Raw genomic sequence first — 57,671 nt, forward strand, 5'->3', positions numbered from 1 at the left:
CCCCTGCCGCGGACGGCGCACGTCCCTGTGCGCCGCCCCTTCGGGGTTTTTCCCCGTGCTGGCCGCCGCTTCGGAAGGGAACCCGGTAAGTCAAAAGCAAGGGCAACAGCCACAGCCACAGCAAAAGCCACAGCGAAGCCAAGCCAAGCGACCGCGGCTACAACGCTAGCAACCGAAACCGCGACCTTCGCAGCACGCACTTAACGCACGTCTGCACACCGCAAGCGCAACACCTCTAACCCTTCTCCAGGCACCCGATCATGGCCACCCCCGACCTGCCGACCTTCGACAAGATCCTCATCGCCAATCGCGGCGAGATCGCCTGCCGGGTGATCGCCACCTGCCGCAAGCTCGGCATCGCCACCGTGGCCGTGTACTCCGATGCCGACCGCGACGCGCGCCACGTGCGCCTGGCCGACGAGGCCGTGTACATCGGCGCTGCGCCGGCGCGCGAGAGCTACCTGCGCGGCGAGCGCATCCTCGACGCCGCGCAACACAGTGGCGCGCAGGCCATCCATCCCGGGTACGGCTTCCTGTCCGAGAACGCGGAGTTCGCCGAGGCCTGCGCCGCGCGCGGACTGGTGTTCATCGGTCCGCCGCCGGCGGCGATCCGCGCCATGGGCGACAAGAGCGCGGCCAAGGCGCTGATGCAGGCGGCCGGGGTGCCGCTGACGCCCGGCTACCACGGCGAGCAGCAAGACCCGGAATTCCTGCGCGCGCAGGCCGCGGCCATCGGCTACCCGGTGCTGATCAAGGCCAGCGCCGGCGGCGGCGGCAAGGGCATGCGCCGGGTCGATGGCGACGAAGAGTTCGCCGCCGCGCTCGCCGCCTGCCAGCGCGAGGCGCAGGCCGCGTTCGGCAATGCGCACGTGCTGGTGGAGAAATACGTGCTGCGGCCGCGGCACATCGAGATCCAGGTCTTCGGCGACAGCCACGGCGAACTGGTCTACCTGTTCGAACGCGACTGCTCGGTGCAGCGCCGCCACCAGAAGGTGCTGGAGGAAGCGCCCGCACCGGGCATGGACGCGGCGCGGCGTGCGGCGATGGGCCAGGCCGCGGTGGAGGCCGCGCGCGCGGTCAGTTACGTCGGCGCCGGCACCGTCGAGTTCATCGTCGCGCCCGATGGCGCGTTCTACTTCATGGAAATGAATACCCGCCTGCAGGTGGAACACCCGGTCACCGAATGCATCACCGGCACCGATCTGGTGGAGTGGCAACTGCGCGTGGCCGCCGGGCAACCGCTGCCGCAGCGCCAGCACGAACTGGCGATCCACGGCCATGCGCTGGAAGCGCGGCTGTACGCCGAAGACCCGGCGCGCGGGTTCCTGCCGTCGATCGGCACGCTGCAGCACCTGCGCCTGCCCGCCGCCGACGCGCATACGCGGGTCGATGCCGGCGTCGAGCAGGGCGATGTGATCGGCCCGCACTACGATCCGATGATCGCCAAGCTCATCGTCTGGGACGTGACCCGCGAGCGCGCGCTGCGGCGCATGCAGGCGGCGCTGGCGGCCTGCCAGGTGGTCGGCGTGTCGACCAATGCCGCGTTCCTGCAGCGCCTGGTCGGCACCAGCGCGTTCGCGCAGGCGGACCTGGACACCGCGCTGATCGAGCGCGAGCACGCGGCGCTGTTCGACACCCCGGCCCCGACCACCGATGCGCTGTGGCGCCTGGCGGCGCTGGCCTGGCAACTGCACGCGTCGGCGCCCACCGCGCACGCGGCCGATCCGCACTCGCCCTGGGACCTGCGCGACGGCTGGCGGTTGGGCGCGCCAGCCGCGCATGCGCTGACCCTGCAGCATGGCGACACCCAGCGCACGTTGCACCTGACTGCGCATGCCGGCGGCTGGCGGATCCACGCCGCGCAGGCGCAGGAGCCGCTCGAGGCGAGCGGCCAGTTGCGCGACGGGCGCCTGTCCGCGTTCCTCGGCACGCAGCGGGTGCAGGCCGATGCGGTGTTCGCCGGTACGCAGCTGCACCTGTTCGTCGACGGCCACGGCTACCTGTTCGAACGCCACGACCCGGTCGCCGAGGCCGACCAGCCGGCGGTGGAGAGCGGCGGGCTGACCGCGCCGATGCCGGGGCGCATCGTCGCCCTGCTGGTGGCACCCGGCACCCAGGTGAGCCGCGGCACGCCGCTGCTGGTGCTGGAGGCGATGAAGATGGAGCACACCCTGCAGGCACCGGCCGACGGCACCGTGCACGGCTTCCGCGTGCGCGAGGGCGAACTGGTCGGCGACGGCGTGGCGCTGCTGGATTTCGAAGCGGCGTGAGCGCTGCGCCTGGCGCGGTCGCCAAGACCGCAGCGAGGCGTCACACTCGGCGCTGGTCCATCCTCCTGCGCGTGCCATGAAACTCACCGCCCACGTTCTCGACGGCCACACCCTCGACGTGCGCCCGGCGCCGCGCGAGCGGCCGTGGATGGACCGCACCTCCGAGCGTTACGCGTACCGCTGCCTGCCGCTGGACATCGCCAACGCGCACGGCTGGGAGCTGCTGTGCCAGACCGCGTTCGAGGCCGAGTGGAACGGCGGCAACGCGCTCGACGACCTGCGCGTGCAGCCGGCGCCGGGCACGCACGCACCGGCGGTCAGCCACTTCGGCTACGGCGTGCTCACCTTCCACGTGCCGTGCCTGTTCCGCACCGAGGCCGGCGTGGACCTGTACGTCACCGCGCCGGTGAACCGGCCCAAGGACGGCATCGCCGGGCTCACCGGGCTGATCGAGACCGATTGGAGCCCGTACACCTTCACCATGAACTGGCAGTTCACCCGGCCCGGCCGCGTACGCTTCGACGCCGGCGAGCCGTTCTGCCACTTCTTCCCGGTGCAGCGGCGAGTGCTGGCCGAGACCGAGCCGCGCTGGCAACCGCTGTCGCAGACGCCGGAGCTGGAACGCGAACACCAGGCGTGGATGCGCAGCCGCGGCCAGTTCCTGCACGATCTGGAGCAGCCCGATTCCGACGCCAGCCGCGAAGGCTGGCAGCGCAGTTATTTCCGCGGGCCGGCGCCGGGGCAGTGCCCGGCCGGCGTGGAGCACCGGGTGAAACTGCGGCTGGCGCCGTTCACCCGCAGCGACGACGCGGAATGATTCCGGCTCAGCGCGCGTGGCGCTGGCGCACGCGCGTGGACAGGCGAAACACGCCATAGGCCAGCAGCATGCCCAGGATCCCGGCCACGGCATGCGCCCAGTCGAACACGCGCGGACCGATCCCACCGACCTGGTCGCCCCACAGGTTGAACAGCACCAGGACGATCACGGTCAGCCCCAGCCCGGCGAGGAACGCGGCGCGGTTGGCGCCCAGTGCGTAGAACAGGAACGGCAGGCCCAGCCCGACCAGGAAATGCACCGGGAAGAAGTACACCGAGCCGTACGGCCGCAACAGCGACCAGACGATGGCGGCGAACACCGCGACGAAGACGAACAGGCCCAGCGACAGGGTGCGGGTCCTGGTGGGAGAGAGGCGTGGCTCGGTCATGCGTCACCTGCAGGCAATGCGCGACCGTAGCCGAGTCCCGATCACGGACGGGTCAAGACCCTGCACCGCGCACGCGGCGGCCGCTGCTCAGCGCGCGCGCCGGCACCACTGCCGTTCGCACGGCACCCCATCGTGGTTGCCATCCATCTCCACGCCCGGGCAGTGCTGCAGGAAGTACACCGCTTCGTCGCACGAGGTCATCTGCGCGCAATGCGTGCGGCCGTCGCATTGGAAGGCCGGCGCCGGCGATGCGGGCGCCGTGACCACCGACGCGACCGGCGCCGGAGGGGCTACCGGCGGCGGCGCCACGAAGCGCAGCACGGCATAGCCGGCGACCGCGAGCACCACCAGCAGCGCCAGCACGCCGAGCCAGCGGCCGCGACGCCTGCGCGGTGCGGTCGCCGCCTGCGCGGCCGCTACCGGTGCACGCCCCGGCCGCATCACCCGCATCGCGTGCGGCCGTCCCTGCGGATCGTGCTCCAGGTCGAAGGAGATCAGTTCGCCTACCCGTGGCGGCACCCCGTCGGCGGGAAACGCCGCACGTTGCACCTCGGCTTCGGTCTCGCGATGCGCCAGGCGCACCCGGCCGCAGCCGCGCTCCTCGTTCCACTGAATCAAGGTCCCGTGCGTGCGCATGGCGTCACCGCAAGAAAGTGCATCGCCGCAGTGGACGCCGCCGTGCCCGGTGCGTCCACCGTCCCCACCGCGCCTGCCCGTTCCCGCCAGGCGCGACCCCGCACGCAGCATGCCACGGCGGCCGCCAGCGTGCCGGCGGGCCACCCGCTGCGCGCACGATCGACGTGAAGACCCACCGCCGTCTGCCATCGCGACGCCGGCGCGCGCAACTGTCTACCACCGGCTGCGCGGCGCTCGCTAGAGTCCGAAGCGTCGAGCAACGCCGAGGTCCGCGACCACGCGGGACTGGCGATCGACGCGCAACCCGGCATCGCGGCCGCCGCACGGCGCCGCCTCCGCAGCATTCGTCCCCCGATGCTGCCTTGCCGGGCCCGCGCGTTTCCCCCACGCTCGATGCAACAGGATCCTTCAGCGCAGTTGCCTTCCACACGGGGTCAGGAGAGCGACATGGACAGGTCTTCGGTCCGCTAGGCCGTTTCAACAGGACTGCCGTTTCCACAGCAACGTCGCCGCACCCGCGCGGTGGCGATGGGCGGTGCATTTCCAAAAGCGTCTCTCGCTTCGTCTGCGCGCGCAGGCGGATGCGTCCGCCCGTGCCTGCGGCGCGGACCTGGGCGGCGGGCGTCCTTTCATCGCGGCCGCGCAGCAGCGCGGGCGTGCGGCCGGTCCGGGGCCAGGGGATGTCCGGACACAGGACGCGGCATCGCCCGCACGCACCGACGCACTCGACCGGAGGTCCATCATGCAACCATCCCACCCGCGCACACTCGCCATCGCCGTCGCGCTGACCCTCGCCAGCGGCGCCGCCTCCGCCGGCCGGTTTCCGGATTTCGGCTACGCGCCGCCGGCCACCTACAAGGGCACGCTGTTCCAGCTCAGCCAGGACTATCCGCAGCAACCGCCCAGCGGCCCGTTGCCGGCGTTCTTCCAGAAACTGCCCAAGCCGCTGACCAACGACTTCGAGGCCTGGCGCGGCTACGCCGACGCGGTGAAGACCTACTGCCTGGAAGGCAACGTCGAAAGCGACTGGTACGTGCAGAACAACAAGGTGCGGCGCTGGTACCACGCGCCCTGGCAGCATTACGGCCCGCTCGGACGCGAAGGCGTGCACGGGCTGACCAAGGAGGCGCAGATCCAGGTCAAGCAACTGGCGCCGACCCAGCTCACCTCCGGCCAGACCTTCGCGGTGGGCATCTACAACGATGTGGGCGCCTACACCTTCGGCCAGGTGTGGAAGGACCCGCAGAACCCGGATCCGAGCTTCACCACCAAGCCCAACACCTTCCGCGACGGCACCGTGGTCTGCAAGGCGCTGTTCGCCGACGTGGATCTGCGCCAGGTCCCGTTCCTGCAGAACCCGGTGCTGTGGAACGCCTGGGTCACCAACAGCTTCACGTCCGCCGATCGCGCGTTCAAGCAGGTGGCGCTGATCCAGTTGGATTTCGCCGTGCGCGACAGCCGCGTGCCCGGCACCGGCTGGATCTTCGGCACCTTCCAGTACAACGGTGCGGTCAGTGGCAAGCCCGGCTGGCAGAACCTGGTGCCGGTAGGCGTGATGTTCGGCAACGATCCGCAGAACACCGGCGACGACTACACCAACAAGCAGCCGACCCAGACCCGGATCAACCCGCGCATCCTGCAGTCGGCGATCAACGCCAAGCCGGAACTGCCGCCGACCCACCTGGGCTGGAACGGCCGCCTCAACGGCCCGGTGGACAATCCGATCAGCTCCTGCATGAGCTGCCACATGACCGCCGAATCGCCGCAACTGTCGCCGATGAATCCGACCTTCCAGGCCGACAAGACCAAGATCCCGCCGGTCGGTTCCAAGGAATGGATGCGCTGGTTCCAGAACGTCCCCGCCGGGCAACCGTTCGACGCGGCAGCCAAGAGCACCGACTACAGCCTGCAGCTGGCCGGCGGCATCGCCAACTTCTACGACTGGAAGTGCACCCAGGACGGCGTGTTCGTCAGCGGCGGCAACCTGTGCGAGCAGCGCAAGACCTCGCTGAAACTGATGCGCTCCACCACGCCGCCGCCGATCGTGTACCCGGTCGAGCGTGGGGTGAGCAACCAGGAACTGGAGTAACCGCGACACGCCGGACCTGCCGCACGCCGCCGACGGCAGGCACGGCGTTGATCGGCACGACGAAGCCGGTGCAGGACAAGACGTCAGGCCTGCTGCTGCCTGCGCCACCAGCTCACCGCGTCGAGCAGGCCATAGGCCAGGAATGCCACCAGCACTACCTGCACATTGAGGACCGGCAGCGAACGCAGGACATCGTAGGTGCTGTTGTGGACCAGGACCTCCACGGTTCGACCCGTGGGGGAACCACGCCGGTCCAGCACCGGCACCGCATCGCCGCTGGCCCGATCCTGCGTTTCCTGCACGACCACCGCGTCCTGCTGGAGAAAGTGGTTGATGCCCTTGTACAGGAACATCGAAGACGAATACGCATGGAAATTGACCATCACCAGTAGCGCGAAGGCGACATAGACGACGGCACGTCGCAGATGGTTCATGGCGGACTCCCTGGGCACCGGCACGGCGCCTGCGATCGGTGGTGCCGGAGCATGCGACAGCAACGCCAGCGGAGCAACCAGGCGCTCATGCTCATGGCGTGCCGAGAGGCTGGATGCACATAGCGGCGTGCACCGTGCGGGCGCCCTCGCCCTGGCACGTCACGCCCGCTCAACCGACCTGCTGCCCCACCCACCAGGTCGTGCCGCCGGGATCGCGGAAGCCGCCACGCCGGTCCGGATCGTCCTTCTGCATCGGCGCCTGCACCGCCGTGGCGCCGGCGGCCAGCGCACGCTGGTAGGTCGCATCCACGTCGCGCACGTAGACGTGCACATGCGCCGGTAGCGCCGGCCAGCCCTCGACCGCATCGCAGAACATCACCACGGTGTCGTCGATGCGTACCTCGCCATGGGCGAGCAGGCCGCCCTCGCCGGGAATCTGCCGCAAGGGTTCGGCATCGAACACCGCAACCAGGAACTCGATGGTGCGCTGCGCGCCGTCGACGATCAGATACGGCGAAACCGAGGTGTAGCGCTCTGGCTTGAACGACATGAGAAGCTCCTCTGGGCAGGTGTCGGGGACGGGTCAGCGCTTGCGGTGATGGAGTCCCTGACGCGATGGATGCCCATGGCGGGATGCCGTTGTGCGAAGTCGTGCAGCCCCGCTCACAGCGCGCACGTGCTCACCCGCATCGCCAGGGTGAAGGGCAGCTTGCCCAGGTCATCGAGGCCTTCGACATCGAACGCATAGATACCCTTGGCCACGAGCGTCAGTTGCCCGTCGCGCGAAAGATGGAAGGTCAGCGTGTCGACGTCGACCGGATGGTGCGCGCCGGCCAGGTAAAGCGAGCCGTCGATGTAGCCGTCCTGCGGGTTGCGCGGGAAGTCGAAGCGCTGGCCGGCCAGCGCGCCGAGCCTGAGCGACGGCAGCGCGATGCCGTCCAGGCGGATCGCGGTGTCCACGATGTCGCCGTCAAGCAGAAAGGGGCGCAGCAGGATTTCCAGTGCGGCGTCCTCCGGCTGACCGGAGAGGATCGCGTGACGCGGTTGCAACAGGCTCGGCGAGAACGTCGACATCGTGGCGCCGACCTCAGTGCTGCGCCACCGGCAACACCACGTCCATCAGCGTGGCGTCGTCCGGATCCGGCGTGGCCTTGAAGCCGAGTTGCTGGCACATCGCCAGCATGGTGCGGTTCTCGCGCAGCACCTGGCCTTCGACCACCTTGAGGCCGAGCCAGCCGGCGTACTCGATCATGATCCGCATCAGTTGCCAACCGATGCCGTGGCCCTTGAGGTCGGAGCGGATCAGGATGCCGTATTCGCCGCGGTCGTAATCGGCGTCGGCGTGCAGGCGCACCGCGCCGAGCATGTCGCCGCTGCGCGGTTCGATCGCCACCAGTGCGATCGAGCGCGCGTAGTCGAGCTGGGTCAGGCGCGCGATGAACTCATGGCTGAAATGCTTGACCGCCTGGAAGAAGCGCAGGCGCAGGTCCTCGTCGGTGACGCGGGCGAAGAAGCTGCGGAACAGCGCGTCGTCCTCCGGCCGCACCGGACGCACCAGCGCGGCGCTGCCGTCGTTGAGCGCGATGCGCCGTTCCCACTCCTTGGGATACGGGAAGATCGCGAAGCGCGGATGGCCGCGGCCCTTGTGCAGGCGCCGCGACGGCGCCACCGCCACCCGCGCGTCGACCGCGATCACTCCATCGCGATCGGCCAGCAACGGGTTGATGTCCAGCGCGCGGATCTCCGGCAGGTCGGCGGCCAGTTGCGCCAGCTTGACCAGCACCATGGCCACCGCGCGCTCGTCGGCGGCGGGCACGTCGCGATAGGCCTTGAGGATGCGGCTGACGCGGGTGCGGCCGATCAGTTCGTGGGCCAGGCGCAGGTCCAGCGGCGGCAGCGCCAGCGCCTTGTCGTCGATCACCTCCACTGCGGTGCCGCCGCGGCCGAACACGATCACCGGGCCGAATGTGGGATCGTCGGCGATGCCGGCGATCAGCTCGCGCGCCTTCGGCCGCAGCAGCGAGGGCTGCACCAGCACGCCGTCGATGCGCGCATCCGGACGCGCGGCGCGTGCGCGGGCGAGGATGCCCTCGGCCGCATCGCGCACCGCCTCCGCGCTGACCAGGTTGAGGCGCACGCCGTCCACGTCGGACTTGTGCGGGATGTCGGCCGAATGGATCTTCACCGCCACCGCCGAGCCCTGCGCCAGCATCGGCGCGGCCACCTGCGCCGCGGCCTCGGCATCGGCGGCGTGCGCCACCGGCGCGGTGGGGATGCCGTAGGCAGCAAGCAATCGCGTGGTCGCCAGCGGGTCCAGCCAGGTCTGCCCGGCGGCCAGCGCGGCGTCGACGATGCCACGCGCGGCCGCGGCATCGAAGGCGAAATCGTCGGGCAGGCTCGGCGGCGTTTCCATCAGCGCCGCCTGCGCCTCGCGGTAGCGCACCAGGTGCATGAAGCCGCGCACCGCATCGGCCTCGGTGGCGTAGGTGGGGATGCGCGCGGCATTGAGCGTGGCGGTGGCGCTTTCGTCGTTGCCCAGCCACACCGCGAACACCGGCTTGTCGCGGTGATGGCGCGGGCGCTGGCCGAGGATGCGGGTCAGCGCCTGCGCCGCCTCGGCGGAGGAAGTGAACGCGGTGGGCACGTTGACCACCAGCACCGCATCGTTCTCCGGATCCTCCAGCAGCGCGCCGGCGGCGGCGGCATAGCGCTCGCCGTCGGCGTCCACCACGATGTCCACCGGATTGCGGTGCGACCATTCCTGCGGCAACGCCTGTTCCAGGCGCTGCTGCGTGGACGCCGACAGCGTGGCCAGGGTACCGCCGAGATCGGCCAGCGTGTCCACGGCCAGGCGGCCGACGCCACCGCCGTTGCTGAGGATGGCCAGGCGCCGGCCGGGAAAGGTGCTGAGCCGGCCCAGGGTCTCGGCGGCGGCGAACAGCTCGTCCAGCGCGCGTACCCGCAGCAGGCCGGCACGGGCGAACGCGGCGCCGTACACCGCATCGGAACTGGCCAGCGCCTGCACATGGGTGTCGGCGTTGGGATCGATACGCAGTTGCCGGCCTGACTTCACCACCACCACCGGTTTGGCGCGCGCGGCGGCGCGGGCGGCCGACATGAACTTGCGCGCGTCGCGGATGTGTTCGACGTAAAGCAGGATCGCGCGGGTGCGGTAGTCGGTGGCGAAGTAGTCGAGCAGGTCGGCGAAGTCCACGTCCAGCGCGTCGCCCAGCGAGACCACCGCCGAGAAGCCGACCGCGCGCGCCACGCCCCACTCCACCAGCGCCGCGGCGATGGCGCTGGATTCGGAGATCAGCGCCAGGTCGCCCGGCTGCGGGCAGTGCGCGGCGATGCTGGCGTTGAGCCGCGCATGCGGGGCGATCACGCCCAGGCAGTGCGGGCCGAGGATGCGCAGGCCCTTGGCGCGCGCGGCGCTCTCCACCCGCGCCGCGGCCGAGCCCGGCCCGCTGCCGAGCCCGGCGGTGAGGATGATCGCCGCAGCCACGCCGCGCCGCGCGGCGATCGCCACGATGCGCGGCACCATCCGCGCTGGCGCAGTAATCACCACCAGGTCCGGCACCCACGGCAGGTCGGTGAGCCGGCGCACCGTGGGCACACCGTCGATCTCGCGGTAGCGCGGGCTGACCCAGCCGATCTGCCCCGGGAACCCGGCCGCGCGCAGGCTGCGCACCACCGCCCGCCCGGCCGAACGCTCGCGCGGGCTGCCGCCGACGATGGCGACCGAGGCGGGGCGGAACACGGACTGCAGGTGATAGGTGCTCATGGCGGCGGCAGAGGCGAGCGAATGCGCTAACGGTACACGGCTGGCCGCGGCGCGGGGATGATCCGGGTCTTGCGGCCGACGGTAGCGCGGGTTCGGCGACTGGGCGCACTGTCGCGATTCCGGCCTCCGCGCGTCGGGGCTGAAGCCCCTCCCACAGGGGCTTCGGTCGGCGGCCAGGCACTCACGGTTCGCGTGTGTTGCTGGATCAGCAGTGGCATCGACGGCAGCACGTCCTCCTTGGAGCGCTTCATGACACCTCGACTCACCCGTTTCTGCCGCGCATCGCGCCGTCTCGTAGGGAGCGGCTTCAGCCGCGACGAGGCGTTACCGGTGAGGCACCGTCGCGGCTGAAGCCGTTCCTACGCGTGTGCGCTTGTGCTTGTTCGATGCCCCCTTCAGGCGCGACGCGACCACGCCACAGGCCACAGGCACAGCGCGCTGACCAGGCGGCGACCCCTCCTCCACAGCAAGGCCAGCAGCACCGCCCATCCGTCCCCACCTCTCGGGTTCGCCGAGCCCAGCGAACACCAGCCCCACAGCCCGGGTCAGCAGACGGTCGCATTGGCGGCCGCATAATGCGGCGATGGAGACGACTCGTGCATAGCGGCGGCCTGGAACTGGCGCTGGTGCTGCTGCTGGCCGCGGTGATCGCGGTGCCGGTGTTCAAGCGGCTTGGCCTGGGCGCGGTGCTGGCCTACCTGGCCGCGGGCGTGGTGCTGGGGCCGGACGGGCTGGGCTTCGTGCAGGACACCGAGCGTATCCTCAACGCCGCCGAGATCGGCGTGGTGATGCTGCTGTTCCTGATCGGCCTGGAGCTATCGCCGGCGCGATTGAAGGTGATGCGGCATGCGGTGTTCGGCGCCGGGTCGGCCCAGGTCGCGCTGACCGCGCTGCCGCTGGGCGCGCTGGCGCTGTGCATGGGCATGAACTGGAAGAGCGCGCTGGTGATCGGCCTGGCGCTGGCGCTGTCGTCCACCGCGGTGGGCCTGCAGCTGCTGGCCGAGCGCAAGGCGCTCAACAGCGACTACGGCCGGCTCGGCTTCGCCATCCTGCTGTTCCAGGACCTGATCGCGATCCCGCTGCTGGCCGCGGTACCGCTGCTCGGCGGCGCCAAGAACGACACCCTGACCTGGACGGAAGTGGGCCAGGCGCTGGGCGCGCTGGCCCTGGTGGTGCTGTGCGGGCGCTTCGTGCTGCGCCACCTGTTCCGCACGGTGGCGCGCACGCGCATGCCCGAGGTGTTCACCGCCAGCGCGCTGCTGGTGGTGCTGGGCAACGCCTGGTTCCTGCAGAAGGCCGGGCTCAGCCCCAGCCTGGGTGCGTTCCTGGCCGGCGTGCTGCTGGCCGATTCGGAGTTCCGCCACGAACTCGAAGCGCAGATCGAGCCGTTCCAGGGCCTGCTGCTGGGCGTGTTCTTCATCGCCGTGGGCATGGGCATCGACCTGGACCGCATCGTCGCCGAGCCGTGGTTGATCGCCGGTGCGGTGGCCACGCTGCTGCTGGTCAAGTTCGCGCTGCTGGCCGGCATCGGCCGCGTGCTGCGCCTGCCCTGGCGCAGCGCGCTGCTGCTGGGCAGCCTGTTGTGGCTGGGCGGCGAGTTCGCCTTCGTGGTGTTCACCGAGGCGCAGCGCGTGCGCCTGCTCGACGACGCCACCCACGACCGCCTGGTCGCGGTGGTCGGCGTGTCGATGGCGCTGACCCCGCTGCTGCTGCTCGGCATGCAGCGCCTGCTCGGCGGCAGCGAGGCCGGCAAGGGCAAGCAGCCACCACCGCCGGCCGCGCAGTACGACACCGTGGATGCGCAGCGCGCGCAGGTACTGATCGCCGGCATGGGCCGCTTCGGCCAGATCGTGGCGCGCCTGCTGACCGCGCAGCGCATCCCGTTCGTGGCGCTGGAACACAATCCGGACACGGTGGAGGACCTGCGTCGCTTCGGCAACCAGCTCTACTACGGCGACCCCAGCCGCCCGGACCTGCTGCGCGCGGCCGGCAGCGACGGCATCCGCATCTTCGTGGTGGCGATGGACGACCCGGAGACCAACATCAAGACCACGCGGCTGATCCGCCGGCTCTACCCCACCGCCAAGGTGCTGGCGCGTGCGCGCAACCGCCAGCACGCCTGGCGGCTGATGGACCTGGGCGCCGAGCCGTTCCGCGAGGTGTTCGCCTCCAGCCTGGAACTGAGCGAGCAGGTGCTGCTCGGCCTGGGCCTGGACGCGGCCACCGCCCGCGACCGCATCGCCCGTTTCCGCGAACACGACACGCAACTGCTGCGCGCCCAGCACCTGGTCTACGACGACGAGGCCGCGGTGGTGCAGACCGCGCGCGCGGCGCGTGCCGATCTGACCAAGCTGTTCGAGGCCGACGTCAACGATCCGACGGCGGGGCCGGCGGATGCGACGGGCGCAACAGGCGCGGGACAGCAGCGCAGTTGATGCGGGTGGCTTGAATGCTGCGGCCGGAGCCACGCGGCCAGCGGTGTCGCAGGCGTGCGCTGCGTGATGTGCGCTCGTCGCTGCCGACAACGGCGGTCATGATGGGTACGCCGTTGCCACGCGCGACGGATCGATGGAGATGCCGACGAGTCGCCGAGGCACGTGCCCACTGCGTGGTGCGCGTGTAGTCGAGCGTGGTCGCGTCGGGGCTGAAGCCCCTCCCACAACTGCAGTCGAGAGCCTCAGGCGCGGTGACGCTTGCTGACTTCGACAACAGGGGACGATGGAACTCCCATGCGTGCCGGTTAGCCAAAGCCAATGCTCGGCAAACGCGCTGTGTCCGCGCGCCGCCAATCCTTCCATTGTGGGAGGGGCTTCAGCCCCGACTGCAGGATCCAGCCGCCGCGGCTGTGCCGCTCCTCCCTGACATGGCGGCATCTCCCCGGACACTGGCGCTCATGCCAGTGCCCGGAGCACCGCTTCAGCGCTTGCGCGCGGGACGCTTCGCGGTGCTGTTGGCCACACGCTTGACGGTTTTCTTCGCGACCTCCTTCGCGGCCTTCTTGGCGACCTTCTTGGCCGCCGGCTTCTTCGCTGGCGCCGAGGCAGTCTCGCGCTTGGTCGACTTGCCTGGCTTCGCGGAAGCCGAGGCATCACCCGCCTTGGCCTCGCGACGCTTCGGCGCCGGCGTCACTGGCCGGGTCTCGGTCGTGGCGGTGGCTTCGGGCGGGCGCCGCGGCGGCGGGCGGCGCCCGGCGGTCAGGGTGCGCCAGGTATGGCCGCCGTTGAGCGCCAGCAGCGCATCGGCCGCCGCCGGGCCGGCACTGCCGGCCGGGTACTGCGGGGTTTCGTCGGCCGAGGTCTGCCAGGCGTCGAGGATCGGCTGCACGATGGTCCATGCCGCCTCGACCATGGTCGCGTCCTGGAACAGGCCGGCCTCGCCATGCATGCAGTCCTGCAGCAGGCGTTCGTAGCCCACCGTGTATTCCTTGGGGAACCAGTCGCGGTAGCGGAAGTCCATGCGCACCGGCGCCAGGCTGACCCGCGCGCCCGGGCGCTTGACGTCGAACTGCAGCGAGATGCCCTCGTCCGGCTGGATGTGCAGCACCAGCCAGTCCGGGCCGTAGCCGCCGATCTCGGCGCTGCGCAGCGGCGCAAGCGGCGCCGGCTTGAAGCGGATCGCGATCTCGGTGGTGCGCTCGCGCAGGCGCTTGCCGGTGCGCAGGTAGAACGGCACGCCGGCCCAGCGCCAGGTGTCCACCTGCAGCTTCATCGCCACGTAGGTCTCGGTGTTGGAATCCGGCGGCACCGTGTCTTCCTCGCGGTAGCCGGGCACCGCGTTGCGGCCGATCGCACCGGCCGCGTACTGGCCGCGCACCACGTCGGCCGGACTCAGCGGCCGCACCGCCTCGATCACCTCGGCGCGCCGGCGCAGCATCGCCGCCGGGGTGAACGCCGCCGGCGGCTCCATCGCGATCATCGCCAGCAGCTGGAACAGGTGGTTGGGCACCATGTCGCGCAGGCAGCCGGTGGGATCGTAGAAGCCGCCGCGGCCTTCCACGCCGATCGTCTCGGCCGCGGTGATCTGCACGTGGTCGATGCGGTCGCGGTTCCACACCGGCTCGAACAGGCCGTTGGCGAAGCGGAAGGCGAGGATGTTCTGCACCGTTTCCTTGCCCAGGAAATGGTCGATGCGGAACACCTGGTCCTCGTCGAGCACGCGGCCGACGATGGCATTGAGCTCGCGCGCGCTCTGCAGGTCGTGGCCGAACGGCTTCTCCACGATCACCCGGCGCCAGCCGCCGTTGGCGCTCTGCTTGACCAGCCCGGCCGCCCCCAGCTGTTCGATCACCGGCGCGAAGAAGCGCGCCGCGGTGGCCAGGTAGAACAGCACGTTGCCGCCGGTGCGGTACTGCGCGCCGATCTTTTCCAGCAGCGCGCCCAGGCTGCGATAGGTGGCTGCGTCGTTGAAGTCGCCGCGCAGGTAATGCAGACGGGAGCGCAGCCAGCCCCACACCTCCTCGTCCAGGCCATCGGCCTTGAACTCGGCGTCGCGGTCGGCCATCAGCCCGCGCATCGCATCGCCGAGCATGCGCCGCCAGGCCACTTCGCTGACCGCGCCGTGGTCCACGCCGATCACCGCGAATTCCTCGGGCAATGCACCGCTGTGGCGCAGGTTGTACAACGCCGGCAGCACCAGGCGGCGGGTCAGGTCGCCGCGCGCGCCGAACACCACGATCAGGCAGGGAGGGGTGGTCTGGGAGGCATCGCTCATGGATGGGTGTCCTGTTCGCCGATCAAGCCATGCAGGCGCAGCGCCGCGTGGACCAGCGCCACGTGCGAATAGCCCTGCGGGAAATTGCCGAGCATGCGGCCGCTGCGCGGGTCGTACTCCTCGGCCAGCAGGCCGACATCGTTGCACAGCGTGAGCAGACGCTCGAACAGCGCGCGCGCCTGCTCGCGGCGGCCGAGCAGCGCGTAGTTCTCCACCAGCCAGAAGCTGCAGGCGATGAAGGTGCCCTCGCCGGCCGGCAGGCCGTCGCCGCTGGCGTCGTCGGCGCGATAGCGCTCGACCAGGCCGTCGATGCTCAGGCGTGCGGCGATGGCGTCGGCGGTCGCGGCCACGCGCGGATCGTCCGGCGGCAGGAAGCCGACCAGCGGGATCAGCAGCGTCGCCGCGTCCAGCCGCTCGCTGCCGTAGCTCTGCACGAAGTAGCCGTCACGGTGCACACCCTGCGCCAGCACCTGCGCGTGGATCTCGTCGGCCAGCGCGCGCCAGTGCGCGCGTTGCGCGGCATCGGCGTCGGTGACGCCGTCGCGCGCGCCGCAGTCGAACGCCAGCCACGCCATCACCTTGGAATGCACGAAGTGCTGGCGCTTGTCGCGGATCTCCCAGATGCCCTCGTCCGGCTCGCGCCAGCGCTGCTCCAGCACCTCCAGCAACTGCCGCGCCAGCGAGCGGCCATGCACCGCCGTGGCCATGCCCTCGTGGTGGCCGCGGTGGAACGCGGCGATCACCTCGCCATAGACGTCGAGCTGGAACTGGCCGACCGCGGCGTTGCCCACGCGCACCGGCGAGGCGCCTTCGTAGCCGGGCAGCCAGTCCACCGTCCATTCGGACATGCGCCGCTCGCCGCCGATGCCATACAGCGCCTGCAACTGGTCGGGCGAGCCGGCCACGGTGCGCTGCAGCCAGCCGTGGAAGGCGGCGGCCTCGTCGAAGTAGCCGGCCGCGCGCAATGCGGTGAGGGTGAACACCGCATCGCGCAACCAGCAGAAGCGGTAGTCCCAGTTGCGCTCGCCACCCAGGCGTTCGGGCAGCGAAGTGGTCGGCGCGGCGACGATGGCGCCGGTGGGCAGATAGCTCAAGCCCTTCAACACCACCAGCGAGCGCCGCACCGCCTCGGTCCACGGGCCGGCATGCAGGCAGCGGTGCGACCAGCCGTGCCAGAACGCCTCGGTCTGCGCCAGCGCCTGCTCCGGCTCCAGCAGCGGCGGCAGTTCCAGGTGCGAGGCGCCGTGGCTGAGCACGAACCAGGTGCTCTCGCCGGCCTCCAGCACGAACTCGGCCTCGGTGGCGAAGCCATGGCCGTGCATGGCCTGCGGGCTGCGCACGGCGATCTGGTCCGGCCCGGCCACCGCCTGCAGGCCGCCATCGATCTGCGAGACCCAGGGAATGGTGCGGCCGTAGTTGAAGCGCAACTGCAGTTGCATGCGCAGCGGCACCGTGCCGTGCAGGCCGCGCACGATCCGCACCACATGGTTGTGCATCACCTCGTCGTGGCTGGCGACCATGAAGTCGAGCAGCGCCACTGCGCCGGTGTCGGTCTCGAACCGCGTCTCCAGCACCAGGCTGCCGTCGCGGTACGCGCGGGTGCTGGTGTAGCCGCCCTGCGGCGCGATCGCCCAGCGGCCGTGGTCGGGCTCGCCGAGCAGGGCGGCGAACAGGGCATCGGAATCGAAGCGCGGCAGACACAGCCAATCGATCGAGCCGCAACGGTCCACCAGGGCCGCGCTGCGGCAGTTGCCGAGCATGGCGTAGTCTTCGATTCGCGAGGCCATCGTCGGCGCCGGGACGGAGGAGCGGCGAGTCTGCCAGCGCCGGTGTTTGCATCGCGTAATCGCCGCGGCACGCCGTTCAGGCGCGCGCAAGCGCGCGGCTGCGGCTACACTGCGGCTGCGCATGACTTCCGATCCCGCTGCCGCCGCCCTGCGCACTCTGGTCCTGGAGGACGATCCGATACTGCGCGATCGCATCCTGGTACCGGGCCTGCGCCGCTTCGGTTTCGCCGCCGACGGCTGCGGCACCGGCGCCGAACTGCAGCAACGGGTGCAGCGCGAGGGCGCCGAGATCGTGGTGCTGGATGTCGGCCTGCCCGATACCGATGGCTTCACCCTGGCCGGCGCGCTGCGGCAGCAGTACCCGGACCTCGGCATCGTCATGCTGACCAGCCTGGGCCAGACCGAGGACCGCATCCGTGGCCTGACCGGCGGCGCCGACGCCTACCTGTCCAAGCCGGTGGAAATCGACCTGCTCGCCGCGACCCTGCACAGCCTGGCGCGGCGCGTGAGTGGGCGTCCGCCGGCGGCGCCGGCGCGCGGGCGCTGGCAGATGAGCGAAGACGGCTGGTGCCTGCTGTCGCCGTCCGGCGCCGCCGCCGCGCTGACCGGCAGCGAACGCCGCCTGTGCCTGCGCCTGCTCGAGCAACCGGGCCTGCTGGTGGCGCGCGAGGCGCTGATCGCCGCCCTCACCGACCGCGTCTACGACTTCGACGCGCACCGCCTGGATTCGATGGTGCACCGCCTGCGCAGCAAGGTGCAGCGCCGCTGCGGCGAACCGCTGCCGCTGGCCGCGGTGCACGGCAAGGGCTACATCCTCGATCCTGCCGGCTGATCCGCCCCGCGCCATCGTGCGCCGCGTGGCGCGGGCCGTCGCGTCAGGCCAGGCCTACGCCGGCACCGCGGCCGGCACCGCATCGGCATGCGGCAGCACGATGCGGAAGCGCGTGCCCGCGCCCACCGTACTGTTTACCTGGATGCGGCCACCGGCGCGCACCACCAGATCGCGCACCACCGCCAGGCCCAGGCCGGTGCCGCTGTCGGCGGGCTTGGTGCTGTAGAACGGCTCGAACACCTGCGCGGCCACCTCGGCCGGCATGCCGTGGCCGTCGTCGGCGACCTCGATGACGGTGCCCTCGTCCTCACTGGAGACGGCGATGTCGAAGTGACCGCGGTCGGCGATCGCGTCGCGGCTGTTGGAGGCCAGGTTCAGCAGCATCAGGTCGAACTGGCTGCGCTCGAAGCGGATCGGCGCCGGCGCCGCCGGGAGCGAACAACGCAGCACGATCCGCGCCTCCAGCAACTGCCGCAGCATCGGCTGCAGCGCCTCCACCGCGGTGGCGGCGTCGAAGCGTTCGACATGCTCGGCATCGCGGCGGCTGAAGCGCAGCAAGCGACGCACGATGGTCATGCCGCGCTCGGCCGATTCCTCCACCGCCGCAAGACTGTCCTCCAGTTGCGCGATGCGCTGCGCGTCGCCGGCCAGGTCGTCGTCGTGGCGCGCGGCGGCGAAGCCGGACATCACCGCCAGGATGTTGTTGAAGTCGTGGGCCAGGCCGCTGGCCATGCGCTCGGTGATCTCGCGCTTCTGCGCGTGGATCAGTTGGGTCTGCGCGCGCTCGCGCTCCTGCATCTCCTGCTGCAGGCGCTGGCCGCGCGCGTTGGACTCGCGCAGGCTCTCGCGCAGCGCCTCGGTGGTGCGGTCCAGCAGCAGCGCCACCAGCAGGTAGCTGAAGAGCACCGGCAGCACGTTGAACAGCGCCTGCGACGGCGCGCCGGCCAGTTCGGCCAAGGCATCGCGGCCCACGCCGACGCCGAGCATCAGCAGCAAGGCGACGAAGGTGACCCACAGCGCGCGGCGCCCGAGCACCAGCCCGGCCAGGATCAGCACCAGCATCTGCGCCAACTGGTCCGGCAACTGCCGCTGGAAGCCGTGGATGGCGGCATTGACCAGCAGCGAACCGAGCATCGCCCCGAGCAGCAGCCGCACGCCGCCGCGCAAGGCGCCATGGCGTACGCGCACGAAACCGATCGCCGCGCACACCCCGATCAACAGGCTCATGCTCAACGAGATCACCAGCCCGGGCTGCACCGGCTGCCCGCGCAGCTGCGGCCACGCCAGCAGCAGCGCGATCACCAGCGTGGCGGGAATGGTCACCGCCAGGAACAGCAGCAGCAACTGGATCACCCGCGCGTTGCGCCGATCCACCTCGTCCAGCAGCGGCGCGCGGCCCAGCCAGTTCCAGAACGCCTTCGCCATGCCGCCGTGCTCCATTCCCGTTCAGTGAGAATCCGATGATGATCATGCGAGAACTTGCAGGTGACAAGCCGGTGACGGCGGGCCTAAGTTCGCATGACGGAACGCGCCCGGGGACGACGGCGCTGCTCCCAGACCACTCCTGACCGATGCGGAGGCGCACGCGCGCCGCCGACGTCACCTTCTGCCCTGTCGTTTTCCAGCCCGAGATCGCCATGAACGCACGCTCTTCCCTGCGCGGCACCGCCGCCCGTCATCCGATTCCCCGCGCGACCAGCACCCTGGCCCTGGCCTGTGCGCTGTGCCTGTCGTCGACGGCCCTGGCGCAGACGCCCGCCGCCACGACGACGACCGGCGCCGCCCAGTCCACCGGCACCGACACCACGCCCAGCGACGCCAGCGCGACCCCGGCCGCGACCACCTACGATCCCAGCGTCTACTTCAAGGCCATCGGCAGCGCCGACAGCAACGCCGGCGCCGAGGCCGATGGCGACGAAGCGCTGGCCGCCGGCGAGGCCGCCTCGGCGGTGGGGACCGGCGCCATGGCGATCGGCGGCGGTGCGGTGGGCTACGCCGACCATGCGCTGGCGGTCGGCCACAACAGCCTGGCCACCGAGATCTCCACCACCGCCATCGGCGGCATGCTCGACGTGGATTACTCGTCGCTGCCCAACGGCGTGACCATCCTGCAGCAGACCTCGGCCACCGGCATGGCCGCGACCGCGCTGGGCGCCGGCGCCCAGGCCAGCGGCAAGTTCAACGTGGCTGCCGGCGCCGGCGCGATCGCCAGCGACCGCTCCAGCGTCGCGGTCGGCGGCATCGTCGACGTGAGCGAGGAGATGAATCCTGGCTTCGGTGTGGAAGGCACCCAGTTGCAGGCCACCCAGGCCACCGGCCCGCTGTCCACCGCGCTGGGCGGCGGCGCACTGGCCACCGCCTACAGTTCCACCGCGGTCGGCGCCCTGGCCGAAGCCAGCGCCAACCGCACCGTCGCCGTGGGCACCACCGCGGTCGCCAACCAGTACGCCGCCGTGGCGGTGGGCGCGCAGAGCCAGGCCACCGCCGAGTGGGCCACCGCCTTCGGCAACGGCGCACGCGCCCTGGGCACGCACAGCGTGGCCATGGGCCCCAGCGCGTACGCGCAGAGCGACGACGCCACCGCGGTCGGCCCGGCCGCGCTCGCCCTCGGCGTCGGCTCCAGCGCGCTCGGCAACGGCTCCTGGGCCGGCGGCACCCGCAGCCTGGCCCTGGGCGGGGGCATGGTGTGGAACGGCGAATTCTTCCGCGAGACCCCGGTGCTGTTCTACGACAGCATCGCCGTGGGCACCGGCGCGGACGTGTTCGGCGACCGGTCGATCGCGATCGGCCCCGGCGCCCGCGTCGGCAACTCGCAGTTCGTCAACGACCAGACGACCATCACCAACAACAGCGTGGCGCTGGGCGCCGGCTCGGTCGCCGAACGCGACAACACCGTGTCCATCGGTGCGGTGGGCGCCGAGCGCCAGCTGACCAACCTGGCCGCCGGCACCATGGACACCGATGCGGTCAACCTGGCGCAGTTGCGCAACGTCGCCGCCGCCTTCGGCGCCGGCAGCGTGGTCGATGCCAACGGCAACCTGATCGGCGGCAACTACCTGGTGCAGGGCAGCCACTACACCGACCTGGGCTCGGCGATGGGTGCGCTGGACACCGCGCTGACCGGCTTCGGCAACCGCCTCGACGCGATCGGCGGCTCCGGCGGGGTCAGCATCGGCGGCGGCGGTGGCGCGGCCACGGCACCCAGCACCGGCGCCGGCACCAATGCCGTGGCCGTGGGTTCCGGGGCAACCGCCAACGGCAACAACGGCCTGGCGATGGGCGCGCAGGCGCTGGCCTACGGCCCCAACGACACCGCCATCGGCGGCAACGCCACGGTCAATGCCGACGGCAGCACTGCGGTCGGCGCCAACGCCCGCGTTGCCGCCGTGGCGACCAATGCGGTGGCGCTCGGCGAGAGCGCCAGTGCCTCGGCCGCCTCGGCCACCGCGCTCGGCCAGGGCGCCTCGGCCACTGCCGCCAACGCGGTGGCGCTGGGCCAGGGGTCGGTCGCCGACCGCGCCAACACGGTGTCGGTGGGCAGCGCCGGCAACGAGCGGCAGATCGCCAACGTCGCCGCCGGCAGCGCCGGCACCGATGCGGCCAACGTGGCGCAGATGCGCGCCGGCGACAGCGCCACCCTGAGCAGCGCCAACGCCTACACCAACACCCGCATCACCGCGCTGGACGACAGCTTCAACCAGTTGCGCACCGACACCGAACACCGCCTCGACGGCATGGACCGGCGCATGGACAAGCTCGGCGCGATGAGCGCGGCGATGCTCAACATGGCGGTCAACGCCGCCGGCACGCAGAGCCCGCGCGGGCGCGTGTCGGTCGGCGCCGGCTTCCAGGGCGGACAGCAGGCGCTGTCGATCGGCTACGCCCGCAAGCTCGGCGCGCGTGCCTCGTTCAGCCTGGGCGGCGCCTTCAGCAACGGCGAGTCCTCGGCCGGCATCGGCGTGGGCGTGGACCTGTGATGTCGCGCGGCGCCACGCGCGCCGCCGTTTTCTTCCTATCACCTCTTTTTTCCAGGATCTGCAGATGATGTCTTCCAACACGCTCGCCGCTGCCCTCGCCGCCGTCCTGTTCGCCGCTGGCGCGCAGGCGGCCACTCCCACCATCGGCCTGGGCCGCGTGCAGGGCCCGGTGCCGCAATCGGCCACCCCCAACGACCTGGGCCAGCGCTTCATCGTGAAGACCCGCGACGGCGGCACCCAGGCGCGCAGCCTGCTCGCCACCACCCTCAGCAGCGCGGTGGCACGCAGCGGCATGCAGCGCGCGCAGATCGCCAGCGACGGCCTGACCGTACGCAGCGCCGTCAGCGCCAAGGTGCTGCGCGACATGGCGGTGCCGGGCTGGCACGTGGTGCAGACCTCGCGCCACCTCAGCGACAGCGAGCGCACCGCCTTCATCAACGAACTGAAGGCCGACCCGTCGGTGGTGTCGGTGCAGGTCGACCGCCTGTACCAGCGCCTGGACGAAGCCAGCGTGCGCCTGCCGGCCGCCGTCGCGGCCGCCGCCTCCACCACCCCCAACGATCCGGCCTACGCCAAGTTGCAGTGGAATTTCCACGACCCGGTCGGCGGGGTGAATGCCGAGCAGGGCTGGACCCGCTCCACCGGCAAGGGCGTGGTGGTGGCGGTGGTCGACACCGGCGTGGCGCAGAACAATCCGGACCTGGCCGCCAACGTGCTGCCCGGCTACGACATGATCACCGACCACCGCGTCTCGCGCCGCGACACCGACGGCCGCGTGGCCGGCGGCTACGATCTGGGCGACTGGGTCGAGGCCGACTACTGCAACGCCCTGGGCGGCTCCGGCAACGCCCCGGAGCCGAGCTCGTGGCACGGCAGCCACGTCTCCGGCACCATCGCCCAGGTCACCAACAACAACCTGGCCACCGCCGGCCTGGCCTACGACGCGAAGATCCTGCCGGTGCGCGTGCTCGGCTCCTGCGGCGGCTTCGGCAGCGACATCACCGACGGCATGCTGTGGGCCGCCGGCCTGCCAGTCGCCGGCCTGCCGACCAACCCGAACCCGGCCGAGGTGATCAACATGAGCCTGGGCAGCAGTTCCCCGGACACCTGCCCGCAGATCTACCAGGACGCGATCGACCAGATCAACGCCAAGGGCACGATCATCGTGGTCGCCGCCGGCAACTCCAACGCCAACGCCGCCACGTACACCATGTCCTCCTGCAACGGCGTGATCAGCGTGGGCGCCTCGCGCATCAACGGCGGCCGCGCGAGCTATTCCAACTACGGCACCCGCGTGGACATCGCCGCGCCGGGCGGCGGCGGCGACATCGACGGCAACCCCGGCGGCTACATCTTCCAGGTGATCAACGGCGGCTCGCAGAGCCCGACCAGCGACTGGCAGATCGGCGGCATGGCCGGCACCTCGATGGCCTCCCCGCACGTGGCCGCCGCGGTGGCGCTGGTGCAGAGCGTGGCCACCACCCCGTTCAGCTGGACCGGCATGCGCGACCTGCTGCGCGCCAGCGCACGGCCGTTCCCGGTGGCGATCCCCACCAGCACGCCGATCGGCGCCGGCATCCTGGACGTGGACATGCTGCTGCAGATGGCCACCACCCCGCCATGCAATCCGTCGGACAGCACCTGTGTGCCGCCGACCAAGACCCTGGTCAACAAGGTGGAGATGCGCGGCCTCGGCAGCCAGGGCGGCGACGCGCTGTACAGCTTCCAGGCCGCCGCCGGCACCGTGGTCAGCTTCATGACCTTCGGCGGCAACGGCAACGTGGCGATGTACGTGTCGGCGGGCAAGGTGCCGACCAGCAGCACCTACGACGCGCGCTCCACCCGTGCCGGCACCACCACCCAGACGGTGCGCCTCACCCCGTCCAGCGCCACGACCTACTACGTGCGCCTGAGCGGCAGCTACAGCGGCCTGACCGTGGTCGCACGGCAGTAACGCGACCGCGCGGCGGCGCCGTTCGCCGCCGCGCCACGTGCGCGGGAGGAGCCCCTCCCGCCGCGGTTCCGAAAGCAGCGATGTGCCTACCATGACGCAGTTCGCCCGCCTTCCGGCGGGCATTTTTTTCGGCGCTGCGGTGCACCGCGATGCCGCAAGCCTTTCTCCCATCGGAGGAGTGGGCGGAGCGAGGGTGCGGTACGAGGCGCGGGGCGATGGGCGGCGAGGGGCTTCGCCCTACCCTCATCCGGCCCTTTGGGCCACCTTCTCCCGGTGGGAGAAGGAAGAGCGCTAGCGGCTTTCGCGCAGGAACCGCGCCATCGACGACACGCCCGGCAGCGCCGGCTGGAACTGCCCGGCGACGTCGACGAAGCCGCGCATCACCGCGATCTCGCGCGGGGTGCGGTTCAAGGTATCGCGCAGTTCCGGATCGGCGCCAGCGCGCAGCAGGCGCTGCACCAGCAGCGGCAGGCCGTGCAGCGCGGCCAGGTGCAGCGGGCCGAAGCCGCGCGGATCCTGCACCTCCAGGCTGACCTCCTCGTCGAGCAGGCGCTCCACGCCGGCCAGCACCACCGGCTCCTCGCAGGCCGTGCCCGGTTCGGCGCGCGCGCCCAGCAGCAACAGCAACGGCGTGACCCCACCGGCGGAACCGCGATCGGCCTCGGCGCCGGCCAGCAGCAAGGTGTCCAGCAACGCCAGCAAACGGGTCTTGTCGCGCGCGGTGAAGCCGTACAGCGCCGCGCAATGCAGCGGCGCCAGTTGCTGCGCGTCGCCGGCATGCACGTCGGCACCGGCGGCCAGCAGCCGCGCGGCGATGTCCGGCAGGCCCAGCGCGCAGGCCAGCATCAGCACGGTGACCCCGCCGGGCAGGCGGTGTTCGATCTGCGCACCGGCCTGCAGCAACGCCGCGACGATCTCGGTCTGGCGCATGCTCACCGCCGCCGACAGCGGCGTGGCGCCGCTGGCCGCGGCGTGCTGCAGATCGGCGCCGCGCGCCAGCAGCAGCTTCACCGCCTCGGCATGGCCGCCACCGGCGGCACGCAGCAACGCGGTGCAGCCCTGCGCGTCCACCGCATCCACCGGCAGGCCGAGGTCGATCAGGCGGCGGATCGCCTCGGCGTCGCCGACCATCGCCGCGGCCGGCACGTCGGCCTCGCGCAGCGGGCGCCGCGGCAGCGGCCAGGTGCGCCAGTCGAGCCAGTCGGCCAGGTCGCGGCGGCCGCTGGCCAGGGCCACGCCGAGCGGGGTCTGGCCGTCGGCGGCGCGTGCGTCCGGCGAGGCGCCCTGCAGGATCAGCAGTTTCAGCGAGGCCTCGCGGCCCAGCGCGGCGGCCAGGTGCAGCGCGGTCATGCCATGGCTGTCGCGCGCCTCGCGGTCGGCGCCGCGCTCGAGCAACTGCAGTTGCAGGCGCAACCAGCCCAGCCGCACCGCCAGCGACAGCGGCGGATCGCCGGCCGGCGACGGCGCGAACGGATCGGCGCCGCGCTCGAGCAGTTCCAGCGCGAACTGTTCCAGCGCGCGCGAGGCGTGATCGTGCTGGGCGCAGGCGGCCAGCAGCCGGGTCAGGCCGCCGCGGCCGGCCGGCGACACGCCGTGGCGCAGCATCGCCTGCAGGCTGGGTACCGCCTCCACGCCGCGCGAGAGCAGCGCGAACATCGGGGTGTCGCCGCAGGCATCGAGCACTTCCGGCGCGGCGCCGTGCGCCAGCAGCCAGTCCACCGCCTGCGCGTTCAGCGCCAGCGGCGCATCGTGCAGCAGCGCGCCCAGTTCCTCGGGCGCACACAGCCGCGCCAGCGCGGCCAGGCCCTCGCGCGGCTGGCCCAGTTGCAGGCCTTCGCGCAGCAGTTCCAGCGGCGGCCGGTCGGGCAGGCCGGCCGGGCCGCTCTCGCCCTGGCCGTCGCTGACCGCGGCCGGCAGCGGATAGTCCGGGTCCAGCGCGGACACGATCGCCCAGCGTCCGGCCTCGGCGGCCAGGTCGACGGCGCGGCGGCCGCTCTGGTCCGGCTGCGCCGGCGCCACGCCCAGGTCCAGCAGGCGCCGGATCAGGCCGGGGGCGACGTGGTCGGCAGTGCAGGCCAGCAGGATCGCGTTGCGGCCGTCGCCGTCGACCGCGGTCAGGTCCGGCTTGTGCGGCAGCAGCCGTTCCAGCACCGCCACGCGGCCGTGGCGAGCGGCTTCCAGCCACGGCGTGCGGCCCAGCGCGTCTCGCGCTTCCAGATTGGCGCCGGCGCCGAGCAGGGCCTGCACGATCTCCACGTGGCCGGCCTGCGCCGCCTCGTGCAGCGCGCTGCGGCGCTGGCGATCGCGTGCGTCGACCCGCGCCTTGTGCTTGAGCAGCAACTGCACGCCGGCCGGATCGTCTTCCTCGGTACCGGCGGCGGCCAGCAGCACCGGGCTGGCCTCGGCCGGCTCCGGCTTGGCGCCGCGCTCAAGCAGGAACTTGGCCATGCGCCAGTTGCCGACCTGGCAGGCCACCGCCAGCGGGGTCAGGCCGTCGCGGTTGGCCGCGTCCAGTTCGGCGGCGGCGTCGCGCAGCAGTGCGGCCACGCCCGGATCGGAACTGCGTGCGGCGTGATGCAGCGGGGTGTTGCCGTCGCCGTCGCTGGCGCGCGGGTCGGCGCCGTTGGCGAGCAGGGTCATCACCGCCTCCGGGCGGCCATGCCAGCTGTCGCGGGTGGCGGCCAGCAGCGGGGTCATGCCCAGGTGCGGGCGATTGACGTCGACCCCGCGCACGATCAGTTCGCGCAGCAGGCGCAGGTCCGGCAATACCGCGGCCAGCACCGGCAGGCTGCGTTGGTCGCGCCACTCGGCGGCGGGCAGCGCGTGCGGATCGGCGCCGGCCTGCAGCAACTGCAGCGCGCGATCGACGCGGCCGCCGCGGGCGGCGTCGTACAGCGCCGCATGCAGTTCGTCCTGCGCCGGCGGCGGCTCGTCGGCGCGCGGCGCGGTGTTGGCGCTCAGTTCGGCGAACAGGTCGGCCGAGGACACCGGCGGGGTCAGCGCCTGCGGCGGGGCCACCCGTTGCAGGCCGGCGTGCAGCAGCGGCGACAGCAGGGCGTAGGCCAGCGCCAGCGGCCAGCGCGCGGCGTCGGCGAGCAGCCCCGGCCAGGCCAGCACCACGCCGAGCCCGGCCAGCACCAGCACCAGCGCGGCCACCGCCAGCCCGCGCCAGGCCTGCACGTCCTGCTGCGCCAGCGCGTGCCAGCGCGCGCCCAGCGCGCCGCCCTCGGCATCGCTGCCGTGCCACAGCGGCCAGGTCCGCCACAGCCCGAGCAGGGCCGCGCTGGCGGCCACGCTCAGCGCCAGCGCCGCGGCCAGGCTGCCGCTGTCGTGCAGCGCCGCCAGCGGCCAGGCCACCAGCACCGCGACCAGCGCCATGCCGCCGGCCCACAGCACCAGCAGCGGCGCGGCTGCACCGACCAAGTCGCGCGCCGCGCGCGGACGCGGCCGGCTGCCGCGCTGCCAGGACAGCGCCAGGGCGAACGCCGGCTGCGCCAGCCAGGCGCCCAGCGCGGCGGCCAGCGGGCCGAATCCGGCGGCCAGCGCCAGCACCGCGCCGAGCGCGGCGGCGAGCATCGGCGCACGCGCGCGGAGAAAGGAGTCAGTCATCGTGTCGATCGGTGATGCCGGGCAGGGACGGCGGCAATTGCAGATGGAAGCCGCAGCCGGCGAGGTTGGCGCGCACCGCGGCCGGATCGGCACGGGCCAGTTTGCGTTCGGCGGTCAGCGCCACTTCGAGCACGAACGCCAGCGGCTGCAGCGACGCCAGCAGCGCCGGCGGCAGACGGCCGAAGTCGTCGCGGGCGGCGAGATACAGATAGGTGTCCGGCTTGCGTTGGCTTTTGTAGACGTAGGCTTGCATGCCCGTGGCGTGCGCCTGGCGTGGAAAGGCAAGCGATTGTGGAGGAAATGCGCCAGCGGCGAAAGCGCACGCCGGCCCTGCGCTGAACGGATCCAGGGCGGCGCGCCATTCACGTTCGCCTCGTTGGCGGTTCACGGCATCACCGAATGCGTCGATATACTGCGGTGATTGTCCTTGTATGGAAGACCGCGTGACCGAAGCGTCCTCGTCGCCCCGGATGGCCCCGGTGGCCATCCGCGCCTACACCGCGACCAACGCGCTCGGCAGCGGGCTGCAGGCCCAGGCCGCGGCGCTGCGCGAGGGCCGCAGCGGCCTGCGTCGCAACGATTTCGGCCCGCAACCGCTGGAATGCTGGATCGGCCGGGTGGACGCGCTGGAGACCGCGGCGCTGCCGGACGCCCTGGCCGCCTGGGAATGCCGCAACAACCGTCTGGCCTGGCTGGCGCTGCAGCAGGACGGCATGGCCGCCGCCGTGGCCGCCGCGGCGCAGCGGCACGGCGCCGAGCGGGTGGCGGTGGTGATGGGCACCTCCACCTCCAGCATCGGCGCCAGCGAGGAAGCCTACACCCGGCTCGAGCACGACGCGGACGGCCCGCGCATGCCCGCCGACCTGGACCGGCCGATCGTGCACACCCCGCATTCGCTCGGCGATTTCGTGCGTGCCGCCACCGGCCTGCGCGGCCCCTGCATCACTGTCGCCACCGCCTGCTCGTCCAGCGCCAAGGTGTTCGCCCAGGCGGCGCGGCTGATCGCCGCCGGCGTGGTCGATGCGGCGCTGGTCGGCGGCGTGGACACGCTGTGCGGCAGCGTGCTGTTCGGCTTCAACTCGCTGCAGGTGGTGTCGCCGGAGCCGTGCCGGCCGTTCGACGTGCGCCGGGTCGGGCTGTCGCTGGGCGAGGCCGGCGGCTACGCGCTGCTGGAACGCGCCGATGCCGTCGACGCGCCGCCGGCGCAGGCACTGCTGTGCGGCTACGGCGAATCCAGCGACGCGCACCACATGTCCGCGCCGCATCCGCAGGGCCTGGGCGCCGGCCTGGCGATGCGCGGTGCGCTGCAGCGCGCCGGCGTGGACCCGGCCGAGATCGGGTACCTGAACCTGCACGGCACCGCGACCCCGGCCAACGACAGCGTCGAGGCCGCCGCGGTGGCGGCGCTGTTCCCGCCGACCCTGCACGCCAGTTCGACCAAGGCCTGGACCGGGCACACGCTCGGCGCTGCCGGCATCGTCGAGTCGGTGTTTGCCCTGCTGGCGCTGCGCGACGGCCTGCTGCCCGGCACCCTCAACAGCGAACTGCCCGACCCCGCCTGCGGCCCGCAGATCCGCTTCGCCACCGCCCATGCACAGGTCCGCTACGCGATGAACAACTCCTTCGGCTTCGGCGGCAACAACTGCTCGCTGCTGTTCGGCCGCGCATGAGCACGCCGATGCTGCACGCGACGATCGAAGGCATCGGGTTCTGGGCGCCGGGGCTGCCGTCGTGGACGCTGGCGCAGGCGTTCGCGCGCGGCGAAGGCGCGCCGCTGGAGACACCCGGCCGGCCGTCGCCGCAGTTGCTGGCGCCGAACGAGCGCCGCCGCGCGCCGGACACGGTGGCGGTGTCGCTGGACGCGGCGCTGGCCGCCTGCCAGGACGCCGGCCGCGACCCGGCCACGCTGCCGTCGGTGTTCACCTCCACCCACGGCGACCTGGCGATCACCGACTACATGTGCACCACCCTGGCCAGCGACCCGCTGTCGGTGTCGCCGACCAAGTTCCACAACTCGGTGCACAACGCCGCCGCCGGCTACTGGACCATCGGCGCCGGCGCCACCGCCGCGGCGACCGCGATCAGCGCGCACTCGGGCAGCTTCGCGCAGGGCCTGCTGGAAGCGCTGTCGCAACTGGCCGCGGGCGAGGACGCGGTACTGCTGGTCGGCTACGACAGCCGCTCGGTGGGCGCGCTGGGCCGCATCGCGCGCAGCGAAGGCCTGCTCGGCGGCGCGCTGGTGCTGAGCGCCGGCGCACGCGACGGCAAGCCGCAGTTGCAGGTGCAGTTGCGCGACGGCACCGCCGTGGCCGGCGACGGCCCGCTGGCGCGGCATGCCGCCGGCAACGCGATGGCGCCGATGCTGCCGCTGTTCGATGCGCTGGCGCTGGGCGGCCCGGGCTGCGTGCTCGACGCCGGCGGCGGCCGCTGCCTGCAGGTGGACCTGCGCGCATGAGCCGCACGCCGCTGACCGCCGCCGACGCCGCGATCCTGATTCCGGCCCTCAACGAACGGCTGCGCATCCGCGAGGTGGTCAGCGACGCGCTGGCGCACTGCCCGCGGGTGATCGTGGTCGACGACGGCTCCGACGACGGCACCAGCGACTGCATCGCCGACCTGCCGGTGACCCTGCTGCGCCACCCGCAGCGTCGCGGCAAGGGCGCGGCGCTGCGCAGCGGCTTCGCCGAGGCGCAGCGCCAGGGCGCGCGCGCGGTGATGACCATGGACGGCGACGGCCAGCACAGCGCCGCCGATTTCCCGCGGCTGCTGGCCGCGGCCAACCGCCATCCCGGCTGCGTGATCGTCGGCGCGCGCCTGCGCAAGCGCGCCAGCCAGCCGCCGATCCGCCGCATCGGCAACGATTTCGGCGACTGGGGCATCGCCTGGGGCTGCGGCTTCCGCCTGGTCGACAGCCAGAGCGGCCAGCGCCTGTACCCGCAGTCGGTCTACACCCTGCCCGACGTGCCCGGCGAGGGCTTCGTGTTCGAGGCGCAACTGCTGATCTCCGCGGCGCGCCAGGCCGGCGCGCGGGTGGTGGCGGTGCCGATCGAGACCCGCTACGCCAGCCAGTCCCCCGGCACGTTCCGCAAGAGCCACTTCCGGCTGGTGCGCGATCTGTGGAAGATCACCTCGCACGTGATCGTGCAGGTGTGGACCTACGGGCACGTGGTGCGCGAATACCGACGCACCCGCGCCAATCCGGTGCTGATCGACGACGCCGACGGCACCCTCGACACGGCCCCCCTGGCCGTCGCCAAGGAAAAGACGACATGAAGGCAGCGCAGGCGGATGTGGCGATTCTGGGCGGCGGGCTGGCCGGGCTGACCCTGGCGCTGCAGTTACGCCAGCGCGACCCGCAGCTGCGCATCCACGTGCTGGAACGGCGCGCGCACCCGGTGCGCGAGGCCGCGTTCAAGGTCGGCGAGTCCTCGGTGGAGATCGGCGCGCACTACTTCGCCGAGGTGCTGGGCCTGCGCGAGCACCTGGATGCCGAACAGATCCGCAAGTTCGGCTTCCGCTTCTTCTTCTCCGACCGGCGCGCCGACATCGACCAGTGCACCGAACTGGGCGTGAGCCAGTTGCTGCCCACGCCGTCGTGGCAGATCGACCGCGGCCGCTTCGAGAATTTCCTCGGGCAGCGCGCGCGCGAGATGGGCGTGGAGTTCCTCGACGGCAGCACGGTGCGCGGCGTCGACCTGGCCGAGGACGACGGCGACCATTGCGTGCGCTACAGCCGCGACGGCGCCGACGCCCACCTGCAGGCGCGCTGGGTGATCGATGCCAGCGGCCGCGCCGGCCTGCTCAAGCGCAAGCTCGGGCTGGCCCAGGACAATGCGCACCAGGCCAACGCGGTGTGGTGGCGGGTGGACGGGCTGGTCGATCCCAACGGCTGGTCGCAGGACAGCGCCTGGCTGCAGCGCTGCACGCCGCCGGACCGCTGGCGCTCGACCAACCACATGTGCGGCCCCGGCTACTGGTTCTGGCTGATCCCGCTGTCCTCCGGCGCGCATTCGCTGGGCATCGTCTGCGATGCCGCGATGCATCCGCTGGAAACCATGAACACCCACGCCAAGGCGATGGACTGGCTGCGCACGCACCAGCCGCAGGTGGCCAGCACGCTGGAGCGCAGCGAGCACACGGTGCAGGACTTCCTGTTCCTGCGCGACTTCTCCTACGGCTGCAAGCAGGTGTTCTCGGCACAGCGCTGGGCGCTGACCGGCGAGGCCGGCGTGTTCCTGGATCCGTTCTATTCGCCTGGCAGCGACTTCATCGCGATCAGCAACACCTACATCTGCGAGCTGATCGGGCGCGAGCGCGCCGGGCGCGACATCGCGCCGTATGCCGAGCTGTACCAGCAGTTGTACTTCTCGTTCTACGAGAACACCCTGACCCTCTACCAGGACCAGTACCCGCTGTTCGGCGACGCCCAGGTGATGCCGGTCAAGGTGATCTGGGACTACACCTACTACTGGTCGCTGCTGGCGCCGCTGTACTGCACCGACCGCATCGCCGACCTGGCGGTGCTGGGCCGGCTGCGCCCGGCGCTGCAGCAGGCCAGCGCGCTCAACCTGGGCATGCAGGCGCTGCTGCGCGACTGGGGCGCGGCCAACCGCGCGCAGGCTGCGGCGGTGGCCGACGGGCGGCTGCTGGACCAGTACCTGATCGGCTGGTTCCACGAACTCAACCGCGCGCTGAGCGACCGGCTGGACGACGCCGCGTTCGTCGCCCGCCTGCACGGCAACGTCGCGCGCATGGCGGAACTGGCCGGAGAGATCCTGGCGCGCGCCCGTCAGCAGCATCCGACGCTGGCCGACCACGGCCTGCTGGACGCCTGCCGCGATGCGGCGACGCCGCTGCCGGTGCTGTCGCCCGCCTGGTACGCGGACGCCGCCTGATCCACGCGCAGGGGCATGCCGCCCTGCAACAACGCGCGCTCCGCCCGCCGCCGCGGCACGCCCAGCGGGCGCCTCCATTGCGCGGCACGCGTCACATCGGGCGAATATCGCCCACGCATTCGCGTTTTCGCACGCACCCCGGTTGACGCCCCGCGCCACCGGCGCGACACAGGCCCCCCGCGCCCGGCGCCCCTCAGGAGAACTCCATGCGCTCCACGCTGCTCGCCCTGGCCCTGCCCCTGGCTGCTCTGGCCGCCCCGACCACCGCCCATGCGCAGAAGGCTCCGCGCGCACCGGCCACCCCGGCACCGCTGCAACAATCCTGCGACGCGCTGGCGAGCCGGCTCGCCTACCCCGGCACCCGCTTCACCGCGGTGCACAGCGTGGCTGCCGGCGCCCTGCAGGTGGGTGGCCAGCCGATCGGCGCGCATTGCCAGGTCACCGGCCTGATGCACGAACGCGTCGGCACCGACGGCCAGTCCTATGCGATCGGCTTCGAGATGCGCCTGCCGGCCGCATGGAACGGGCGCTTCTTCTACCAGGCCAACGGCGGCCTGGACGGCAACGTGGTGCCCGCGCTCGGCGACATCGGCGGCGGCGGCCAGCGCGACAACCCGCTGCGCATGGGCTTTGCGGTCATCAGTTCCGATGCCGGGCACAGCAACGCGCAGAACCCGCTGTTCGGCCGCGATCCGCAGGCGCGGCTGGACTACGGCTACCAGGCGGTGCAGGCGCTGACCCCGATGGCCAAGCGCGTGGTGCAGATCGCCTACGGCAAGGCGCCGGACTACAGCTACTTCGGCGGCTGCTCCAACGGCGGCCGCCACGGCATGGTCGCCGCCGCGCGCGACGCGCAGGACTACGACGGCATCCTGGTCGGCGACCCCGGATTCCATTTGCCCAAGGCGGCGATCGCCGACCTGGCCGCGGCCCAGCAACTGGCGGCGCTGGCCGGCGGCAGCGACACGCGCAGCGGCCTGAACGCCGCCGAGCGCAGCCTGGTAGCCGAACGCATCGTCGCCACCTGCGATGCGCTGGACGGGGTGCGCGACGGCATGGTGCAGGACGTGGTCGCCTGCCAGCGCCGCTTCGACCTGAATCGCGACGTCGCCACCTGCGGCAGCGCCGGGCGCACCGGGCAATGCCTGACCCCGGCGCAGAAGCGCGCGCTCGGTGCCATCCACGCCGGCGTGCGCAACAGCGCCGGCACGCCGCTGTACGCGCCCTTCCCCTACGACCCGGGCATCGCCAGCGGCGACTGGGCCGGCTGGCGACAGGACGCCTCGCTGACCCTGGTGCCCGGATCGGTGGCCTTCGGCTTCGTCACCCCGCCGGAGGATCCGGCGGTGCTGCAGGACCTGAAGCGGTATGCGCTGCAGTTCGACATGGACCGCGACGCGCCGAAGATCTTCGCCACGGCCGGCCCCTTCCGCGAATCGGCCTGGTCGTACATGACCCCGCCCAACGAGACCCGGCTGGGCACGCTGAAGGCGCGCGGCGGCAAGCTGCTGGTCTACCACGGCACCGGCGACGGCATCTTCTCCTTCGCCGACACCGCGGCCTGGTACGACCGCCTGCGCACGGCCGACGCCGATGCCGCCAGCTACGCGCGCCTGTTCGCGGTGCCGGCGATGGCCCATTGCGCCGGCGGACCGGCCACCGACCAGTTCGACGCACTGACACCGCTGGTGGCCTGGGTCGAGCAGGGCCAGGCGCCGGACGCGATCGTCGCCAGCGCGCGCGGCAGCGGCAGCGCCGCGCCCAATGCCGAGGTACCGGCAAGCTGGAGCAGCCAGCGCAGCCGCCCGCTGTGCCCGTATCCGCAGGTGGCGCGCTACGTCGGCGGCGACGTGGAGGCGGCGTCCAGCTTCGTCTGCCGCTGAGGGCAGGCCGCCGTTGCGCCGCCGGCATGGCGACGCAACGGCCGCGCGGTCGTCAGCCCATGCCGCCGTTGATGCCGATGACCTGCCCGTTGATGTAGGCGGCCGCGTCCGAACACAGGAAGGCGACCAGCGCGGCCACTTCCTCCGGCTTGCCCGGGCGCCCGGCCGGGACCATCTGCTTGATCGCTTCCGCCGGGAAGGCACTGTCGGCCATCGCGCCCTGGATCACGCCCGGCGCGACCACGTTGACGCTGATGCCGCGGCTGGCCATTTCCCGCGCCAGCGACATGCTGGCGCCATGCAGCGCGGCCTTGGCCGCGGCGTAGTTGGTCTGCCCGCGGTTGCCCAGCACCGCCGCCACCGAGGACACGCTGACGATGCGGCCCCACCGCGTGCGCGCCATCGGCAGCAGCAGCGGCTGGGTGACGTGGAAGAAGCCGTGCAGCGAGACGTCGATGACCTTATGCCACTGCGCCGCACTCATGCCCGCCATCGGCGCATCGTCGTGGATGCCGGCGTTGTTGACCAGCACCTGGATCGGGCCGGCCTCCAGCAACGCCGCCAGCGCCTGCGCGCTGGCCTCGGCGTCGGCCACGTCGAAGGCCACCGCCTCGGCGCTGCCGCCAGCGGCGACGATCGCCTCCACCACCGCCGCGGCGCGTGCGACGTTGGCATTGGCATGCACGATCACGTGCAGGCCCTGCGCGGCCAGGGCACCGCAGATCGCGCCACCGAGATCGCCACTGCCGCCGGTGACCAGGGCGCGGCGCGGGGAAGAGGATGCTGTCATCGGCAAGACTCCGCTGGCGACCGGCATCGGCCGCCGACAAGGGGCCGCCATCGTAGAGCAAACCCGGATGCGTTGCGCCATGCATACGCGCCGCCGCCATTGCCTGGAGGGCGGTGTTGCGCGATCCGACCACCGTGTTGCATCCGCGCGGCGCATGCGGTCGCGCTGCCGCGCCACTGCCGGCCTCAATCGCGGGTGCTGGTTTCCCAGGTCCCGTGTACCACCTCGTCGGTGCGCTGCAGCCGCGCGATCACCGCATCCAGTTCGTCCGGATGCGCCGCGCTGCTGACCAGCGAGGCCACCAGTTCGGTCTGCTCGTCGCCGCGCTCGACCAGGTCCACCGCGCTCACCGGGTAGTGCGCCGCCTCCAGTTCCTCGACCAGGCGCTCGCGCAGTTCCGGCACGGCGGCGGTGGCCACGGTGAGGCGCACCGCATAGTGCATCTCGGTGGCGTGGGCATTGATGGGAATGCGGTTGATCGCGTTGACCAGCGGCCGCAACAAGGTGTTGCCGCCGATCACCATGACCGTGAGCAGTGTGGCCTCGGCCAGCATGTCCGCGCCGGCGCAGCAGCCGACCGCGCCCGAGCACCACAGCGTGGCGGCGGTGTTGAGCCCACGCACATTCATGCCTTCCTTCATGATCACGCCGGCGCCGAGGAAGCCGATGCCGGAGACCACGTAGGAGATCACCCGCACCGCCTCGGCGCTGCCGGCGATGCTCATGCCCAGGTCCACGAACGCCGCCGCGCCCAGCGCCACCAGCACATTGGTGCGCAGGCCGGCGGTGCGCTGGCGGTACTGGCGCTCGGCGCCGATCAGGGTGCCGAGCAGGAACGCCGCCACCAGGCTGACCACCGTGTCCAGGAACGCGGTGGCATGGAAGGTTTCGATGGACCGCATCAACAAGCTCCGTTGTTCCCATCCCGCCGCGATCGACGGTAGCGCCACCTTGCCACAGCCGCACTGCGGCGCGCTTACGCCGGCGGCAGGCGCCGGCTCAGCCGGCTGCGCGCAGCATCACCGTCGCGCGGCCCTCGGCCAGCAGCTGCCCGGCATGGCTGATGCGGAAGGCGTACTGCTGGCTGTCCTCGGCCTGCAGCAGCACCTCGGCCTCGCCTTCGATCGGACCCGGCAGATCCTGCAGTTCGCCGACGTGCAACTGCACCCCGCGCAGCGCCACCAGCATGCCCGGCCGCACCGGCGTGCCGGCGGCACGGCCGAGCAGGCCGCCGTGCACCGCCATCGCCTGCGCGCCGTATTCGCACAGGTGCAGCGCGTGCAGCCGATCGCCGCTGCGCAGCGGATGCGCGGCCTGGCGATGCGCGACGCTGCGCAACAGCACGCGCTGCGCATCCCAGGCCACCACCTCTTCCCACAGGCACATCAGGCCCTGGTGCGGGACCAGGGCGGCGATGGCGTCGCGTCCGTGCAGTGGCTCAGTGTGCATGGCGGTTCTCCTGGGCGTCGCTGGCGGTCTCGCGCGAAATCAGCAGCGCCAGCACGAAATTGAACAACACGCCCAGCGCCACCGTGCTGCCGATCGCGCGCAGCACCGGGATGCTGGAGGCGGCCAGCAGTGCGAACACCAGCAGGGTCATCAGGCTGCACACGATCAGCGCATGCAGGGTGCGCAACTGGTCGGCGCGGTCGTCGCCGGCGTGGTCGAAGAACAGCGCGTAGTCCAGGCCCAGGCCGGCGGCCAGGATCAGCGCGATCAGGTGGAACAGGTTCAGTTCGACCCCGCAGCCGCGCAGGATCGCCAGGATCAGCAGCGTGGTCAGCGCCATCGGCAGCAGCACGCGCACGATGCGCCGCGGCGTGCGCAGCGCGATCGCCACGGTCAGCGCCAGCAGCACCGCGGCCACGCCCAGCGCGGCGAGCACGCGGCCGCGATAGGCCGCGACCAGCGATTCGGAGGCGTCCTTGAGGTCCAGCAGTTGCGCGCCGCTGCCCTGCACCGCGCGCGCCAGTTGCGCCGGATCGCGCAGGCCGGTCAGCGACACCAGCGCGGTGGTGCGGTCCGGGCGCTCCAGCAGCAGGCCGCCGACGGGCGTCGCCAGCGGCGTGCCGTGCAGGTCGCGCGCGGTCAGCAGCGGCGCACTGCGTGCGGCCTGCAGGTCGGCCAGGAACGGCCCGAACGCATCGGCGCGGAACGGCGTGGCGGCGACCGCGGCGGCGGTGATCGCCTGCGCCTGCGCCGGATCGGGCAAGGCGGCCTGGCGCCGACGCTGGGTGGCGGCGCTGGGCAGGTAGCGCGCGGCCATGTCGTAGCCGGCCAGTTCGCCACGCGTCACCAGCGCGTCCAGACGCGGGCGCAGGCGTTCGGACGCGGCCAGCGCGGCCTCGGCCGAGGCCGCCGGCAGCGCCAGCACGTAGCGCACGTCGGGCGCACCCAGTTCCTGGCGCAGGTGCGCGTCGCGGGCCAGGCCGTCGGCCGGCACCGGGGTCAGCTTGGACAGGTCGTTCTGCCAGAACGGCCCTGGCGCGAACACGATGACCGCTGCCGCCAGCAGGGCCAGCGGCAGCAGCGACCAGCGCGGCCGCGGCAGCCGCGCGATGCCGCGCCACAGCCGCTCCAGCATCGGCGAATCGGCATGGTCGCGCGGCGAGGGGTCGATCAGCGCCGGCAGCAGCAGGCGCGTGGTCAGCGCCGCCACCAGCAGGCCGGCGATGGTGAACACCGCCAGCTGACGCAGGCCGTCCACGCCGGAGAACAGGAAGGTGACGTAGGCGATGCAGGTGGAGACCACGCCGGTGGCCAGGGTCGGCCACAGATGGCGGGCGTTCTCGCGCGGATCCAGGCCCGGGCGCTGGTGGCTGAACAGGTGGATCGGGTAGTCCTGCACCACGCCGATCAGGGTGAAGCCGAACGCCACGGTGATGCCGTGCACGCCGTCGAACAGCAAGGCCACTGCGCCCAGCCCGGCCAGGCCGGCGCTGGCCAGCGGCAGCACGCCCAGCACCGGGATCTTCCAGCTGCGGTAGGCCACCAGCAGCAGCACGATCAGCCCCACCGTATCCAGGGTGCCGATCCACTGCGCCTCGTTCTGGGTGCGCCCGCCGATCTCCACCGAGAACGCGCCGGGGCCGGTCAGGGTCAGCTTGCTGCCGGTGCCGGCGCTGACCTTGGCGAAGGCGGCATGGATCGCATCCACCGCGCGCTGCTGGCCGGTGGGGTCGAAGCCGGCCGCGCGGGTCTGCGCCACCAGCAGCGCGTCCTTGCCGGCGCGGTCGAACCACACCCCGTCGCGCTGCTGCGGGCCGCCGGCCGGCTGCAGGCTCTCGGCCAGGTGCAGCACTTCCAGGGTGGGATCGCGCGGCAGCAACGGCTCCACCATCGCCGCCGCCGGCGAGCCCAGGTCCTGCAGCCGTGCCTGCAGCGCATCGCGCAGGGTCGGCGCATCCAGCGGCCTGGCGTCGAAGCTGTCGCTGAGCAGATAGCGGTACGGCAGCAGGCGCGGCGGGATCGCGTCCAGGCCGGCGTCGGCGCCGTTGGCGACCAGTTCGAACACGTCGCGCTGCGCGGCCAGTTCGGCATGCAGCGCCTGCGATTGCCGCGCCAGCGTGGCCGCATCGGCCCCGGACAGCGACATCAGCAGCAGCCGCGAGCCGGGGCCTTCGCCGAGTTCGTCGAGCAGGAGTTTCTGCGCGGGAGTGCGGGCTTCCGGCATGAATTTACGCAGATCACCCGACACCTGCAGCGCATTGCCCAGCCAGATCCCGGCCACGGTCAGCAGCGCCAGCCACAGCAGCGCCAGCGAGATCCGCATCTTCGAACTCAGGGCTCGCTTCATCGCCGCGCCCCCACGCCTGCCTGCGCCGTGCGATCAGCCACCGCACGCGCAGCCGTCAGGCCGGCAGCACGCTGCCGGCGGGCGCCTCCACGTGCGGGAATCACGCCGCGTCGCCGTGGCACAGCGCGGTCAGCGCGGCGCCGTCGGCAACGGCGCCGGCGGCCTGCGCGGCGCCGGCCAGCAGGGTGCGCTGGACGTCGCCCTTGACCGGGGTGGTCTCGATGCAGCGCAGTTCGGCGCCACGGCCGTACAGGCGCAGGCTGCGCACGTGCGCGGCCATGGCCGGATCCTTGGGCTGCAACTGCAGCTGCCAGCGCTCGCGGGTGCCGCTGCTGCTGATGTTGAACTGCTGCTGCAGCAACGCGCGGTCGCCGGACAGCAACGCGCCGAAGCCGCTCTGCAGGCCGGCCAGTTCCGGCACCCGCGCCAGCGAGAAGCGCCGCGGCGGCTTGCCGTCGCGCTCCAGCGTGGCGTCGCCGCCACGCAGCGTGGTGGTCTCGTGGTACGGCGCGGTGACCTCGCGCACCAGGGTCTGCGCATCCGGACGGCGGTACTCGCCCTGCACGCGCAGCGGGGTCTTCAGCAGCGCCGAACCGCGCAGTTCGACGAAGGCGGTGCTGACCGGCGCCGGCCGCGCCAGCTTCTGCAGGATCCAGTCGGCGTCCGGCACCTCAGGCGATGCGGCGCTCAGCGGTGCGGCGCTGCACAGCAGTATCAGCATCCACGGCAAGGTGCGGCGCATCGGCATGGCGGTTGTTCCAGAAGTCGTAGAAGTTGAACCAGTTGTAGGGCGCGGAGCGGGTGTAATGCTCCAGCCTGGCGGCGTAATCGCGGATGAGCGCGGCCAGCACCGGCGCACGCTGCCGGCGCGGCAGGTCCAGGCCTTCGCTGAAAGTCTCGAACACCAGTTCGTAGCGGTTGCCGCCGCGGTACAGGCCGAACGCCAGCACCACCGGCACCTTGAGCGCGGCGGCGATCAGCCACGGCGAGGTCGGGAACAGCGCGCCCTGGCCGATGAACGCGGCCGGCAGCGCCGGGTCCTCCGGGCGCGGCCGGTCCACCAGCAGCGCGACCAGCGCGCCGTCGTCGGTGGCCTGCTTGATCGCCATGACGATGGACGTGCTGTCCATGCCGGCGTCGATGATGTTGGCGGCCAGCTGCGGGTTCAGCGCGCCGAGCAGCTCGGTCATCGCCGGGTTGTGCGCCTTGTCCAGCACCACCTTGACCTGCACGTCCGGACGCTCGGTGGCCAGCACCCGCAGCGCGTCGAAGCTGCCCAGGTGCGAGCCGAAGATCAGCACGCCGCGGCCGCGGTCCATCTGCGCGTGCAACTGGTCCAGGCCGCGGATCTGCACCCGGAAGCGGTGCATATGCCCGCACAGCATGAACACCCGGTCGAGGATGGTCGAGGCGAAGGTGTGGATGTGCCGGGCCACCTCCAGCAGGGTGGCCGGGCGGTCGAACACGCGGCTCAGGTAGTGCCGCGAATCGCGCCGTTCCGGGCCGCGCACCAGCAGGAAGTACAGGGTGATCGGGTACAGCAGCAGGCGGCCGACGGCGCGGCCGCCGTAGCGGGCGATGCTGCGGATCAGCCACAGGGCGAAACGGCCGCCGCCTTCCGGGCGGTGCTTCCAGCCGGCGCTCACGGCGCCGCCTCGGCGTTGAGTTCGCCGCTGACCAGCAGGTCCTCGCCGCGCAGCACGCGGAAGCGCCAGCGCGGTGCGGCGCCGTCCAGTTCCACCCGCGCCGGCTGGCCGGGAAACAGCGGTTGCACGAACTTCACCTGCGGCAGGCGCAGCGGCGCGCGCGCGCCGTGCGCCGCCTCCACGGCCTGCAGCACGTGGTCCAGCACCACGACGCCGGGCACCACCGGGCGGCCCGGGAAGTGGCCGGGCAGGCTGGGATGATCATGCGGTACGACGAATTGCATACGGGCGACTCATATCCTGGGTTCGAGCATCGCACGGACGGCCTGGTGCGCGCGCTGGGTCACTTCCTGGCGAGTCAGCGGGCCGTCCTCGCCGTTCACCCGGATCGGCGTGCCGATCCGCACCCGGATGAGGCCGGGCCGGACCCGGAACAGGCTGGTCGGCGGCAGCACCTTGCCCGCCCCGTCCAGCGCCACCGGCACCACGTCCACTCCGGCATCGATCGCGGCCTGCAGCAGCCCGGCCTTGAACTCGGCCAGCGCGCCGCTGCGGCTGCGGGTGCCTTCCGGGAACAGGCACAGGTCCTGGCCACGGCGCAGCAGCGCCGCCGCCTCGCGCCGCATCATCGCCCCGGCGCGGCGGCTGTCGCGGTCCAGGAACAGCATGCCGGTGTCGCGCGCATACCAGTTCACGAACGGCACCTTCAGCATCTCGTCCTTGAGCAGGAAGCGCAGCGGCACCGGCAGCGCCATGAACAGCGCGCAGATGTCGATGATCGACTGGTGGTTGCTGACGAACAGGTGGTTGCGCGACCAGTCCACCCGCTCGCGGCCCTCCACCTCCAGCCGCGCCCCGGCGCCGAACAGCAGCACCGGCGCCCAGAAGCGCGCGCCCATGCGCAGCGGCAGGCGCGGCCCGCTCAGCCGCAGCAGCACCAGCGCGACGACGATGCCCAGCGCGGTGTGCGCCAGGGTGAATGCCAGCTGCAGGGCGTTCCACACGGCCCAGGCCATGCGCGAAGGCATCCCAGCCTGCGGCAACTTGCTGTTTTCCTTGATGATCTGCACGACCCTTGCGTCCCCTGCACTCCCGCACGTCAGCGCAATAGATCGCGCCAGAAAACCGGCCCCAGCCGCGCCAACCGGTGCAGGAAATCGGGCAGATTACGGTAGGGACGCTGCGGAAACCAGCGCCCGCGCAGCAGGTACTCGCCGACGAAGAAGCCGCCGATGACCCCGTAGCCCAGCAGGTTGGCGAACAGCGAGGCGCGCGCGTCGCTGATCGACAGCGGCGCGGCCAGGCCCAGTTGCGCCAGCACCCCGCTGGGCTGGGCGCACAGCGCCAGCACCAGGTTGAGCAGGGTCAGCCCCACCAGCAGCAGGGTCCAGGCCAGGGTCAGGCGGCGGGTGTAGCGCAGCTGCTCCGCGGTGATCGGCATGCCGGCCTGGCGGTACAGCGCCTCGACGATGCGGGTGATCAATGGCGTGCGCCCGCGCTGCAGGCTGCGCCCGAAGAACCAGGCCACCCAGGCGGTGAACAGCACCGGCGGCGCGGCCAGCAACAGCAGCGCGTGCGGCGAGTGCCACAGCGGCACCAGCGCCGCCGTCGCGGCGATGGCCAGCGCCCAGGCCCAGGGCCGCCAGCGCGCCATCGGCTCCACCAGCACCATCAGCACCAGCGCCGCCCCGGCCAGCACCGCCAGGTCCGGGCGGTGCGCGGCGTTGGCCCAGTGCGCCAGCGGCGAGTAGGCCAGCGCCAGCAGCACGCCCAGGGCCAGCGCCCAGGGCGCGGCGTCGGCCGGCTCAGCTAGTCTTGTTGGCTTCGACATGCGCCGACAGCGCGCGCAGCGAGGCGAAGATGCGGCGGTTCTCGTCGTTGTCCGAACGCAGCTGGAAGCCGTAGCGCTTGCTGATCGCCAGCGCCAGCTCCAGGGCGTCGATCGAGTCCAGCCCCAGGCCGGTATTGAACAGCGGCGCCTCCGGATCGATGTCGCCGGGCTGGACGTCTTCCAGGTTCAGGCTCTCGACCAGCAGCTCGGCCAGTTCACGTTCGGCGGCGGTTTGCGAAGACATCCAGGGGCTTCCAGGCGTAAGGACGGGTGCGACAAGATGGTGCATCGGGCGCTGCGGCGCAACCATCGGCCCGCGAACAGCACGCTATCATGCCGTTTCGCCCCGCCGTTGCGCCCGCAGGTTCCCTCAGGATGACGTCCCCCGCCGTTGCTTCCCCTCCCCCCACCGCAAGCGCCATCGAGGCGGAAACGCCCGACGTGCTGGTGATCGGCGGAGGGCCGGCCGGCTGCGCGGCGGCGATCGCCCTGGCGCAACGCGGCTGGCGGGTGACGGTGCTGGAAAAGGACCACCACCCACGCTTCCACATCGGCGAATCGCTGCTGCCGATGAACATGCCGATCCTGCAGCGGCTGGGCGTGCTCGATCAGGTACGGGCGATCGGCGTGCTCAAGCTCGGCGCCGATTTCCCCAACGATGCCGGCGGCTACAACACCTTCCGTTTCGCGCACGCGCTGGGCGCGCAGTCCGACTTCGCGCTGCAGGTGCCGCGCGCCGACTTCGACCGGGTGCTGTTCGCCCACGCGCGTGCGGTCGGCGCCGACGTGCACGAGGGCATCCGCGTCGAGGCGGTGCAACTGGACGGCGAGACGCCGACGGTGCAGGCACGCAGCGCCGACGGCCTGCGCCACTACCGGCCGCGCTACCTGATCGACGCCAGCGGCCGCGACACCTTTCTCGGCAACAAGCTCAAGCTCAAGCGCGCCAACCCGCGGCACCAGTCGGCGGCGCTGTTCAGCCATTTCCGCGGCGTGGCGCGGCGCCCGGGCGAGGACGCCGGCAACATCAGCATCTACCGCCACGCGCACGGCTGGATGTGGCTGATCCCGCTGCCCGACGACGTGATGAGCGTGGGCGCGGTGTGCGACCCGGAATACATGAAGACCCGCCAGGGCTGCGACAGCGAGACGTTCCTGCTGCGTACGCTGGCGCTGAATCCGGACGTGGTGGCGCGCATGGCCGACGCGCAGCGCGTGGCGCCGGTGCATGCCACCGGCAACTACGCCTACGAATGCACGCGCATGAGCGGGCCGCGCTGGCTGATGCTCGGCGACGCCTACGCCTTCGTCGATCCGATGTTCTCCTCCGGTGTGTACCTGGCCATGCACAGCGCCGAGCGCGGCGCGGCCATGGTCGACGCCGCGCTGCGCGACCCGGCCCGCGAAGCGCGGCTGCAGCGGCGCCTGGAGCGGCACCTGCGCGGCGGCCTGGACGAGTTCAAGTGGTTCATCTACCGCTTCACCTCGCCGACCATGCGCGAGCTGTTCGCGCAGCCGCGCAACGTGCTGCAGGTGGAGCAGGCGGTGGTGGCGATGCTCGCCGGCGACGTCTTCGACAACCGTGCGGTGCTGCGCCGCCTGCGGGTGTTCCGCGCCATCTATGCGCTGTCCGCGGTGGCGATGCTGCCGCGGGCATGGCGCGCCTGGCGCCACCGCCGCCGCCAGGCCCGCGAATCGTTCCACGGCGACACCTTGCACGGAGACACCCCATGAGCCGCCCGCACCTGCAGTTTCCGCACCACACGCAGGGCCATCCGCAGTTGCAGGTGGACTACGTCGCCGAGACCGACCCCAGCCAGTGGCTGGGCGAGGACCGCGTGCTGGCGGTGTTCGGCTTCGGCGAGACCGCGCCCTACCACGACGACCCGCGCTACCTGCGCGTGCCGCTGCAGCCGCACGGCCCGCGCGTGCTCGAGGTGTGGCGCACCGACGCCCCCGTGCACAGCGGCCGCGACGGCGCCATCGCCTGGGCCAGCGACGGCCGCCTGCAGTTCGGCGTGATCGAGATCGACGAGCGCCAGGTCGACCTGGACATCGAGGAAGCCGCCGCGCTCGCCTACGCCCAGCTCAGCGCCTTCGTCGCCGGCAGTGCCACCCCGCGCCTGCTGCGGATCTGGAACTATCTGGATGCGATCACCCTGGGCAGCGGCGACCGCGAGCGCTACCGGCGCTTCTGCGTCGGCCGCGCGCGCGGGCTGGGCGATTTCGACGCTACCCAGTTGCCGGCGGCGACCGCGGTCGGCCGCTGCGACGACGCACGGGTGATGCAGATCTACTGGCTGGCCGCCGCGCAGGCCGGCACCCCGCTGGAGAACCCGCGCCAGGTCAGCGCCTACCGCTACCCGCGCCAGTACGGCCCGCAGCCGCCCAGTTTCGCCCGCGCCATGCTGCCGCCGGCCGGCAGCGACATGCCGCTGCTGCTGTCGGGCACCGCCAGCGTGGTCGGCCACGCCTCCATGCACCAGGGCCAGTTGCTGGCGCAGCTGGAGGAAACCTTCGCCAACTTCGACGCCCTGCTGGCGGCCGCGCGCGAACACGCCCCGGACCTGCCGCCGCAGTTCGGCGACGGCACCCGGCTGAAGGTCTACGTCCGCGAGCCCGGCGACCTGCCGCTGGTCGCCGATGCCCTCGATGCGCGCTTCGGCGACCGCGTGCCACGCCTGCTGCTGCACGCGGTGATCTGCCGCGACGAACTGGCGGTGGAGATCGACGGCGTCCATGGTTGAACGGCAACGCAAGATCGTCCTGGTGTCCGGCGCCCCCGGCGCCGGCAAGACCACGCTGGCGGTCCCGCTGGCGGCACACCTGGGCTTTCCGCTGTTCTGCAAGGATTTCATCAAGGAGACGCTGACCGACGCCCTGGGCGATGGCGGCGGCGATCTCGCCGCGTCGCGCCGTCTCGGCGGCGCCGCGATGGAGATGCTCTGGTCGCTGGCACAGCGCAGTCCGCACGCGGTGCTGGAAGCCAACTTCCGGCCCCGCAGCGACTACGAGCGCGGCAGGATCGCCGCACTGCAGGCGAGGCTGGTGGAAGTCCATTGCCACTGCGGCCAGGACGAGACCCTGCGCCGCTTCCGCGCGCGCGCCGCGACGGGCACGCAGCATGCGGCGCACCCCCTGCGGGAACTGCCGCCCGACCTGCTTGCCGACTATCCCGGTCCGATCGGCCTGGGGACGGTGATCGACGTGGACACCCGCATGCCGGTGGATCTGCCGCACCTGTTCGCGCAGGTCGCCGCCGCGCTTTCCTGAGCGGGTACCGGCAGGATCGCGGCAGAACCGGTTATGCCGCAGCGATGGGCATGCCTGCGCTTGCGACGCGACCTGCCGCGAGACAGGCTCGGCGTATCGCAAACGTTGGGTCGATTGGCCGCTGGCCAAACCAGCCCGATGCCGGCGCGGTTCGACCGCCCCGTCAGTCCTCGCGCGCCGCCAGCAACGCCAGCAACCGATCGCGCGGCAGCTTGCCGGTCTCGTTGCGCGGCAGGGCGTCGAGCAGGCGCAGGCGGCGCGGCAGGAACACCGGGTCCAGTTCGCGGCGCAGCGCGGCCAGGATCGCGGCCTCGTCCAGGGTCGGCGCCACCACCACCGCGGCGATGCGGCCCACCGCCTGGCCCGGTTCCGGGTCCAGTTGCAGCATCGCGCCGTCCACAACGCCCGGCAGCGCCAGCAGACGCCGGGTAAGATCGGCCAGCGAGGCGCGCTTGCCGGCGATTTCCAGCAGGTCGGCCTGGCGGCCGCGCACCTGGAAACGGCCGTCGGCGTCCACTTCCATCAGGTCGGCCAGCAGCACCGGCTGCGGCAGATGCGGCGCGTGCACCAGGGTGCCATCCGGCTGCGGCGCCACGCGCACGCCGGGCAGCGGCGTCCACGGCACTTCGCAGGCGGTGCGGCGGCTGGCGAACACGCAGGTCTCGGTGGAGCCGAACATCTCGCGCACCTCGCCGCCGAAGCGCGCCTCGGCGGCGGCGGCCAGTTCCTGCGCCAGCGGCGCGGTGGCCGAGACGATGCCGGCCAGCGGCGGCAGGGCGACACCGGATTCGACCAGCGCGCGCAGATGCACCGGCGTGGTCACCAGCAGGCGCGGCGCCGGCAACTGCGCCAGCGCGCGGGCCACGTCCTCGGGAAAGAACGGGCGCCCGGCGTGCACCGCCAGCGGCGTCACCAGCGGCAGCAGGATCGACAGCTCCATCCCGTACATGTGCTGCGGCGGCACCGTGGCCACCACCTGCGGCACCGCCGTATCCGGCCACAGCCCGACCAGTGCCAGCAGGTCCTGGCGGGTGCTGGTGAGGAAGCTGCCCCAGGTCTTGGGATTGGGCTTGGGCGCGCCGGTGCTGCCGGAGGTGAAGCCGATCGCCACCAGCGCGTCGTCGGCCAGTTGCGGCATCGGCCCATCCAGCGACGGCAGCGCGTCCGGCAGCTGCCAGTAGCGCGGCGGCGGCTCGGCCAGCGCCAGGTCGCCCAGGCAGTAGCAGTCGGCATGGGTGCGCTGCACCTCGGCCACCACCGCCGGCGCGCGCGAGGACGGCAGCAGCGAGGTCTGCCCGCGCAGCGCCACCGCGCAGAACGCGACCATGAAACGGTAGCGGTCCTCGCACAGGTTCAGCGCATGCCGGCCGGCCGGCAGTACCGCGGCCAGGCCGCGCACGTGGCCGAGGAAGGTGGCCAGGTCGATGTGTTCGCCGTTGGCGAAGGCCAGCGGGCGCCGCGCGTCGCCGACGGCCAGCGGGTGCAACAGGGGCGCGACGGGAATTTCGGAGGAAACAGCGGACATGCGGGGCGGCGGCTCGGGCGGGCGATGACCCGCACGGCGCGGGGAACCGGTAGCTTGGCCGCCACCGCCGTCGCTGGCAAGCCGCCCGGCCGCCGCGACGGCCCGCCGTCAGTGGTGGTAGCCGGTGTCGGCGGTGATCTTGCCGCGGAACACCCGGTACGACCACGCCGTGTAGCCCAGGATCACCGGCAGCAGCACCGCCAGCCCGACCAGCACGAAGCCCTGCGAGGACGGCGGCGAGGCCGCTTCCCAGATGGTCAGGCCGGGCGGCACGATGTTCGGCCAGATGCCCAGCACCAGGCCGAAGAAGCCGAGCACGAAGAAGCACAGGGTCAGCACGAACGGGCGCGCATCGCGACCCTGCGCCATCGCCGCGCGCCACAGCGCCAGCGCGTTGACCAGCACCAGCAGCGGCACCGGCGACAGCCACCAGAAGTTCCCGTCGTGGAACCAGCGCGCCATGATCCGCGAGTCCAGGAACGGCAGCCAGGCGCTGACCAGGCCCATGAACACCACCACCACCAGCACCAGCGGCCGGGTCAGGGTGCGGGCGATGCGCTGCATCGCGCCCTCGGTCTTGAGGATCAGCCAACTGCCGCCGAGCAACGCATAGCCGAACACCACCGCCGCACCGGTGAGCATTGAGAACGGGCTGAACCAGCCCAGCACCCCGCCCAGGTACTTGCCGTCCTGCAACGGCATGCCTTCCACCAGCGCGCCCAGGATCACCCCCTGCCAGAACGCCGCGCACAGCGAGCCCAGTGCGAACGCCCAGCCCCACAGGTACTTGGAGGTGCGCGCCTTGAAGCGGAACTCGAAGGCCACGCCACGGAACACCAGCGCGATCAGCATCAGCAGCACCGGCAGGTACAGCGCCGACAGTACGATCGCGTAGGCCTTGGGGAAGGCCGCCAGCAGGCCGGCGCCGCCGAGCACCAGCCAGGTCTCGTTGCCGTCCCAGATCGGCGCGGCGGTATTCATCATCAGGTCGAGCTGCTCCTCGTCCTCGGCGAACGGCGCCAGGATGCCCAGGCCGAGCACGAAGCCGTCCAGCAGCACGTACATCAGCACGCCGAAGCCGATCACGCCGAACCAGATCACCGGCAATACGGTCGCCATGTCCATCAGCGGATCTCCTCGATGTCGTCGTCGGCCGCCGACAGCGGCCGTGCCGGGGTCTTGTCGCCCTCCTGCATGCGCGGCGCCGGCTCGTGCGGCAGCGGCCCGTGGCGCAGCATGCGCAGGATGTACCAACTGCCGAAGCCGAACACCAGCGCGTAGGCGAGCACGTACACGCTCAGCGAGATCCACACCATCGCCGGGCTGACCGTCGGGCTGACCGCATCGCGGGTGTGCAGCAGGCCATAGATCACGTACGGCTGGCGCCCGATCTCGGTGACGAACCAGCCGGCGACGAGGGCCACGAACCCGGCCGGCAGCATCGCGTTCCACGCCAGGTGCAGCGCGCGCCGGCGCAGCAGCGTGCCGCGCCACCAGAAGAACAGCGACACCAGCGCCAGCAGCAGCATCGCCATGCCCAGCCCGACCATCACCCGGAACGCGTAGAACACCGGTTTCACCGGCGGCCGTTCGTCCCGCGGCACCGCGGTCAGCGGGGTGATCTCGCCATCCAGCGTATGGGTCAGGATCACGCTGCCCAGGCGCGGAATGGTCACTTCGTAATCGTTGCGTTCGGCGGCCTCGTTGGGCACCGCGAACACCACCAGCGGCACGCCCTGCCCCTTCGCCTCGCCATGCCAATGCCCCTCCATCGCCGCCACCTTGATCGGCTGGTGCTCGAGCGTGTTCAGGCCATGCGCATCGCCGGCGGCGATCTGCAGCGGCAGCGCGATCGCGGCGAACGCCACCGCCAGCTTGAGCATGCGTCCGGCCGCGTCCAGATGTTCGCCGCGGCGCAGATACCAGCCGCTGACCCCGCCGATCACGAAGCACGTCGTGATGAACGCGGCCAGCACCATGTGCGTGAGCCGGTACGGGAACGACGGATTGAAGATCACCTCGCGCCAGTTGGCCGGGTGGAACACGCCCTCGACCACGGCGTAGCCGGCCGGCGTCTGCAGCCAGCTGTTGGCCGACAGGATCCAGAACGTAGAGATCAGCGTGCCGATGGCGACCAGGCAGGTGGCCAGGAAGTGCAGCTTCTCCGGCACCTTGTGCCAGCCGAACAGCATCACCCCGAGGAACGAGGCTTCCAGGAAGAACGCGGTCAGCACCTCGTAGCTGAGCAGCGGACCGAGGATGTTGCCGGCGCGTTCGCTGAGCACCGCCCAGTTGGTGCCGAACTGGAAACTCATCACGATGCCGCTGACCACGCCCATGCCGAACGACACGGCGAAGATCTTCAGCCAGAAGAAGTACAGATCGCGCCACACCGTGTCGCGCGTACGCAGCCAGCGCCACTCCAGGAACGCCAGCCAGCTCGACAGACCGATGGTGAAGGCCGGGAACAGCACGTGGAAACTGATGACGAATCCGAACTGGATGCGCGACAGCAGCAGGGCGTCCATGGGTAGCGCCTGAGGCAGCGGAAACGATGCCTATTGTTGGTGCAGCGCGGCGAAATGGGATGTGACGGTTTGTCGCAGCGGCCCTATCGCCGCACTGAGGAAACAAACGCAATCAGCTCAACAGCCCCATGGTGGATAGCGTTGTCTACCTGCTCTCAGCGCATCTAGATGCGCACTTCCGCGCAACTTACCTTCAAGCGATCCCCGAGCCAAGATGCCTGTCTCTGCTGGACGGCAGCGTGTGGCGAATCACTATCGGACAATTCGGGCAAGCGCGACAAGCGTCTGCCCCAGCGCCGCAAGGCGGCCAAGGCCAAGTCAACATCAAGGCTACTGCGGCAACCCAAGCAGCGGCAGTCAATGCCAGAGGCCAATCAGCGCATCGTCAACGAATTGCTCGACTCACCGCTAATCGCCAAACGACATGGCCCACCATCGGCAGGGCTTGTACTTTTTGCCCCCTGCGCATGTGTTCCGCCGCGGAACACACCACCAAGCGCGTGTTACTTTCGAGAGCCAAGTCATACTCAGCCTTTCAGCAATATCAACAAGAAAAACTTCTGCATAGCCGTAAAAAAGCGATCAGCACCTCGAACTTACAAGCGTGATAGCCAATCAAGGTGACGACCACTTCACCTTCCTCAACACTCTTCCATCGCCTCCAAATTCAATTGACCATGCCTCAATGTCAAAGGACATTCGGTTCTCGACCCACCAGCGCTCGACGCAGGGAAGCGTGCATGGTTTCGATGCATACCGTAGAAATGGCTCACTGCCAGCTCTTTCTACTCGATAGGTCGAGCCTAGCTTTCTGACGACAGTTCCCCGAGTGTCTCCTACCATGACCGTGTCGAAGGCTGCTTGGCGGGAGTGCGAGAGATAAGAGCAAGACGCCAGATAAACGAGTGGACTAGCCACCAGTAACCCAAACACAACGCTCTTTCCGAACATCCTCATTGTTGAGAATCCTTCTTATATGGATTTTCTATTTGGTCTTTTCGATATTTTTTGGAGCCTCGAATTTCGGCAACTGATCTTGTAGGGCTTTTGGTATCTCACCACCCTTCGGAATCTGATATGTAACCGCGCCTGGCTGCTCCGCTGCAACTGCCTCAGTTACTTTCGGAAGCGGGACGACACTAGTGCTGATACCAGACGCTTCTAGAATCTGGTTGGTACGGACGGCGCAGTTGTCTAGCTTCGTGACTTCAGTCGGAAGCGTTGCTGCCTTGTCACGAGCAGCAGCATCTTGCTGCGGCGTTCTAGGAATAACCGTGACCTGCTGCGGCCGCAGCTTGCTTTGACTTCCAATATAGTCAGCGACCGAGCTATGGCGAGGAGTATCATTCCCATAGCTCGACATGCCATCTCCCTGCACGGCCGAGGCCACATGTCCGGCCCAGTTGAAGCCACCTTCGCGAAGACCTCCGGATATGACCAAGATGTCCCTCCCATCTGGATCCGTGAATTTGTAAGGGTTGTTCAGCGCATATCCGTAGCGATTGAAGTTTGTGACTGGCTTGTCATAAGGCGTTACCGTATCCACGGAGAGGAATCGCCCAATCAGTGAATCGTAATAACGCTGCTGCATGTAGGTAAGCTCGGTCGCAGCATCCATAATATGCCCCGCATAACCAGGCACATCCATAATCGGACGATTCAACAGACTTCCGTAAGGCGTATACTCATTACGCGAGACGACATTGCGATCCCCATCCGTCACTAGAACAACCGATCCTAATCCATCCGTATGGATGTAGCGGACCGTCTGCGCCGAAGCACCGAAGGCGACGAGCAATGGAAGGGCGGCTACAGCCATCAGGCGCCGTACCGCGCGAATCCCCTGGAAATTTGACATCACTCGTCCCTGCAAGTTGGAGCCATAGATACGCGATGTAGAGTCGACTTTCTCGTGGAAGTCGGATCGACAACGCTTCCCCTAACAACATTACGGTGCAACGTACCCAACGAAATCTACGACCCAGACTGCGCCAGAGCAGGCTTACTTCAAGTAAACCTCGACGATGTTGCAGCCATTGGTCTGCACATCAATTTTGCGCTTGTTCACCAGTGCCGTCATCAAGACGGCTAGCAGCGCCTTACCGCCGGGCTGGTCGTCTTGAAAATGCAGGACTTGGTTGCCAGATGTGGCCTTGCATTCCGCTGGCGTGTCCGACAGTCAGACAAAATGATCGGCATGAGCTTGATACGTTCCCAACTGCACGACGTCGAGGTTCTGCATTGATTCGTTTGCCGATGCTGACCCACTCAAACTGGCAAACAGCAACAACGTAGCCCAAGTTATTCTCATCGCTCTTTCTTCTCTTCAGTTAATTTCTGTATTTTCCAGGTGACTGGCTCGCTTGCGTCCTAGCCAGTCAATCAACCATGTAGATAAACTTTCCCGTACACGACGTATCGTTGTCGTCCATGATCAAGGTCACACGCTTCCCACTGACGAATGCCGACATCAACATCGCATAGATCGCCTTGTTGTTCTCCTGATCCTTTGCCCAATAAACCGGTTTTCCGGCTGGGCACGTGGCGTTTCCTTCGCTCAAGAGAAAGGGGATTTGGGTAGGCATGTAGGTCGCCTCGATCTGTGTCACCTTGCCCGTGATCATCTGCAAGGCACTCGCTGATTCGCTGCAAGACATCCAGAACAGCGCACATCCCAACATCAAGATCCAACGCATAAAATTTCACCCCAGGAAATTAAAGATTATGTTGCGGATACCGTTCTTCCGGCACCCCGACCTTCAACCGTTCAAAAGCAGTTGATACAGCAGTGGCACGATATTCATCGCAGGTCGCTGGTCATGCGTCACGTTCGAAGCCGCAGTGCAGTTGCCATCCGCCGTGCACGCGGTCACGCGATACGAATAGGTCCCTGCCGGCCTCGCCAACGAGGTCCAGTTGCCCTGGCTGCCGTCGTACACCGAGGTCCAGGTGGCGCCATCCACACTCTCTTCGACCACGTAGCGGGTCGCGCCGGAGACTGGATTCCAGTTCACGTAGTCCTTGACCGAAGCGAGCTGCCCCAGCGGCCAATCGGCCTCGGCGACCAGGCTGCCGCCAAGCAGGATGTAGTCGGTGGACTTGGACTGGCGCTGGTTCTTCTGGAAGCGCAACGCCCCTGACTGATCGTATAGCGAGCCGATGTTGCCGGCGCTCTGCAGCGCCAACGTGCGGCGGCCGTTGCCGTCGTAGCGATAAGTCTCCTTGCCGGTCGCCTGGCGCAGGCGGTTGCCGTAATCGAACACGAAGGCCTGGCCATTCTTGTTGCTGAGGTTACCCTGCGGGTCGTAGCTCATGCCGATGACCGTGCTGCCGCCGCAACTGCCGGTCTTGACGTTGGTGAGCTGCCAGTTGGCGTCGTAGCAGTAATAGTGGTCGCGACCCGGCGCAACGACGTGAGTCAGGTTGTCGAGGACGTCGTAGCTGTAGGTGGCCGTGCCGAACATCGGCGACTCGGCCTTGATCAGCCGGTCCATGCCGTCGTAGGTCATCGTGCGGTTGCCGCGCTGGTTGCGGCCGGTGGCGCCGTCGCTGATACCTGCGACGTTGCCATTGGCATCGTAGTCATACCCATCGCTGAGGAACGCCGTGCGGCCGTAGGCATCCTGGCTGGTATCCGGCAACTGGCGCTTGTTTTGCGTCAGCGTGTGGACGATGCCGTTGCCGTAGGTGAACTGCTTGATCGCGCCGTTCGGGTAGTAGCTCACGCCGGTGGCATAGCTGCCCGCCTGAGTGGGCTGCCCCAGGGCATTGGGCGCGTAATCCACCGTCTGTCCCGACGGATAGCGGTGCGCGGCCAGATTGCCATTGGCATCGTAGGCGTAACCCAGCGCCCAGGTCTCGCCATCGGCCTGGCCCTGGCTCTCCGCGATCAACAGGCGACGCTTGTTGTACGCGTAGCTGTTGTAAGTGGCGACGCCGTTGTTGGTGGTGGTGATCTGCTTGACCGCCCCATCCGGCCAATAGCTCCAGGCCTGATTGCCGTTGCCGTCAGGGAAGCTCAGCGCTTTGATCCGATTGCGCACGTCGTAGCTGCGATCGACCCGGCGGCCGGAGGCGAAGGCGGAATCCGCATCGCACGACGTAGTGCTGGGCAACGCCAAGCCCGCGGCACTCCACACCAGATTGCCGGCAGCGTCATAGCCGTTGGCGGTGGCACCGGTTTCCGGTTCCACCGTCTTGCACAGCTGCTGGTGGGTGTCGTAGACGTAGCTGCGGGTGACCGACACAGTGCCGTTGGCGTCGTGGCGGCGGATGGACAGCGGCTTGCCGAAGATGTCGCGGTTGATCTCGGTGGTGGCGCCTTCCGGATGCTGGAACCAGACCGGCGCGTCGTAGCCCGGGCGGTCGAAGACCTGATAGCCGGATAGAGTCTGGTTGCCACGCGGATCGGTGACACGGGTTTGATTGCCAGACAGATATTCTGTCAATGTTGTCAACTTGGTTGACGTTGACAACTCACTGTCCTGGGATACGGAGGTCGTGCGACCCAGCGCGTCATACGTGGTCCAGGTTCCTATGCTCAGCGCATCGCTGTTGCCCGGATACGACGCAAACGTCACCCGACCTTCGTGATCATAGGCAAAACGCTGGAATCGCTGGGTTTCCGCAACCCATGCGCTGTCGTACTCGCGCCTGACGATCGGTTGCCAGTACGCATCGAAGTACGTGATCTTGCTTGCGTTGCCGGTAGAGATCGTTTGCCGCCAATGGCCAGCGCCCAAGCCGTACTCGTCGCTTTGTACCTGCTGGAACGTCTGGATCAGTACGTTCCACGCCGCGGTGTCGTTACCGGGATACGTGATTTTCGCGATGCGCCCCATCAGATCGTAATCGTACGAGGTGACGTTGCCGTTTTCGTCCGTGACCGACCTGATCCAGCCATTGTCATCAACCACTGCAGCAATGCCCGTGCCGTCGGGATACGTGACAGATTGCGCAATGCCTCGCTTCCAAGACGAGAACGTTGCGGCGTTGCCATTGCCATCCTTGACGGTGGAGATCGTCCCATCTGCATTGTGAAGCAATGTATTCTTGAGCTTCCCATTCTCGAAAATCGTGCTCGGTTGCGCATTCGCGTCGTACACCGTCTCGTGCTCGACCACGCCACTATCGTTGTTCGTGTTTTTCGACACCTGACCTAGTATCCATTTGGACAGGTTGTCGTAGTAGGCAGTGACGTCGGTACGGCTGTGCCAAGGGCTGGAGCGGGTCACGCTGATGGGGCGCGCGAACGTATCGAAACTGTTGACCATGTTCACGTAGTTGTCGCCCGACTGCACGACCTTCTTGGACAGCAGGGGCGTCCAACGCTCGGACGATTGCCAATTCCCGCGAGGCTGCATCACGCCACCCACGGATCGCCAGGGATACGGACTGTTGCTTTCGATCAGCGGCGTCATCGCATAGGTGTAGTCAACGGACTGAACAAGCGTATTGCTGCCCGCTGCATAAGACTCTGTCCGCAGCAAAAGATTTTCCGTCGCATCGAACTTGTTGCTGAATACATTGCGATGGCGGACACCGTCTGGATCGGTCACATCAGTCCAGACAGTCGAAGCGCAGCCATTCCCACAATCCTGTGCCCAGCTAGAGTTCTCGGGCGAGTAATTATACGTCCATGTATATTGACCCAAACCAGGGCCAGTCACAGTCTTTGACGTGATCGCGTAATCCCAACTATCTTTTGGATTTTCAGCAAAAGTTGCTTCCGCGTCCAAGTAAGTTCCACATGCTCTTTCCACATAGGATCGACCAGCATGCAGAACGCGGAGAGAAAATTTTGCAGTCGCACCGGACGGCGAGGTTATTGAACCTGTTTTTTCTTGCCCACTAAGACCATCGTTGTTCAATACGGCATTGCAGTTACCAGATCTCTGGGATGTCGTTAAATAAAATAGCTCATCCATGGAAAACTGCCATGCAGCCCCATCCGGAAGAGTAACCGATGTAAGCGACTTTGTAGTTTGAGCACCTGTGTAGGTATATTGCCACGTCCTACTCCCAGAAGCTGAGGGCACTGTCACTGCAGTGATGTTTTGACCATCGTTTGCAAGCGTGATTCGGCGACCATCGCTGGCATCGACGGCGTCAAGAATTCCATTTGTGTAGTGGTATGTCAGCCAATTACCGAACCGATCCTCCACGCGCGTCACTAACATACTGGCATAGGATCTTCCCATTGCGCCGGGTCCGGATGCACCATATATGCTTGGTCCGCTCTTATAAACGAGATAGTTGAGCCAATATTTCGTTCCGTCAGGAGAAATCGCCTGGAATGCCTCGCCTGGCAGGCCGTTCGCCGTTGAGTTCAGGCAACCGATTAGCCAATTGTTCTTTGTTCGCGCCACATGTGTGGGCTGACCCGATTCAGGTTCATGGCCAAGGACATTCTCCTCGTTCCCAAGCTCGTCAACTAATTGATAACCGGCCCACCAAAATTCAGGTTCAGCTGGCTCTGTACCTTTTTCCGCAGACACTGGCCCAGGACTACCCATTTCCGAACAACGTGCATTGCTCGCACTACCGACCTGCCAGCCGATAGGACTGGTTTTCGACACCTGCTTGTCCTTAGCGTTCGTCAGCGTCTTGAGCCTGGGAAGCGCGAGCTCCCACTCGCCCATCTTGTTGCCAGATGTTTCTTTCAACAGCCCCACTCTGGCGACCAAATCCAACTTGCGCACGATGCGGATGGTTGGCCCGATGCCTGGCAACTCCAGATCGACCTGACGAAACGACAGCGCGCCATTGCGCAGACTGACTTCGTCGCCAAAAGAGGATTGGCGAGTGATCGTCTGCGCGGCCGTCAGGTAGCGGCCGTACTCTTGCTCGGGTGTTGCGCTCCCCGCCGATGCCTCTTGCGCAGGTGCAAAAGTAGGACACACCGCAACCATTGCCAACATCAGCTTTGACAACCGTCCCCACCTCGAATCCATACCACTCCCCCTGAATTGTTTTATCGCTTAAGTTGCTGCGTGGTAGAAGTCGAATGGCCCTTTGCTTTTCCAGAGCATGGGTAAGTCAAAGCGCTGCCGGGTGCATGGAATCTAATTCGCCAGCGATGGGAACACCCTCCTGTCGACCAGGGCAGCTCAGCTTTATCTGGCCCTAGTGCTAGCGATGATCACTAGCGTGCATACGCGTCCCCACGCGTTGATGAAGCAAAGCTGCGGAATAGGCATGACAGCGATGCTTCTGTTTCCAGATCATCACTGACAACCCTTGGTCGAACTGTGTGATGAGCATCAACGCTTGTCAAGAAGTTCCAGGGCCGAGCCAATTGACATGCCGACACGCCTCCTTCCGCTAATCGACAGGGCACGTTTCTGTACTGTGCTCGACCACGCTTCGACATCGAGCAGGCTGCCGAGCAGGTGCTGAAAGGTGAGCGTAGAGCCTTTGCCGATCAGCGCCACGACTTAACTAACGCACTTCTATGACGAGATTAAGGAAAGCTTTTTTGCGACGGTGTTCCTAGAGCGCCACTGGTCCGGCCGCCCTTCACCCCATGACCATCGGCGCAATCGCGCCACCCCGGCGACTGCTACCCTTGCGGTTTGCCGTTCGCCCGGAATTCCAGATGCGTCGTCTCGCCCTGAGCGCTGTTGTGTTGCTGTCCCTGTCCTGCCTGCCGCCGCTGGCCGCGGCCCAGGAGGCCGCCGCCCCGCTGACCATCGAGCAGGCCATGGCCGATCCGGACTGGATCGGGCCGCCGGTCGAGGACGCCTGGTGGGCCTGGGACGGGCGCCAGGTGCAGTACCAGCTCAAGCGCACCGGCAGCCCGGTGCGCGACGCCTACCGCCAGGGCGTCGACGGCGGCGCCGCGCAGCGGGTCGAGGACGCGCAGCGCAGCACCCTGGACGCGGCCAATCCGGTCTATGACGCGCGCCGCCAGCGCATGCTGTTCGTGCGCAACGGCGATGTGTTCCTGCGCGACCTGCGCAGCGGCGCGCTGACCCAGCTGACCCGCAGCAACCAGGCCGCCGCGCGGCCGCAGTTCACCACCGACGGCGGCGCGCTGTGGCGGGTCGGCAACGACTGGTACCGCTGGAGCTCCGGCGGCGGCGTGCAGCAGGCCGCGGTGCTCAAGGCCGAGCGCGATCCCGATGCCGCGCCCAAGCCCGACGTGCTGCGCGACCAGCAACTGCGCACCCTGGAGACCCTGGCCCGCGACCGCGCGCAGCGCGAGCTGCTGCGCCA

At 69.8% G+C, this 57,671-nt stretch carries 44 protein-coding genes (1 of these 44 running past the window's edge); 16 read left to right on the forward strand and 28 right to left on the reverse strand.

Annotated features, from left to right (window positions below):
- The first annotated feature begins 260 nt into the window (after positions 1–260).
- Both J7357_RS06235 and J7357_RS06240 read left to right on the forward strand, forming a co-directional pair.
- Complete coding sequence (locus J7357_RS06235; protein ID WP_209245435.1) at positions 261–2,270, forward strand: acetyl/propionyl/methylcrotonyl-CoA carboxylase subunit alpha; 2,010 nt, start codon at positions 261–263, stop codon at positions 2,268–2,270.
- Between the two features lie 76 nt (positions 2,271–2,346).
- Positions 2,347–3,087: a DUF6065 family protein gene (locus J7357_RS06240; protein WP_209245436.1), complete on the forward strand. Its 741-nt coding sequence runs from the start codon at positions 2,347–2,349 to the stop codon at positions 3,085–3,087.
- Positions 3,088–3,094: 7 nt separating this feature from the next.
- Here the strand turns inward: J7357_RS06240 and J7357_RS06245 are convergent, their stop codons facing one another.
- Together J7357_RS06245 and J7357_RS06250 are read right to left on the reverse strand one after the other, a co-directional pair.
- Entirely contained in the window at positions 3,095–3,475 is a 381-nt protein-coding gene (locus J7357_RS06245) for a hypothetical protein (RefSeq protein ID WP_209245437.1), read from the reverse strand.
- 87 nt (positions 3,476–3,562) lie between these two features.
- Positions 3,563–4,111, reverse strand: coding sequence for an excalibur calcium-binding domain-containing protein (locus tag J7357_RS06250; RefSeq protein ID WP_209245438.1), 549 nt, complete (start codon positions 4,109–4,111; stop codon positions 3,563–3,565).
- Between the two features lie 742 nt (positions 4,112–4,853).
- Here J7357_RS06250 and J7357_RS06255 point away from each other — a divergent pair.
- Positions 4,854–6,200, forward strand: coding sequence for a hypothetical protein (locus J7357_RS06255; RefSeq protein WP_209245439.1), 1,347 nt, complete (start codon positions 4,854–4,856; stop codon positions 6,198–6,200).
- An 83-nt stretch (positions 6,201–6,283) separates the two neighbouring features.
- Here the strand turns inward: J7357_RS06255 and J7357_RS06260 are convergent, their stop codons facing one another.
- From J7357_RS06260 to J7357_RS06275, 4 genes are all read right to left on the reverse strand, one after another.
- Complete coding sequence (locus J7357_RS06260) at positions 6,284–6,634, reverse strand: hypothetical protein (RefSeq protein ID WP_209245440.1); 351 nt, start codon at positions 6,632–6,634, stop codon at positions 6,284–6,286.
- A gap of 169 nt (positions 6,635–6,803) precedes the next feature.
- A complete protein-coding gene (locus tag J7357_RS06265; protein ID WP_209245441.1) occupies positions 6,804–7,184 on the reverse strand; it encodes a VOC family protein in 381 nt (126 codons plus the stop codon).
- 113 nt (positions 7,185–7,297) lie between these two features.
- Positions 7,298–7,708 (reverse strand): hypothetical protein, encoded by a 411-nt coding sequence (locus J7357_RS06270; protein ID WP_209245442.1) that lies wholly within the window; start codon positions 7,706–7,708, stop codon positions 7,298–7,300.
- A gap of 13 nt (positions 7,709–7,721) precedes the next feature.
- Positions 7,722–10,418, reverse strand: coding sequence for a bifunctional acetate--CoA ligase family protein/GNAT family N-acetyltransferase (locus J7357_RS06275; protein WP_209245443.1), 2,697 nt, complete (start codon positions 10,416–10,418; stop codon positions 7,722–7,724).
- Positions 10,419–11,014: 596 nt separating this feature from the next.
- On the opposite strand from J7357_RS06275, the gene J7357_RS06280 reads away from it, so the two are divergent.
- Positions 11,015–12,853, forward strand: coding sequence for a monovalent cation:proton antiporter-2 (CPA2) family protein (locus tag J7357_RS06280; protein WP_209245444.1), 1,839 nt, complete (start codon positions 11,015–11,017; stop codon positions 12,851–12,853).
- A 481-nt stretch (positions 12,854–13,334) separates the two neighbouring features.
- Here the strand turns inward: J7357_RS06280 and zwf are convergent, their stop codons facing one another.
- Entirely contained in the window at positions 13,335–15,128 is a 1,794-nt protein-coding gene (gene zwf, locus J7357_RS06285) for a glucose-6-phosphate dehydrogenase (RefSeq protein WP_209245445.1), read from the reverse strand.
- Complete coding sequence (locus J7357_RS06290; protein ID WP_209245446.1) at positions 15,125–16,915, reverse strand: glycoside hydrolase family 15 protein; 1,791 nt, start codon at positions 16,913–16,915, stop codon at positions 15,125–15,127. Before J7357_RS06290 ends, zwf begins: the two co-directional genes overlap by 4 nt.
- Before the next feature lie 121 nt (positions 16,916–17,036).
- Between J7357_RS06290 and J7357_RS06295 the strand changes: the two genes are divergently transcribed.
- Complete coding sequence (locus J7357_RS06295; protein ID WP_010341557.1) at positions 17,037–17,747, forward strand: response regulator transcription factor; 711 nt, start codon at positions 17,037–17,039, stop codon at positions 17,745–17,747.
- Between the two features lie 54 nt (positions 17,748–17,801).
- Here the strand turns inward: J7357_RS06295 and J7357_RS06300 are convergent, their stop codons facing one another.
- A complete protein-coding gene (locus J7357_RS06300; RefSeq protein WP_244667324.1) occupies positions 17,802–19,172 on the reverse strand; it encodes a HAMP domain-containing sensor histidine kinase in 1,371 nt (456 codons plus the stop codon).
- Between the two features lie 212 nt (positions 19,173–19,384).
- Here J7357_RS06300 and J7357_RS06305 point away from each other — a divergent pair, with 212 nt between their 5' ends.
- Both J7357_RS06305 and J7357_RS06310 read left to right on the forward strand, forming a co-directional pair.
- Positions 19,385–21,724, forward strand: a complete 2,340-nt coding sequence (locus tag J7357_RS06305; RefSeq protein WP_209245448.1) for a YadA-like family protein — start codon at positions 19,385–19,387, stop codon at positions 21,722–21,724.
- Between the two features lie 64 nt (positions 21,725–21,788).
- The gene (locus tag J7357_RS06310; RefSeq protein WP_209245449.1) at positions 21,789–23,678 is read left to right on the forward strand and encodes a S8 family serine peptidase; all 1,890 of its coding nucleotides are present in this window, start codon (positions 21,789–21,791) and stop codon (positions 23,676–23,678) included.
- A gap of 291 nt (positions 23,679–23,969) precedes the next feature.
- Here the strand turns inward: J7357_RS06310 and J7357_RS06315 are convergent, their stop codons facing one another.
- Positions 23,970–27,287 (reverse strand): ankyrin repeat domain-containing protein, encoded by a 3,318-nt coding sequence (locus tag J7357_RS06315; protein WP_209245450.1) that lies wholly within the window; start codon positions 27,285–27,287, stop codon positions 23,970–23,972.
- Positions 27,280–27,540, reverse strand: a complete 261-nt coding sequence (locus tag J7357_RS06320; RefSeq protein WP_209245451.1) for a YcgL domain-containing protein — start codon at positions 27,538–27,540, stop codon at positions 27,280–27,282. Before J7357_RS06320 ends, J7357_RS06315 begins: the two co-directional genes overlap by 8 nt.
- A 217-nt stretch (positions 27,541–27,757) precedes the next feature.
- Here J7357_RS06320 and J7357_RS06325 point away from each other — a divergent pair, with 217 nt between their 5' ends.
- The 5 genes from J7357_RS06325 (at position 27,758) to J7357_RS06345 (ending at position 34,065) form a co-directional block, all read left to right on the forward strand.
- Positions 27,758–28,957 (forward strand): beta-ketoacyl-[acyl-carrier-protein] synthase family protein, encoded by a 1,200-nt coding sequence (locus J7357_RS06325; RefSeq protein WP_209245644.1) that lies wholly within the window; start codon positions 27,758–27,760, stop codon positions 28,955–28,957.
- A gap of 8 nt (positions 28,958–28,965) precedes the next feature.
- The gene (locus tag J7357_RS06330; protein ID WP_209245645.1) at positions 28,966–29,742 is read left to right on the forward strand and encodes a beta-ketoacyl synthase chain length factor; all 777 of its coding nucleotides are present in this window, start codon (positions 28,966–28,968) and stop codon (positions 29,740–29,742) included.
- Positions 29,739–30,560 carry a glycosyltransferase family 2 protein gene (locus J7357_RS06335; RefSeq protein ID WP_209245452.1) on the forward strand — a complete coding sequence of 274 codons (822 nt, stop codon included), beginning with the start codon at positions 29,739–29,741 and terminating at the stop codon, positions 30,558–30,560. The genes J7357_RS06330 and J7357_RS06335 overlap by 4 nt, the downstream gene beginning before the upstream one ends.
- Positions 30,557–32,182 (forward strand): tryptophan 7-halogenase, encoded by a 1,626-nt coding sequence (locus J7357_RS06340; RefSeq protein ID WP_209245453.1) that lies wholly within the window; start codon positions 30,557–30,559, stop codon positions 32,180–32,182. Before J7357_RS06335 ends, J7357_RS06340 begins: the two co-directional genes overlap by 4 nt.
- A 206-nt stretch (positions 32,183–32,388) precedes the next feature.
- A complete protein-coding gene (locus tag J7357_RS06345; RefSeq protein ID WP_209245454.1) occupies positions 32,389–34,065 on the forward strand; it encodes a tannase/feruloyl esterase family alpha/beta hydrolase in 1,677 nt (558 codons plus the stop codon).
- 52 nt (positions 34,066–34,117) lie between these two features.
- On the opposite strand, the gene fabG is transcribed toward J7357_RS06345, so the two are convergent.
- The 10 genes from fabG to xanC form a co-directional block, all read right to left on the reverse strand.
- Complete coding sequence (gene fabG / locus J7357_RS06350; RefSeq protein ID WP_209245455.1) at positions 34,118–34,855, reverse strand: 3-oxoacyl-ACP reductase FabG; 738 nt, start codon at positions 34,853–34,855, stop codon at positions 34,118–34,120.
- A gap of 185 nt (positions 34,856–35,040) precedes the next feature.
- Complete coding sequence (locus tag J7357_RS06355; RefSeq protein WP_209245456.1) at positions 35,041–35,757, reverse strand: MgtC/SapB family protein; 717 nt, start codon at positions 35,755–35,757, stop codon at positions 35,041–35,043.
- Between the two features lie 97 nt (positions 35,758–35,854).
- Complete coding sequence (locus J7357_RS06360; RefSeq protein WP_209245646.1) at positions 35,855–36,289, reverse strand: phosphotransferase; 435 nt, start codon at positions 36,287–36,289, stop codon at positions 35,855–35,857.
- A gap of 4 nt (positions 36,290–36,293) precedes the next feature.
- On the reverse strand, positions 36,294–38,651 hold the full coding sequence (locus tag J7357_RS06365; protein WP_209245457.1) for an MMPL family transporter: 2,358 nt from the start codon (positions 38,649–38,651) through the stop codon (positions 36,294–36,296).
- A 100-nt stretch (positions 38,652–38,751) separates the two neighbouring features.
- Entirely contained in the window at positions 38,752–39,399 is a 648-nt protein-coding gene (locus J7357_RS06370) for a LolA-related protein (protein WP_343237395.1), read from the reverse strand.
- Positions 39,323–40,297 (reverse strand): acyltransferase, encoded by a 975-nt coding sequence (locus tag J7357_RS06375; protein WP_209245458.1) that lies wholly within the window; start codon positions 40,295–40,297, stop codon positions 39,323–39,325. The genes J7357_RS06370 and J7357_RS06375 overlap by 77 nt, the downstream gene beginning before the upstream one ends.
- Positions 40,294–40,581 carry a hypothetical protein gene (locus tag J7357_RS06380; RefSeq protein WP_017914445.1) on the reverse strand — a complete coding sequence of 96 codons (288 nt, stop codon included), beginning with the start codon at positions 40,579–40,581 and terminating at the stop codon, positions 40,294–40,296. Before J7357_RS06380 ends, J7357_RS06375 begins: the two co-directional genes overlap by 4 nt.
- 9 nt (positions 40,582–40,590) lie before the next feature.
- Positions 40,591–41,340 (reverse strand): lysophospholipid acyltransferase family protein, encoded by a 750-nt coding sequence (locus J7357_RS06385; protein ID WP_209245648.1) that lies wholly within the window; start codon positions 41,338–41,340, stop codon positions 40,591–40,593.
- 56 nt (positions 41,341–41,396) lie between these two features.
- Complete coding sequence (locus J7357_RS06390; protein WP_209245459.1) at positions 41,397–42,128, reverse strand: ketosynthase; 732 nt, start codon at positions 42,126–42,128, stop codon at positions 41,397–41,399.
- Complete coding sequence (gene xanC / locus J7357_RS06395) at positions 42,103–42,372, reverse strand: xanthomonadin biosynthesis acyl carrier protein XanC (RefSeq protein WP_003470209.1); 270 nt, start codon at positions 42,370–42,372, stop codon at positions 42,103–42,105. The genes J7357_RS06390 and xanC overlap by 26 nt, the downstream gene beginning before the upstream one ends.
- Before the next feature lie 131 nt (positions 42,373–42,503).
- Here xanC and J7357_RS06400 point away from each other — a divergent pair, with 131 nt between their 5' ends.
- From J7357_RS06400 to J7357_RS06410, 3 genes are read left to right on the forward strand one after another with little or no spacing between them, the layout of a single operon-like run.
- Complete coding sequence (locus J7357_RS06400; protein ID WP_244667325.1) at positions 42,504–43,862, forward strand: FAD-dependent oxidoreductase; 1,359 nt, start codon at positions 42,504–42,506, stop codon at positions 43,860–43,862.
- The gene (locus J7357_RS06405; protein ID WP_209245460.1) at positions 43,859–44,875 is read left to right on the forward strand and encodes a pteridine-dependent deoxygenase; all 1,017 of its coding nucleotides are present in this window, start codon (positions 43,859–43,861) and stop codon (positions 44,873–44,875) included. Before J7357_RS06400 ends, J7357_RS06405 begins: the two co-directional genes overlap by 4 nt.
- Positions 44,868–45,401: an AAA family ATPase gene (locus J7357_RS06410; RefSeq protein ID WP_209245461.1), complete on the forward strand. Its 534-nt coding sequence runs from the start codon at positions 44,868–44,870 to the stop codon at positions 45,399–45,401. Before J7357_RS06405 ends, J7357_RS06410 begins: the two co-directional genes overlap by 8 nt.
- 163 nt (positions 45,402–45,564) lie before the next feature.
- On the opposite strand, the gene J7357_RS06415 is transcribed toward J7357_RS06410, so the two are convergent.
- The 7 genes from J7357_RS06415 to J7357_RS06445 form a co-directional block, all read right to left on the reverse strand.
- Positions 45,565–46,926: an AMP-binding protein gene (locus J7357_RS06415; protein ID WP_209245462.1), complete on the reverse strand. Its 1,362-nt coding sequence runs from the start codon at positions 46,924–46,926 to the stop codon at positions 45,565–45,567.
- A gap of 108 nt (positions 46,927–47,034) precedes the next feature.
- Positions 47,035–48,051 carry a cytochrome d ubiquinol oxidase subunit II gene (gene cydB, locus J7357_RS06420; RefSeq protein WP_010342708.1) on the reverse strand — a complete coding sequence of 339 codons (1,017 nt, stop codon included), beginning with the start codon at positions 48,049–48,051 and terminating at the stop codon, positions 47,035–47,037.
- Positions 48,051–49,454 (reverse strand): cytochrome ubiquinol oxidase subunit I, encoded by a 1,404-nt coding sequence (locus tag J7357_RS06425; RefSeq protein WP_209245463.1) that lies wholly within the window; start codon positions 49,452–49,454, stop codon positions 48,051–48,053. Before J7357_RS06425 ends, cydB begins: the two co-directional genes overlap by 1 nt.
- Positions 49,455–50,439: 985 nt before the next feature.
- Positions 50,440–51,312, reverse strand: coding sequence for an RHS repeat-associated core domain-containing protein (locus tag J7357_RS06430; RefSeq protein WP_209245464.1), 873 nt, complete (start codon positions 51,310–51,312; stop codon positions 50,440–50,442).
- Between the two features lie 520 nt (positions 51,313–51,832).
- Positions 51,833–52,150, reverse strand: coding sequence for a hypothetical protein (locus J7357_RS06435; RefSeq protein ID WP_209245465.1), 318 nt, complete (start codon positions 52,148–52,150; stop codon positions 51,833–51,835).
- 63 nt (positions 52,151–52,213) lie between these two features.
- A complete protein-coding gene (locus J7357_RS21330; RefSeq protein ID WP_244667326.1) occupies positions 52,214–56,386 on the reverse strand; it encodes an RHS repeat protein in 4,173 nt (1,390 codons plus the stop codon).
- Between the two features lie 330 nt (positions 56,387–56,716).
- Positions 56,717–56,887, reverse strand: coding sequence for a hypothetical protein (locus tag J7357_RS06445; RefSeq protein WP_209245466.1), 171 nt, complete (start codon positions 56,885–56,887; stop codon positions 56,717–56,719).
- A gap of 164 nt (positions 56,888–57,051) precedes the next feature.
- Between J7357_RS06445 and J7357_RS06450 the strand changes: the two genes are divergently transcribed.
- Positions 57,052–57,671, forward strand: the start of a protein-coding gene (locus J7357_RS06450) for a S9 family peptidase (protein ID WP_209245467.1). It continues 1,765 nt past the right edge of the window; 620 of the gene's 2,385 nt are visible here — the first part of the coding sequence; the start codon lies at positions 57,052–57,054; its stop codon lies off the right edge, out of view.

The organism is Xanthomonas sp. D-109, assembly GCF_017746095.1.
GTDB classification, from domain to species: domain Bacteria; phylum Pseudomonadota; class Gammaproteobacteria; order Xanthomonadales; family Xanthomonadaceae; genus Xanthomonas_A; species Xanthomonas_A sacchari.

Excerpts from the sequence above, each read along its gene's own strand:
- J7357_RS06235 (WP_209245435.1), top strand. The coding sequence starts at position 261 with ATGGCCACCCCCGACCTGCCGACCTTCGACAAGATCCTCATCGCCAAT.
- J7357_RS06240 (WP_209245436.1), top strand. The coding sequence starts at position 2,347 with ATGAAACTCACCGCCCACGTTCTCGACGGCCACACCCTCGACGTGCGC.
- J7357_RS06245 (WP_209245437.1), bottom strand. The coding sequence starts at position 3,475 with ATGACCGAGCCACGCCTCTCTCCCACCAGGACCCGCACCCTGTCGCTG.
- J7357_RS06250 (WP_209245438.1), bottom strand. The coding sequence starts at position 4,111 with ATGCGCACGCACGGGACCTTGATTCAGTGGAACGAGGAGCGCGGCTGC.
- J7357_RS06255 (WP_209245439.1), top strand. The coding sequence starts at position 4,854 with ATGCAACCATCCCACCCGCGCACACTCGCCATCGCCGTCGCGCTGACC.
- J7357_RS06260 (WP_209245440.1), bottom strand. The coding sequence starts at position 6,634 with ATGAACCATCTGCGACGTGCCGTCGTCTATGTCGCCTTCGCGCTACTG.
- J7357_RS06265 (WP_209245441.1), bottom strand. The coding sequence starts at position 7,184 with ATGTCGTTCAAGCCAGAGCGCTACACCTCGGTTTCGCCGTATCTGATC.
- J7357_RS06270 (WP_209245442.1), bottom strand. The coding sequence starts at position 7,708 with ATGTCGACGTTCTCGCCGAGCCTGTTGCAACCGCGTCACGCGATCCTC.
- J7357_RS06275 (WP_209245443.1), bottom strand. The coding sequence starts at position 10,418 with ATGAGCACCTATCACCTGCAGTCCGTGTTCCGCCCCGCCTCGGTCGCC.
- zwf (WP_209245445.1), bottom strand. The coding sequence starts at position 15,128 with ATGAGCGATGCCTCCCAGACCACCCCTCCCTGCCTGATCGTGGTGTTC.
- J7357_RS06290 (WP_209245446.1), bottom strand. The coding sequence starts at position 16,915 with ATGGCCTCGCGAATCGAAGACTACGCCATGCTCGGCAACTGCCGCAGC.
- J7357_RS06295 (WP_010341557.1), top strand. The coding sequence starts at position 17,037 with ATGACTTCCGATCCCGCTGCCGCCGCCCTGCGCACTCTGGTCCTGGAG.
- J7357_RS06300 (WP_244667324.1), bottom strand. The coding sequence starts at position 19,172 with ATGGCGAAGGCGTTCTGGAACTGGCTGGGCCGCGCGCCGCTGCTGGAC.
- J7357_RS06305 (WP_209245448.1), top strand. The coding sequence starts at position 19,385 with ATGAACGCACGCTCTTCCCTGCGCGGCACCGCCGCCCGTCATCCGATT.
- J7357_RS06310 (WP_209245449.1), top strand. The coding sequence starts at position 21,789 with ATGATGTCTTCCAACACGCTCGCCGCTGCCCTCGCCGCCGTCCTGTTC.
- J7357_RS06315 (WP_209245450.1), bottom strand. The coding sequence starts at position 27,287 with ATGACTGACTCCTTTCTCCGCGCGCGTGCGCCGATGCTCGCCGCCGCG.
- J7357_RS06320 (WP_209245451.1), bottom strand. The coding sequence starts at position 27,540 with ATGCAAGCCTACGTCTACAAAAGCCAACGCAAGCCGGACACCTATCTG.
- J7357_RS06325 (WP_209245644.1), top strand. The coding sequence starts at position 27,758 with ATGGCCCCGGTGGCCATCCGCGCCTACACCGCGACCAACGCGCTCGGC.
- J7357_RS06330 (WP_209245645.1), top strand. The coding sequence starts at position 28,966 with ATGCTGCACGCGACGATCGAAGGCATCGGGTTCTGGGCGCCGGGGCTG.
- J7357_RS06335 (WP_209245452.1), top strand. The coding sequence starts at position 29,739 with ATGAGCCGCACGCCGCTGACCGCCGCCGACGCCGCGATCCTGATTCCG.
- J7357_RS06340 (WP_209245453.1), top strand. The coding sequence starts at position 30,557 with ATGAAGGCAGCGCAGGCGGATGTGGCGATTCTGGGCGGCGGGCTGGCC.
- J7357_RS06345 (WP_209245454.1), top strand. The coding sequence starts at position 32,389 with ATGCGCTCCACGCTGCTCGCCCTGGCCCTGCCCCTGGCTGCTCTGGCC.
- fabG (WP_209245455.1), bottom strand. The coding sequence starts at position 34,855 with ATGACAGCATCCTCTTCCCCGCGCCGCGCCCTGGTCACCGGCGGCAGT.
- J7357_RS06355 (WP_209245456.1), bottom strand. The coding sequence starts at position 35,757 with ATGCGGTCCATCGAAACCTTCCATGCCACCGCGTTCCTGGACACGGTG.
- J7357_RS06365 (WP_209245457.1), bottom strand. The coding sequence starts at position 38,651 with ATGAAGCGAGCCCTGAGTTCGAAGATGCGGATCTCGCTGGCGCTGCTG.
- J7357_RS06370 (WP_343237395.1), bottom strand. The coding sequence starts at position 39,399 with ATGCCGATGCGCCGCACCTTGCCGTGGATGCTGATACTGCTGTGCAGC.
- J7357_RS06380 (WP_017914445.1), bottom strand. The coding sequence starts at position 40,581 with ATGCAATTCGTCGTACCGCATGATCATCCCAGCCTGCCCGGCCACTTC.
- J7357_RS06390 (WP_209245459.1), bottom strand. The coding sequence starts at position 42,128 with ATGTCGAAGCCAACAAGACTAGCTGAGCCGGCCGACGCCGCGCCCTGG.
- xanC (WP_003470209.1), bottom strand. The coding sequence starts at position 42,372 with ATGTCTTCGCAAACCGCCGCCGAACGTGAACTGGCCGAGCTGCTGGTC.
- J7357_RS06400 (WP_244667325.1), top strand. The coding sequence starts at position 42,504 with ATGACGTCCCCCGCCGTTGCTTCCCCTCCCCCCACCGCAAGCGCCATC.
- J7357_RS06405 (WP_209245460.1), top strand. The coding sequence starts at position 43,859 with ATGAGCCGCCCGCACCTGCAGTTTCCGCACCACACGCAGGGCCATCCG.
- J7357_RS06410 (WP_209245461.1), top strand. The coding sequence starts at position 44,868 with ATGGTTGAACGGCAACGCAAGATCGTCCTGGTGTCCGGCGCCCCCGGC.
- J7357_RS06415 (WP_209245462.1), bottom strand. The coding sequence starts at position 46,926 with ATGTCCGCTGTTTCCTCCGAAATTCCCGTCGCGCCCCTGTTGCACCCG.
- cydB (WP_010342708.1), bottom strand. The coding sequence starts at position 48,051 with ATGGACATGGCGACCGTATTGCCGGTGATCTGGTTCGGCGTGATCGGC.
- J7357_RS06425 (WP_209245463.1), bottom strand. The coding sequence starts at position 49,454 with ATGGACGCCCTGCTGCTGTCGCGCATCCAGTTCGGATTCGTCATCAGT.
- J7357_RS06430 (WP_209245464.1), bottom strand. The coding sequence starts at position 51,312 with ATGTCAAATTTCCAGGGGATTCGCGCGGTACGGCGCCTGATGGCTGTA.
- J7357_RS06435 (WP_209245465.1), bottom strand. The coding sequence starts at position 52,150 with ATGCGTTGGATCTTGATGTTGGGATGTGCGCTGTTCTGGATGTCTTGC.